Origin of the sequence: Paenibacillus sp. IITD108 (assembly GCF_036541265.1) — a bacterium.
GTDB lineage: Bacteria > Bacillota > Bacilli > Paenibacillales > Paenibacillaceae > Pristimantibacillus.
Genome location: NZ_JAZHCT010000038.1, coordinates 1 through 49400, shown reverse-complemented (window position 1 = coordinate 49400; position 49400 = coordinate 1). Strand labels below are relative to the sequence as shown.

Annotated in this window: 38 protein-coding genes; 8 read left to right on the top strand and 30 right to left on the bottom strand. The window is 44.5% G+C overall.

Features of this window, described 5'->3' with window-relative positions; translation table 11 throughout:
• Nucleotides 1–201 precede the first annotated feature (201 nt).
• The 6 genes from V1L65_RS24335 to V1L65_RS24310 all read right to left on the bottom strand — a co-directional run bounded on the left by V1L65_RS24335 (nucleotide 202) and on the right by V1L65_RS24310 (nucleotide 6483).
• Nucleotides 202–1641 (bottom strand): DUF4179 domain-containing protein, encoded by a 1440-nt coding sequence (locus tag V1L65_RS24335; protein ID WP_331701871.1) that lies wholly within the window; start codon nucleotides 1639–1641, stop codon nucleotides 202–204.
• The gene (locus V1L65_RS24330; protein WP_331701870.1) at nucleotides 1628–2164 is read right to left on the bottom strand and encodes an RNA polymerase sigma factor; all 537 of its coding nucleotides are present in this window, start codon (nucleotides 2162–2164) and stop codon (nucleotides 1628–1630) included. Before V1L65_RS24330 ends, V1L65_RS24335 begins: the two co-directional genes overlap by 14 nt.
• 181 nt (nucleotides 2165–2345) lie before the next feature.
• A complete protein-coding gene (locus V1L65_RS24325; RefSeq protein ID WP_331701869.1) occupies nucleotides 2346–2885 on the bottom strand; it encodes a DoxX family protein in 540 nt (179 codons plus the stop codon).
• Nucleotides 2886–3160: 275 nt separating this feature from the next.
• Nucleotides 3161–3565 (bottom strand): ribosomal maturation YjgA family protein, encoded by a 405-nt coding sequence (locus V1L65_RS24320; protein ID WP_331701867.1) that lies wholly within the window; start codon nucleotides 3563–3565, stop codon nucleotides 3161–3163.
• A 20-nt stretch (nucleotides 3566–3585) separates the two neighbouring features.
• Nucleotides 3586–3798 carry a hypothetical protein gene (locus V1L65_RS24315; RefSeq protein ID WP_331701866.1) on the bottom strand — a complete coding sequence of 71 codons (213 nt, stop codon included), beginning with the start codon at nucleotides 3796–3798 and terminating at the stop codon, nucleotides 3586–3588.
• A 591-nt stretch (nucleotides 3799–4389) separates the two neighbouring features.
• A complete protein-coding gene (locus V1L65_RS24310) occupies nucleotides 4390–6483 on the bottom strand; it encodes a TerD family protein (protein WP_331701873.1) in 2094 nt (697 codons plus the stop codon).
• A gap of 322 nt (nucleotides 6484–6805) precedes the next feature.
• On the opposite strand from V1L65_RS24310, the gene V1L65_RS24305 reads away from it, so the two are divergent.
• Entirely contained in the window at nucleotides 6806–8056 is a 1251-nt protein-coding gene (locus tag V1L65_RS24305) for a carboxylate--amine ligase (protein WP_331701865.1), read from the top strand.
• A 126-nt stretch (nucleotides 8057–8182) separates the two neighbouring features.
• Here V1L65_RS24305 and V1L65_RS24300 read toward each other — a convergent pair whose 3' ends face one another.
• On the bottom strand, nucleotides 8183–8344 hold the full coding sequence (locus tag V1L65_RS24300; RefSeq protein ID WP_331701864.1) for a hypothetical protein: 162 nt from the start codon (nucleotides 8342–8344) through the stop codon (nucleotides 8183–8185).
• Nucleotides 8345–8387: 43 nt separating this feature from the next.
• Nucleotides 8388–10634 (bottom strand): FAD-dependent oxidoreductase, encoded by a 2247-nt coding sequence (locus tag V1L65_RS24295; RefSeq protein ID WP_331701863.1) that lies wholly within the window; start codon nucleotides 10632–10634, stop codon nucleotides 8388–8390.
• 123 nt (nucleotides 10635–10757) lie between these two features.
• Here V1L65_RS24295 and V1L65_RS24290 point away from each other — a divergent pair, with 123 nt between their 5' ends.
• Complete coding sequence (locus V1L65_RS24290; protein WP_331701862.1) at nucleotides 10758–11576, top strand: AraC family transcriptional regulator; 819 nt, start codon at nucleotides 10758–10760, stop codon at nucleotides 11574–11576.
• A gap of 101 nt (nucleotides 11577–11677) precedes the next feature.
• On the opposite strand, the gene V1L65_RS24285 is transcribed toward V1L65_RS24290, so the two are convergent.
• From V1L65_RS24285 to V1L65_RS24265, 5 genes are all read right to left on the bottom strand, one after another.
• Nucleotides 11678–15700 carry a stalk domain-containing protein gene (locus tag V1L65_RS24285; RefSeq protein WP_331701861.1) on the bottom strand — a complete coding sequence of 1341 codons (4023 nt, stop codon included), beginning with the start codon at nucleotides 15698–15700 and terminating at the stop codon, nucleotides 11678–11680.
• Between the two features lie 218 nt (nucleotides 15701–15918).
• Nucleotides 15919–16866 (bottom strand): hypothetical protein, encoded by a 948-nt coding sequence (locus V1L65_RS24280; protein WP_331701860.1) that lies wholly within the window; start codon nucleotides 16864–16866, stop codon nucleotides 15919–15921.
• A gap of 100 nt (nucleotides 16867–16966) precedes the next feature.
• Complete coding sequence (locus V1L65_RS24275; protein WP_331701859.1) at nucleotides 16967–17809, bottom strand: carbohydrate ABC transporter permease; 843 nt, start codon at nucleotides 17807–17809, stop codon at nucleotides 16967–16969.
• 12 nt (nucleotides 17810–17821) lie between these two features.
• The gene (locus V1L65_RS24270) at nucleotides 17822–18682 is read right to left on the bottom strand and encodes a carbohydrate ABC transporter permease (RefSeq protein ID WP_331701858.1); all 861 of its coding nucleotides are present in this window, start codon (nucleotides 18680–18682) and stop codon (nucleotides 17822–17824) included.
• A gap of 8 nt (nucleotides 18683–18690) precedes the next feature.
• Nucleotides 18691–20013: a sugar ABC transporter substrate-binding protein gene (locus tag V1L65_RS24265; RefSeq protein ID WP_331701857.1), complete on the bottom strand. Its 1323-nt coding sequence runs from the start codon at nucleotides 20011–20013 to the stop codon at nucleotides 18691–18693.
• 765 nt (nucleotides 20014–20778) lie between these two features.
• Between V1L65_RS24265 and V1L65_RS24260 the strand changes: the two genes are divergently transcribed.
• On the top strand, nucleotides 20779–20997 hold the full coding sequence (locus tag V1L65_RS24260; RefSeq protein WP_331701856.1) for a hypothetical protein: 219 nt from the start codon (nucleotides 20779–20781) through the stop codon (nucleotides 20995–20997).
• Between the two features lie 48 nt (nucleotides 20998–21045).
• Here V1L65_RS24260 and V1L65_RS24255 read toward each other — a convergent pair whose 3' ends face one another.
• The 13 genes from V1L65_RS24255 to V1L65_RS24195 all read right to left on the bottom strand — a co-directional run bounded on the left by V1L65_RS24255 (nucleotide 21046) and on the right by V1L65_RS24195 (nucleotide 41689).
• Nucleotides 21046–22461 (bottom strand): sulfatase family protein, encoded by a 1416-nt coding sequence (locus V1L65_RS24255; RefSeq protein WP_331701855.1) that lies wholly within the window; start codon nucleotides 22459–22461, stop codon nucleotides 21046–21048.
• Between the two features lie 28 nt (nucleotides 22462–22489).
• Nucleotides 22490–23212: a response regulator transcription factor gene (locus tag V1L65_RS24250; protein ID WP_331701854.1), complete on the bottom strand. Its 723-nt coding sequence runs from the start codon at nucleotides 23210–23212 to the stop codon at nucleotides 22490–22492.
• Nucleotides 23178–24689: a sensor histidine kinase gene (locus tag V1L65_RS24245; RefSeq protein WP_331701853.1), complete on the bottom strand. Its 1512-nt coding sequence runs from the start codon at nucleotides 24687–24689 to the stop codon at nucleotides 23178–23180. The genes V1L65_RS24250 and V1L65_RS24245 overlap by 35 nt, the downstream gene beginning before the upstream one ends.
• Nucleotides 24690–24767: 78 nt before the next feature.
• Nucleotides 24768–25808, bottom strand: coding sequence for an ABC transporter substrate-binding protein (locus tag V1L65_RS24240; RefSeq protein WP_331701852.1), 1041 nt, complete (start codon nucleotides 25806–25808; stop codon nucleotides 24768–24770).
• A 19-nt stretch (nucleotides 25809–25827) separates the two neighbouring features.
• Nucleotides 25828–26634 (bottom strand): ABC transporter ATP-binding protein, encoded by an 807-nt coding sequence (locus tag V1L65_RS24235; protein ID WP_331701851.1) that lies wholly within the window; start codon nucleotides 26632–26634, stop codon nucleotides 25828–25830.
• Nucleotides 26610–27404 carry an ABC transporter permease gene (locus V1L65_RS24230; RefSeq protein ID WP_331701850.1) on the bottom strand — a complete coding sequence of 265 codons (795 nt, stop codon included), beginning with the start codon at nucleotides 27402–27404 and terminating at the stop codon, nucleotides 26610–26612. Before V1L65_RS24230 ends, V1L65_RS24235 begins: the two co-directional genes overlap by 25 nt.
• Nucleotides 27405–27701: 297 nt before the next feature.
• Nucleotides 27702–36716 carry a cadherin-like beta sandwich domain-containing protein gene (locus V1L65_RS24225; protein ID WP_331701849.1) on the bottom strand — a complete coding sequence of 3005 codons (9015 nt, stop codon included), beginning with the start codon at nucleotides 36714–36716 and terminating at the stop codon, nucleotides 27702–27704.
• A 180-nt stretch (nucleotides 36717–36896) separates the two neighbouring features.
• Nucleotides 36897–37496: a TetR/AcrR family transcriptional regulator gene (locus V1L65_RS24220; RefSeq protein WP_331701848.1), complete on the bottom strand. Its 600-nt coding sequence runs from the start codon at nucleotides 37494–37496 to the stop codon at nucleotides 36897–36899.
• A 454-nt stretch (nucleotides 37497–37950) separates the two neighbouring features.
• Nucleotides 37951–38472 carry a hypothetical protein gene (locus tag V1L65_RS24215; protein WP_331701847.1) on the bottom strand — a complete coding sequence of 174 codons (522 nt, stop codon included), beginning with the start codon at nucleotides 38470–38472 and terminating at the stop codon, nucleotides 37951–37953.
• A 155-nt stretch (nucleotides 38473–38627) separates the two neighbouring features.
• Nucleotides 38628–39902, bottom strand: a complete 1275-nt coding sequence (locus V1L65_RS24210) for a hypothetical protein (protein ID WP_331701846.1) — start codon at nucleotides 39900–39902, stop codon at nucleotides 38628–38630.
• Entirely contained in the window at nucleotides 39899–40777 is an 879-nt protein-coding gene (locus V1L65_RS24205) for an ABC transporter ATP-binding protein (RefSeq protein WP_331701845.1), read from the bottom strand. The genes V1L65_RS24210 and V1L65_RS24205 overlap by 4 nt, the downstream gene beginning before the upstream one ends.
• Nucleotides 40778–40815: 38 nt before the next feature.
• A complete protein-coding gene (locus tag V1L65_RS24200) occupies nucleotides 40816–41139 on the bottom strand; it encodes a hypothetical protein (protein ID WP_331701844.1) in 324 nt (107 codons plus the stop codon).
• The gene (locus tag V1L65_RS24195; RefSeq protein WP_331701843.1) at nucleotides 41117–41689 is read right to left on the bottom strand and encodes an RNA polymerase sigma factor; all 573 of its coding nucleotides are present in this window, start codon (nucleotides 41687–41689) and stop codon (nucleotides 41117–41119) included. Before V1L65_RS24195 ends, V1L65_RS24200 begins: the two co-directional genes overlap by 23 nt.
• A gap of 214 nt (nucleotides 41690–41903) precedes the next feature.
• Here V1L65_RS24195 and V1L65_RS24190 point away from each other — a divergent pair, with 214 nt between their 5' ends.
• From V1L65_RS24190 to V1L65_RS24170, 5 genes are all read left to right on the top strand, one after another.
• Nucleotides 41904–42860 (top strand): class 1 isoprenoid biosynthesis enzyme, encoded by a 957-nt coding sequence (locus tag V1L65_RS24190; RefSeq protein WP_331701842.1) that lies wholly within the window; start codon nucleotides 41904–41906, stop codon nucleotides 42858–42860.
• Nucleotides 42861–42962: 102 nt separating this feature from the next.
• Entirely contained in the window at nucleotides 42963–43145 is a 183-nt protein-coding gene (locus V1L65_RS24185; protein WP_331701841.1) for a hypothetical protein, read from the top strand.
• Nucleotides 43146–43152: 7 nt separating this feature from the next.
• The gene (locus tag V1L65_RS24180) at nucleotides 43153–45309 is read left to right on the top strand and encodes a hypothetical protein (RefSeq protein WP_331701840.1); all 2157 of its coding nucleotides are present in this window, start codon (nucleotides 43153–43155) and stop codon (nucleotides 45307–45309) included.
• 7 nt (nucleotides 45310–45316) lie between these two features.
• Complete coding sequence (locus V1L65_RS24175; protein WP_331701839.1) at nucleotides 45317–45970, top strand: response regulator transcription factor; 654 nt, start codon at nucleotides 45317–45319, stop codon at nucleotides 45968–45970.
• A gap of 71 nt (nucleotides 45971–46041) precedes the next feature.
• On the top strand, nucleotides 46042–46578 hold the full coding sequence (locus V1L65_RS24170) for a superoxide dismutase family protein (protein WP_331701838.1): 537 nt from the start codon (nucleotides 46042–46044) through the stop codon (nucleotides 46576–46578).
• Between the two features lie 64 nt (nucleotides 46579–46642).
• Here the strand turns inward: V1L65_RS24170 and V1L65_RS24165 are convergent, their stop codons facing one another.
• The 4 genes from V1L65_RS24165 to V1L65_RS24150 all read right to left on the bottom strand — a co-directional run bounded on the left by V1L65_RS24165 (nucleotide 46643) and on the right by V1L65_RS24150 (nucleotide 49147).
• Entirely contained in the window at nucleotides 46643–47146 is a 504-nt protein-coding gene (locus tag V1L65_RS24165) for a YfbM family protein (protein WP_331701837.1), read from the bottom strand.
• A 40-nt stretch (nucleotides 47147–47186) separates the two neighbouring features.
• Entirely contained in the window at nucleotides 47187–47888 is a 702-nt protein-coding gene (locus V1L65_RS24160; RefSeq protein WP_331701872.1) for an MBL fold metallo-hydrolase, read from the bottom strand.
• 81 nt (nucleotides 47889–47969) lie between these two features.
• The gene (gene pdxH / locus V1L65_RS24155) at nucleotides 47970–48548 is read right to left on the bottom strand and encodes a pyridoxamine 5'-phosphate oxidase (protein ID WP_331701836.1); all 579 of its coding nucleotides are present in this window, start codon (nucleotides 48546–48548) and stop codon (nucleotides 47970–47972) included.
• Entirely contained in the window at nucleotides 48545–49147 is a 603-nt protein-coding gene (locus V1L65_RS24150) for an HD domain-containing protein (RefSeq protein ID WP_331701835.1), read from the bottom strand. Before V1L65_RS24150 ends, pdxH begins: the two co-directional genes overlap by 4 nt.
• Nucleotides 49148–49400 lie beyond the last annotated feature (253 nt).

Here is a 49400-nt window from a genome sequence, read left to right as displayed (position 1 = left end):
TATTTAACTGATGCATAATTTCCTAAACAACAAAAAAAACAGCCGGCGGCCTTAAATATTCATTCTCTTGACGAGAAGCATATTAATTGTAAAGGTCACAACATGAAATACCCTTGATCCATCCAAGATCAAGGGTTTCCTGTTTAGCAAAATGGAGCTTTTATTAACTAGTGTGTTAAAATTTTTATTTTAATTATCTTGTTATTTAACCGGTATTCGAGTGCCATTAATAATTATTGCTTTAACTTTGGAAATATCTAAAGGTGCTTTCGTATCCCAATTTGAATTGAAGGTATGTTTATCAGAGTTTTGGCTTCCTCCACCACTTTCCAATGGGATAATACCGTCTACTGTTTCAATCTCAAGCAGCATATCACTAACCATGCAATTCTCACCTTTATAGGTACCAATTACTTGTAATCCTAAAGGACTGAGGGTTATATATTCAAAAAGATGACCTTCAACTGAAATATCATTTTTCCAAGTACGTAAATTGGCAGTCGTATCACTTGAATTTGCCGCCACATTCCAGCTGCCTTCAACCCCAGAATAAACGGAACCCGTATAATAAAGAGTGTATTTACTAAGATTTTCGCCACTTACAGGAAATACATATTCCTCATATTTATATTTAGCGTCACCATAATCGTAATTTTTAGGATCAAGAAGGTTATTTTTCTTATCACTGAGAAATACCAAACTATAATCATTGGAGATTAAATTACCGTCTGGACTCTTTAGAGAAAGCATGGCATCACTAGGACCAAACTCTTTATTAAACATGTTTCCTATCTGCACATGCAATTTTCCGTCTATAATACCGATATTTGAAACCCATTGATCTTTTTCACCATGGGGCATGGAAGCATAATCCCCTGGCATAAGTGCCTCTGTTAATGAACTGAGGTCACTTGGTACATTACTGCCCCCAAAAATCTGTGCTTTTTCAATAGGAATCGTTTCTACATCATTAATTCCTGTAAGGGATACGGAAATGGGTTCGTCTATATAGGCTTTTTCGTCAAAATAAACAAGGAAACTGCCAAGCTCCAACGGATCTGTTAATGGTGTGTCGGGGTCAGCCGTTACATTAAACTCATAATAAATGGTATTCGTATCTTTATTAAAATAAAGCATTTTTTGTTTCCATGACAGGCTGGCTGATAAAACTTCGTCTCCACTTTTGGCTCCCTCTTTTGTTTGTGAGCGCATTTTTACATTAAATCCGTCTCTAAAATCAGTTTGTTCCGTCAATCGGTTTTGACCTGTTCTATCCTGAAGAGATAGGTAAATAATCGCCCTATTATCATATTTCTGTGCACCGATAACCTCCATGCGAATTCCTTCGTCCTCACTATAGACTCCTACTGGTTCAACAATTTTACCAAAATCAGGATTAAACCTTTCTATAAACCAATCAAAATTCCCTAAAGATGCAGCAGTTGCACTAGTAACCAATGCGAACGATATCGCAATAGCTGCAATTGTTGACCTTGTCCACCGTTTGCGGCGCCTAGCAGGCATGTCAGCACTACCTTCATACAATCGGCTTTTAACCTGTTCTGCAAGTTTACTTGAATCAACCGTAATTTGGGAGAACATGTCATGTATATGTTTTTCGTCCATATTAAATTTGCCCATAGTTAGACTCCTTTCTACCATATGCAATATTAAGATATTTAACTATTTTATCTTTGGCCCGTTGATATTGTTTGCGCAATGCAGCTGGAGAACTTCCTGTAAGCTGAGATAGCTCCTCGTAGCTCTGCCCATTCATAATCCGCCCATATAACAAGGCGCGTTCCATAGGTTTAAGCTTCTTTAACGCATGAAGCATCTCATCACTCAAACCTTTATCTTTTTCTGGTAAAACGACTTCACTACGAATATCATGAAAATATAGGATCTTATGCTTTTTTAGTTGATTTAAACAGCGATTATATGTAATTTTGTACAACCACGCAGATAGGTTATTGCCATCAAAAATATTCCGATTTTGATAAGCTGAAAGGAAGACTTCTTGTACAATATTTTCTGCTTCATGATAATCACATTGAATCGCCGTTGCATAACGAAGGAGTTTTTCACCATAGAGATTGATTATCTCTTCCAGTTCATCTTCTCCGCCATTAACAAACCTTTTTCCAATGTCTATTTCCTCCATAAGCTCACCTCCTTTTATTTATCAGTCGACTGTACCCTTATAACAGATCAAAGAGCTATTTTGTGACATAATTTTTTAATTTATCGATATTATATCTTCAACGAAATCTAAAAAGCCAACCCGATAAGGTTGGCTTTTTAGTAATTGACTTATGACTTATGACTAATGATTTATAGGGAAACTATTTGAGCAGCAAGCCTGCATCATTGGTTGGATGATTGTTCTTTTTATTGTGGAAGAGGTGATCCAAGCCTTTGTGCATCCACGGTAGAACATAACGGTCAAGTCCGAAGCGGCCAGCGTTAGCGCCTGCCAAGATAACGATGAAGCCTAGAAGAAGCAGCCAAGGGTTCGTGCTTACAGTGCCGGCGAACATGAACATGAAGTTCATTAAGACTCCGAAGAAAGCGGCTGTGACGGTAAGTGTGCCAAGGATGAGTCCAAGTCCTACTAGAAATTCACCCCAAGGGATAGCAATGTTGATAATCTTGGCGTTTGGTAATGCAACATGTTCTAGAAAAGCGGTAAAGGTTGGGTAAACGGCCTCGCCAGTTGCTTTATCCATTACCGGGTTATTTGCTGCTGCTGTCAGGAACCCAGTAGCGTCAAATCCTCCAGTGATTTTATGCCATCCAGCTGTTAACCAAGCATATCCAGCGACGAAGCGGACGATTGTGACTAGAAGGCCCGCTATTTTATTTTCTCTCCAAAATTTTAACATGTTACTCACTCCTTATTATTCATTCTCATTTATGAATACATTCCGTTTAGATCAGCTTCTGCTGCTCCGATACTTGGGATTGTCGTCTATTCATCGGAATCACCATCCTCATGTTATGTCTTGATGTTTTGGCTTTGTTGTATTTGATGTCTTAATTATAAAATCTGCACAAACTCTATATTGTGATTTAAATCACATAGTTATGCCGAGAAAGTGACTACTTTGTGAATTAATTCACTTTGTTATTTAACTCTTGTTACTGGCCCATCTTACCTCTACCGCAAACTGCCGTTTCTCATAAGATAAATCCCTTTATCCACTAGGTACATGACCAAAATCCCAATAGCATACCTTACTAAATCTATGTATAAAAAACCTTTGCCTAAAATTAATCCACCAAGAACGTTGCCCCTGATCGCATTGATCCAATCAGCTTGATACAACTGGCTAACCTCTATAACTATACAAAACATTATGCTCAGCAGCAGGGACCATTCAATAGACTTTTTTATAAGGATAACGCGAATAACGCAATAAATCATAGCAGCCCATAACGCATCTCCAAAATGCTCCACTACAAAATGGGGCAAAGACTTTGAAAATATTCTAGTACTTAGCCCGGCAACGAGAATAAAGCAAGTCGCTACAATATAGGCGAGCCTAACTTTTATACGCATCATTCATATCCCCCAGCCAATTATCATTTGCTCAAAAGAAAGACAATCCACACTGCCAACCCCATTAGTAACAGTCCTAAGCCAACTATAATTAGTGTTTTTAATTTTCTTGTTGCCCATTTCTTTTTGTAGGGATAGGCAGTCGTATTGTACATAAAGCCGATATGCTTTTTTCTTATCGATCCCCAGGCTGCAATCATTATAAAAAATAAGGCATTCTTGATTTTATCTATCAAGCTATCACCTCTGAACGTTCTTTTTACACCATTTTATCAGTAGAGACCATTTTTCGATACAAGAAGAACCGCTGCACGTCCTTGGCTACGGATGTGCCGTTTCTCGGTGAAATATAGGTTCATGTATAAGATGAAAACATATACTTTCCTATATCAAGGATAAACGGCTCTGCTGCCCTTTGAAAAATTATAACTCAACTTTCGCGGTTTAAATTTAGCAGGTAAGCCTTGAAGTAACGGGTGAAACCGGCGATCCATTACTGGAGACCGGTTAACTTACTTCGTCGCAGAGTATACTGAGCAATGATGAACTTCTAAGGGTTGCCACAAACGCTATTCATGCAAAAATGATGGTTTAAATTTTCTAACGGTTGCTGTGGCGCTTAATTTCTCTAAAAGTATTGATTTTGATCGAGAAAGGGTACAATAGTGCTCGTGACAACCGTTACATTTTCAAATGAGCTAAAATAATCGAAATAGCCTCTATGGCAACCGTTAGGCAATTATGTTGTATCATGCATTTATTCCGACTGTTGCTCTGCGAAAGTTGTTTATAAATTGTTATAATTCAAAAACGCCGTTCCCCGCTTCCTAAGAAGCAAGAAACGACGCCATGATTGCCTCCACATCAAATGGAGTTATTCCATGCTTTGGTGAAAATACAGTCTGAGCTTCCTCCGCCCGCTCCACAAGCTCGCCGCGCGCCAAAGCGTGCAAACGGAACAAATCATATAAATTCGGTTTAGCCATCGCAGTCATTGCCTTGCCCATGGCAATTACCCCTGTTTGATGGCTCTCAATATTGTTGTAATAGTTTGGGTTGCGAGTCAAAGCAAGGTCACACCATATTACTGAACGTTCCTTCAAGTCCAGCACAACAGGAATTGATATTTGAGTGTTGGATGCCAGGTCAATCCGATCGACCACAGCTGCCGGTTCGAATACTTCTCCCGAATGCGGATGTTGACGCATCATCCAGCCAGCAAAGCATTCTGGCAAATCGCAATATATCTGTCCTGTAAATGAATGAAGCGTAGTAACTACATACCGTCCGCCGTAGGCAACGATTGATGGAATATATAAATCGATAAATTCGCATGCCCCTTTCGGAGCAGCAACAATATCACCGCTATGCATAGCTACATATTTCTCTGATTTTAAATTTGTATACGAAATATGCTCCATGTAATTCCACTTTTCGTCGTACAGCGCCGCGGACAAGTCGATATCTGTACGTCCTGTTTCTTTCCCGTCAACCTTTCCTTCTTTCCACCATAAGAAAAATCGAATGGTATCGCCTGCAGGCATCGACAGCTTGCTGCCACGCACTAAAGTACGCAAAGCTTTGCTGGCAGAGCGCTGCGAGAAGGGCACCATATAGTGCTGCAATCGCTCGTCAATGAAAACCTTGCCCATATCTGGCTGCTTAGCAAATCGCACAAGCAGGATGTTCTCGCATATATTTACGACCGACTCACAGGCGTCTGATGGAATAGGAAAACGAGAATCGGGCAGCGCAAATGCTTTGGCCACATTGCCCTTGGGGAAAAACAAGCGCAGCTCATTTGCTTGCTGACGATGCTTGAAATGTGCCATTACTTGCAAAAGAACAGGTGTAGCCACGCGATCAGCTACGGAAGCAAAAAACGAAGCGATCCACAATGAGTCGTTGCCTTCCAGTCGCAGCAAATGATCAAGACGGCGAGCGAACTCGCCAGGCCGCTCAAGCAAATGTTCTACAGCACGGTCCGTATCAAAATATCGCAAAGCTTCCTCAATATTTCGATTGAATGTCTCAAAAGGCTTGTTGTTGCGAAGAACGTCAAAGGCTGTATGACAGCTGGCAAAACGTTGTTTGTATTCCGATGGATGCAAAATTTCGCCTAGACGAATCCAGCGCTCGCGATATCGCAGCATATCCTCAGTAATATCAGAGCATTGCTCCAGCAATTCTAGCAGCAATCTGCGCTCTGCTCGTTTAAACTTTCGAAAAGGCGTGCTCGCTGCAAGACTAACATCGCCGTCGGATAATGCGACAGCAAGGCGCAGAACGTCTGTCGCCGTTTTAAAATACGGGCGTATTAGAGCGGCATCTGTCTTTCCACAGCGGAGCAAAGCCGCTGCAACAAAGCCAATCTGTTCTTTTTGCGGAATAACAGCGGGCAACAGCTTCTCCACCTGCTCCTCATGCTCAATTGTCCAAGCAAGATCTGCTTTATCCGTTTCCGAAATGGAAGTATTAGCTTCAATAAGCTTACGCATCATTTGCCGGAAATCATCTTCATCCCCCAGTTCGATAACTTTCAGCTCTATTTGATCAACTAGCGATTCACGCTTATCTGGCGTTAGGGCTGGCAATTCTTCGGTCAAATAATGAAAAAGGGCTTCCAAATAAAGCTCAGCCCCACTAGCTTCCATCACTTGCTGAGGAAAGTTAGGATACATCGGACAATATTGCACATGGGCGCCAACTAGCTTTTTCAAGCTTTTTGTCAGCTTTTTATGCCACTTCACAAAAGAAAAAATAGACAAGGTGCGAAGTGCTGCCAATAGTGCAGGTGAAAAAGTAAAACCAAGAGCAGAAATATTTTTAAGAGCGGTCGCCAAATATGTATCAGGAAGTGTATGCTGCTCCTGCATTACGATTACTTTTCGGCTTCTGCGCAAGTAAATGTCATTTTTCATCATATAATACCCCTTTCAATCAACAGGAACGCCAGGAAAGCCACTCTCTAAATCCTGGAGTTTTTAGAAGGAAGAAAAACGATAGCCTGACGATCCGTTGTCTGTTCTCTCTCGGAAAGCTGCTCCCTAATACCAAGTCAGGGAATAAGAAGGAAGGTGAGCAATAGCCGAAAGATAAGAGCCCGCTTATGTTTCTCGCGTGATCTCTTGATGTTATTTTCACATTTCGCTACGCTAGCGAACAGGGTGAAAGTATGGCGACATCAAAAATTTTGATATAATAAGAGCAATGAATGTAGAACAGGTGGAACAAGGAGAAAACATGAACCGTTACGATTTTTTGCCAATTATACTTGGAAGCGATGAAAATGCATATGGAAACGTAAGACTCATCCATGAAGCTTACCAGATAAAGCCGCTGCTGCTATGCACTCGGCTGTTAATCCCAACTATGAATAGCCATTTGTTTGATCTGATTCAAATCGACCGATTTGACCATGAAGATGTATTCCCGGGAGCCTTGCTGTCCGTATTGGAGAAACATTCCACACCTGACAGAAAAATAGTCGTCATTCCTTGCTCAGATTATTATGCCGGCATGCTGTCGCGGCATTATAGCAAATTTAAAGGACTTATCAGCAATCATTTTATTTCCGAGAGCTTGCTCGATACGCTAGATACGAAGGATAAATTTTACAAGCTATGTGAAAAGCATGGGCTGGATTATCCGCAAACGATCGTTTGCGAGCCGCATGAACGCGAAATCGCTCTGGAACAAATGAGCTTTCAATTTCCGATCGTCGTAAAGCCCGAAAACAGTAATGCCTACGAGTATTTGCATTGTGATTTTGAAGGCAAAAAGAAGGTGTTTTTCTTTAATGAAAAGGATGAGTATTTAGCAATGGTCAGAAGTATGAATACCTCCGATTATAAAGGAAAGCTAATTATCCAAGAATTCATTCCTGGCGGGGACAGCTCAATGCGTGTCATCAACAGCTACTCTGACGATAATGGGAAAGTGAAAATGATGTGTCTTGGCCAGCCGGTACTCGAAGAGTATGCGCCGAAAACGCTCGGCAACTATGCAGCGATTATTTCACGTTCCGATATGAGCATTTATAAAAAGGTAAAGGCGTTTCTCGAAGAGATTGGTTACGTCGGTTTTTCCAATATCGATATGAAGTATGACAGCAGAACAGGTAAATATATGCTGTTCGAAATTAACCCGCGGCTTGGCAGAAGCAGTTTTTTTGTCAGGGCAGCAGGGCTTAATATGATAACTGCGCTGATCGATCATGCTGTTTATGGCAAGGATGCTGACTGTGTATACAGTGATCAAACTGCCCTTTGGTCAAATGTACCGAAAGTCGTATTGCGAAAATATGTAACTGATCCAGCGTTATCCGCTGAAATTAAAAAGCTGTATAAACAGAAAAAAACGCTTCAATCCCTTTGGTATAAGAAGGATTTAAACTTGAAGCGTATTATAAAAGTATCTCGATATTATTTCGGCCACATCAATAATTACCGACGATATTATTTTGACAAGGGACAAGCTGTACCAACCGAATAAATGGCCGATCCAATGGAGCCGTCAACACAAGAATTAAACGCACTAGCGCTGCACTAATGTTTTAACGGAGACTGTCGATTAATTGTGGATAGTTGCAACAAGCAATAGAAAGGGGTGCCACTGCGATCAAGATTGGGATTCGACCGCTGTTGTAGTCCAATTTTTTCTGAATAAATAATAACCCTGTAAAGGATAAAATTGGCCTACAAAGGCGGACGCTACCGCTTCTCCATTCCCATTCTTGCTCTCCGTCCCCCTTTTCTCATTGCTTACGATCGTTGCCCACAATTAATCGACAGTCTTTAAAGCAGCGCTAGTGCTATTTCTATACCTAGCTGTATGCGCGTACCTCAATCAATTCTGCCCGGTCGCAGCCATTGGTGCGTTCGACGACAATGCGCAGCGCGTTTATTTGAGTCATCTGCATATGATGCCTTTGCATGCGCCTGCGATTGCTGCTCACCTCATCCACCGTTTGCCATTTGCCGTCTGTCAAAGCCTCAATCCGATAGTCCGCTGCAAGCTCTGGCATAATATCGAATGACGTACGAATAAAATGCAAATTGTTCAAATATTCGTTAACATCATCATTCCAAATCAGTTGCAGCTCGTTTATGTCGACTGGCTTGGACCAATTCAACTGCAGCCACTCATGGCGGCCCTCCTTGACCCGCTCGGACACCCACATATGCGGTCCCGCAAAAGGCCGGTTATAGCCATCAATGACCCGTCCAGCCAAATAAGCGTCCGATTCGCCCTGTACGCGGAAGCAGATTGGCTTGCGATTGATTCTCCTCATGCTCCATGCTGCCACAGGCTGGACCAGCTGTATATCGCCAAGCCGCGGATCCTCAGCAGGCGTATCGGTGCGCTCGAAAGACAACACGCCTGCCAGCGGTATATGAGACAGATGCAAGGATACGGCCGGTTGCTTGCGCACAATAACAAAAGCGTTGCAGGCTTCATCCGGCTGCCAGGACAAGGAGACTGTTATCCATTGCTGATCGCCCTGTGGCACTGTCGCCGCTGTTTGTGCAATTCTATGCTTCGGCACATAGTTCTCTCCCCGGCCAGTAGCCCACAGCTCCACCTCGATTGTCGTCGCTTCCAGACTAGATACAAGCAGCTCCAACCCGGAAAAGCTCGGCGACACTGGAAATAAAAACGCTTTGTCCGTATCAAGCGGCAATGCTTCTGCTGCTTCCTCAATCGCAATCATCTTCAGCTCGCTGGAAGCTTTTATAGCTGCAGTTTTCGCCAAATCCTGCTCATCCTTATTCACAAGACCAATGACGGAAGCATCCTGCCGCAGCAAAATTTGCTGCAGCTCAGCCATATGGCTTTCATAAATACCTCGCGGAGTTGTACCTTTCCGAGCACACAATGCGGCGGCTGTCCCTGCCGCTTCGCCCATCGTGGCGCAAGTGGCCATTACTCTTGTAGTGCCGAATGCCACATGCGATGCGCTAATATTGCGGCCTGCCATCAGCATATTGGAAACATTAGCGGAATAAAGAGACCGATACGGAATATGGTAAATACCGTCCGAATACATATGCTTTGAGCCGCTTTCTACTGCATACATACCTTGCGGCGGGTGCAAATCAATCGACCATCCGCCAAAGGTGACACGATCCTCAAATGGCACCTGGGCTTTAATGTCATTTTGCGTCAACACATAGTCGCCCATCAACCTGCGGTATTCCCGCTTGCCCGGAATCGAACCGACCCATTCCAGCGTCAAATGATCTGCGTCAAACTTGCCCGAATTTTTAATATAATCCCAGATGCCGTAAATAACCGCCCACAGCTCATCGCGGATACGCTCGTTTTCATGCACCGTATCCAATTCGCCGCCCCATTCAATCCACCAGTAATGACACCCGGAATCGCCCGATTTGATAATACGGCGCTCCGGGATTGTCGTTTTTGTAATATCCTTGGCAAAAAACGGGGGCACATATTTTACAGGGTGGCCGACATCCTTCGTATAAAAGAGCAGCGTGCTGCCGAGTGTAATATCATCTGCTAGCTCAGGCGCCCACTCCTCATTGTACATATCCCTTGCCTCACGTCCGATCCGGAAGCTTGCGCCAGCCAAAAATCCGACCAGCCCATCCCCGGTGCAATCCAGATACACGCCGCTCTTAAACAGAATCCTTCGTTCAGAGCCTTGCATCCAGCCGGTTACTGAACGAATGATGCGCTCCTCTTCCTCTCCTTCTGCTTCGACCTCATGCACATCCGTATTAAGAAACAGCTGGATATTCGGTTCGGCAAGCACCGCTTCCAGCATAACCAAATCCCAGTAATACGCATTTCCTTCCGGGTTGCGGTACTGATTTTCCAAAAACAGCTCGCCCATAATGCCCGTTTCCCGAGCATAGCGGTGCGTGCCTGTCGCGGACGCGCCGCTTACCCAGACACGTACCTCACTGCTTGAATTCCCTCCTAGTACAGGTCTGTTTTGGACCAGGCTAACTGTGCTCCCCAGTCTGGCAGCCGCAATTGCCGCGCAAACGCCTGACAGACCTCCGCCCACAACCGTTATATCCGTTTCAATCGTTTCCTGTCTCATATCGCCAGCCCCTTATTACTTATTTATACGTAATTTCATCATAAGGGATAAGGTTTTCTTTTTACATTCAATAAGCTATCATACATTTATACTTTATTTCACACTGGAACGGAGTGATTGACAATGAGCGCACAATGGCTGGAGGGGCAGCTGCCGGTTTTGGTAAATGTTTATTACTGGAGGCAAAAGGAGCAGTTTTTGCTAGCTGAGGATGTCTATCACAAGTGGATCTTATTCGCGGTGGAAAAAGGCGCCTTTGCCTATCAGATTGGACAAGAAAGCGGCGTAGCGGAGCGCGGCGAGCTTGTTTTTTGTCCGCCTAATACCGTATTCAAACGCTCTATCCTGCGTCCGTTAACCTTTTTTGCTTTTAATTTTTCTTTGATGCTGCAGGAAGAAGATACTTCTTCTGCGGTGGAAGCTCATCCTGTTCATTGGCCGATTGGCAAAATAAAACCGCTGGACCAACAGCGGCTCAATTCAACCTTTGACCATTTGCGCCGTTTTTGGGATCAGCATGAAGAGCCGTATATTAGCCGTAAGCAATATTTGCTGCAGGATATGTGGAAGGTGCTTGGCTGGGAGCAGGAAAGCCTGATAGCAGGCAAGCAAAAAAAGAATGATCCGCTGATGAGAAAGGCTGAGCAAATCATGCTGGAACGGGCATACAGGCCGTTTTTACTTAGGGAATTGGCAAGAGAGCTAGGTCTCAGCCCTGTGCAGTTCACCAGACGCTTTCGAGAACAATATGCGGTCACACCTGCTGAATATGTGTCGGGCCTCCGGCTTAACCAAGCCCGCATCCTATTGGTCGAAACCGACTTTACCCTCGATGATATAGCGCGGCGCTGCGGCTATGACAACGGCTTTTATTTCAGCCGTGCCTTCTCCGCCAAAATCGGAATGCCGCCGTCCGTTTATCGGCAGAACAATCGTATATAAATAAGGAGAGCCCACTGTTGCGGACTCTCCTGTTTGGTTTAACTATTCCATACGCTAGACAATCACAAAAGCGCATAGTCATCTTTAGCTCTCGATGCAGTTTAAAGCTCCGTGGACACTACTTCCTTTGAAATACCCGGCGAGGTCTGGCCGCCAGATACAATAGTTAAGCGGATATTTACTGCTTCACCAACGGTTAAAGCATTTATAAACGCTTCATAATGCGTCGAGAACCAAACACCATTGTCAGTATTGTTCAAGATAATGACGATATCATTCTCCCCGGTCAATTCAACCATTTCGCCGTCCTGCAGCGTGTAGATCATCGATTGCGGCTCATCCCCCATCGTTTCTATCACAATTTGATCCCCATCAACCAGTCCTGATTCCGCCCAGCTTCTGTTGCCAGTATTCTGATCCGCATAAAGCTTAACAGCGTACTCACCACCCTTAATAATATCGACACTGTCAGTAGAAATATCAAAAGGTCCTGGTTGCTCTGCCGTTTTTACTGAAATTTCTTCTTCCGCCCATAATAACTGGTCATCCCAGATTTCTATTCGAATATTATAATTGGTGTTGGCTCTCAAGTCTGTGAACGTGTACCGATAATCTGATAAATTAGCAATCGTGTCCGGATCAATTTGTTCATCATCCAAATAAAGCTCGATACGCTTCCCCTCATAATAATTCCAAGCTATAGTAATACTGTTGGCAGTCTCCTCTACATATTGAATAATAGGAGATGTCGTGGCTAGATAGTGTCCAAATGCCACCATCTCTCCATCATGATTAACAGCAACTACACGTAACATATATTCCGTATTGGGCTTGAGCTCATATAGCGTTATACCATTTTCTTTAGTTGATTCGTAAGGCTTGCCCTCGCCAATCAAATAAACGTCGTAAGTCAAGCTTTCTTCCTCATAGCCTTCTAGCGCATTCCAAAACAGATGGATGGAATCCATTAGTGTTTCAGCCCTTAAGTCAGTTATTTTATTATAAAATCCAACAAGAAAGGAGGTTTCTGCCATTCCGCCTTTACCATCAGCCGCCTTAACTGTAATGGTCGTAGAACCGATATCATGCGGGTTAATGATCATTAAATTCCCTTCTACTTCAACCGTTGCAATAGCGTTACTGGACGAAGTAGCTGTAAATGTTAACGCATCGCCGTCTGGATCATCAAAAATGTACCTTACATTGAATTCGAGAGGCTCTTGAGTGTTCATCATCCGGTCGGCTATAGGCTCAACGACCTGAGGAGCCCTGTTGGTCGGTGTCATTGGCGATGGTGTCGACGGTACTGGCGTCTTTGGCTGCTGAGCTTCCTCCTGCTGCCGTTTTTCCTGCTCCAATGCTTGTTTCCCCCGCTCAAATCTTTGTTTTTCTGCATCCGAAAGACTTTGCTTTAATGCTTCTTCTGCTCGCTTAGCGGCTTCTTCTGCCTGCTTTTTATTCTCCTGCTCAATCCTCTCTCTCTCTGCTTTTATTTTATCAATCATAGAAGCTAGATGCTGTTCTGCTTGTTGTTGCTGCTGCTCACGCTGCTTGTTTTGCGCCTCCTGCTTCTTCTTTTGTTGCTCTTCCAATTGCTTCTGTTTTTCCCGCTGCTGCTTCTGCTGCTCGGATAATTGAAGCGGTGAAACATTATTCAAATCGATCTTATTATCTGAATTCTTATTAACCTCATCTATAATATCCTGTAACCGGTCTCGGTCTACATTCTGTTGATCGAGTGCCTGCTTTGCAATATTGGCGAGCAGGTTTTTTAAATTTTGCTGATATTGATTAATCTCGTCTTGAGACAGACCTAACGGATTATCGCTAGGGTTAGATCCAGAAAGTTCGTTCTTCCATCTCTCCAGCAACTCCTCATTTTCTTGATCGATCTTCTGCTTCGCCTTCAACATCGCTTCGATGACAGCAGGTGAAGCTTGATTAATGAAATCTGCCAGGTCAGTCATGTAAGGCTCATGAAGCTGTTCAGCACCCAATTCTGGAATTAAGCTCAGTTGCTGCCCAGGATAAACTAGGTTTGGTATCTGAGCCGCTCCATTCCCGCCTGCTTGAACAAGACCGCTATTTACTAAGAGTGTTGATGCCCCAGTTAAAGGATCAACGCCTACATAGAAGTTTGTTCCGCGAACATTGGTCACACCTGTTGGAGTCATTATTTTAAATGTATCATTAGCATTAACCAGGGAGGTCACACTAGCCCCAACCCCTCCGCTCCATAAAACAAAACTTGTGTGTTTTGAATGTGACGCATTGCTTAAATTAGAAATGTACAGCTCCGAGTTTTCGCTAATCGTAATTTCATCCTTGCGATCAACCGTTTTCAATACCGCACTTGAATTAAATTCAGTAACGATATGATCGCCATGATGCAGAGTGATCCCATTATAAGCTCTATAGGTCATTGAACCGCCTGCTTGACTTACCCATACCGTGCCTTTAATCTGTTCAAGCTTCGCTGCTCGCGAATGGCGATCCACTGCTGGCAGCTTTTCAACGGCTTCTGCTATTTGTCTTAAAATAACCGTCCTCGTATGCTGATCCCAGCTTACATCTGCTCCAAATGCCTCACTAAAAAATCTAACCGGGACATAGGTGCGGCCTTTTTTTATAAAAGGCGCGGCCTCTATCTCTCGCTGCTCTTCCACATTGGCTGCAGTATATTGGGTAGTCATTACACGGCTTCCTACCTGCAGCTTGATTTTCACATCGCCCTTAGATAATTCAATAGTACGCTCGTTATCATCGAAACCAATCTCATAGCCCATCTTTTCGCTTAATGCTCTAACAGGAACCATCGTGCGTCCCTTCACAATTTCAGGCTGTGCGTCGAAGCTAATGACTTGATCCTCAAGCACAACCTTCACCTGATTATTTTGCGGCAAATTGCTCGGAAGCTCATAAAATTCAAGCTCACGAATGGTATTATTATAGCTGTCCGCAATGAGCAGGCCGCCATTTGGCAAAACAGCTACATCAGTTGGGGAGTGAAGCAGATTATGGCCGTTAATCCCGTCTACTTGACCAAATTGCGTGGGCACACCAGCAATGGTACTTACTTGGCCATCAACAAGATAGCGAATCGTGTGGTTCAAGCTGTCGGCAATAACCAGCCCTTGCTCTTCTGTAATGGCAATACCTCTAGGAGAATGAAAACGTGCCTCCAAGCTGGATCCGTCTGCGTAACCGCCTCCAGCATACAGAGCTTCCTTCGCATACTTCGGAGTCTCCCCTTTAGATAATCCTGCAGCCGTTGTAACTGTACCCTCTGTCAAATCTATATACCGTATAACATGATTGCCTGTATCGCTTACATACAAATTGCCTTTTTTGTCTATTGCAAGACTAGTAGGCTCATTGAATTTGGATGCTGACAATTTGCCGTCGGCATAGTCGCCTGCAAGAACAGCATAGCCCGCTGTAACCTCGACAACGCGATCAGATGGAGCATTCAACGTGGTGACCTGTCCATCCGGGGTTATTCGTCTGATCAAATGATTCAATGTATCCGCAACATATAAGGTTCCGTCTGCAGCAACAGCAACATCTTGAGGCTGGTAAAATCTCGCCCCTGTACCTGCCCCGTCTTTATTGCCAAGAATGCCGTCTCCAGCAATTGTTGACACTGCTCCGTCTTTTGAAATTTTTCGAATCAAATTATTCTCTGCATCCGCGATATAAACATTACCTTTCGTATCGGTATCCATACCCGAAGGACCGTTAAATAAAGCTGTTTGCTTAGCTCCGTCGTGCCAGCCTCCGCCTGGGGCTCCACTCGCATCCTTATCCAACACAAAACCTGCATAAGTAGAAACCTGCCCATTCATAACCTGCCGTATAAGATGATTTCTGCTGTCTGCCACAAGCACAGAACCGTCCTTCAATACAGCTATTCCTTGCGGCATACGAAAAGAAGCTTCTAATGCTGCTCCATCCCAATCATCAAATTCGCCGCTGCCAGCAAACACCGAGACACTTGTCAGTGCCTCTTCGTTCGACGACTGCTCCCCTTGTAACGCCGAAGCTCCTGAAGCTCCCGCTGCCGTACTTCCAATTAACGTCAGTACCATAACAGCAATTAGTAATCTACTGTATAGCAGTTTCATATATCTAACTCCCTTTCCCCTCACTTCTTAAATTCTACCAAATATTATGCCATACATTGTATTCACTTGTAATTGTAACTTTTTATAAAGAATGCTTTTGTGGCTATAGTTACAGTTTTTAGATAAAAAAAGCAAAGAAGGGCCGTCTCCTTCATCATTGAACAATGACAAAAGGAAACAGCCCTTTTTATACTAAACCATTCAAAGTAGATCAATAACTATGCTTGCTTGGCGTCCTCTATCCAAGCCATCCGTTTTGCCTTTAAAGCAGCCAGCTCTCCTTCCGCTTTCCGGGAATCAGCTTCCAGGGCGTTTACTACCATTCTTACTTTGTGAAGACCGTCCAATGTCTGATCTTGGGCATTTTTGATGCGTCCCTGCACAATCCAGTCTGTAATTAAACCATCAAACCAGTAATCAGCCATTTTGAGAGTCCCGCTGATATCAATCTGAATATCTGTTGATCTTTGCAGATCGGCCAGCTCTTTTTGAAATTGCCGCAGCTGGCGGTTAGCATTATGAATAGAAGTTCTGGCATCGTCTACATGGCCGTGCTTAATATGAGTACTTATAAGCCCGCCGTTCGCCCACATATCCCAATTGCCCCAGTTCTCTGCTTTTTCCAAGCTTTCTGAAGCATACGTTAGCGACGAGACAACCCCTCTCCCAGCAGATAGAGCTTCTCCTATTTCTTTGAGCAGCAAGCTTTTATCCGAAATCTGATCTTCCATTTCTTCCAGCTCATGTGCAGCATGCGGGGAATTCCGCAACGCAGCTTCCTTTTTCAGCATCAGTTGGTTGTACGCTTCATGTGCATTAGAAAGCTCGTAAAGAAGATGACCGACTTCGACCAATTCCTCCTTGAGCTCCTGGAGGCTTTGCTGAGCTTCTTGCAGCTTCAACGTTGCTGCCAGCACCTGCTGACGCTCCATCTCGAGCTGCTCGTTTTTACTTCTTAATATCGTATGAAACAAATTGGTCAGCGACATGCTTGTCAGCTTCTCAACATCCGCCTGCTCCATTTCAAGCTCAACTTCAAGCTTTACTATTAAGGCTTCTTGCTCTCGGACTCGTTTCAGTAAATTTTCACGCCTGCTCTCCGCTCTTGTAAGCTCATGCTTGCGCTCTCTCAATTGTGCCATTTGTTCAAAATTCAATTCCGACACCTTAACGCCTCCTTTAATTATAGAAGCTTCAACAGTTGTATTAACGTATAACGTTTGTAACTGTTTTAAGGTTTCGTTTTTCCAATGTCCCGTTGTCTAATTATTCTTTAATACCGGTATTAGATACGCCCTGCACAAAGTAACGCTGCAGCGGAAGCAGCAAAAACACTGGAATAATAACAGCGATGACGGATACCGCGTACAGCTCGTTCCATAAAGTGGAGTGCTCGGTTGTGAAATCACTCATCGCCACTTGAATCACTTTATACTCTTTGGAACGGGTAGCAATTAGGGGCCACATAAAAGATTCCCACTGTGAAATAAACAAGAGCAGCCCTGCGCTGATCGTAACCGGTTTGCATAAAGGCATAATGATGGAACGGTATATTTTCCACCAGGTGGCGCCGTCCAGACGTGCCGATTCAATTAGGGAATCAGGCAAATCGAGAAAAAACTGCCGATACAAAAAGATAACTAGCCCATTGGCCACTGCAGGCACAATCAATCCGTAATAAGTATCGATCCAGCCTATTGATGTAACAAGCCCGTACAGCGGAATCGCAATCACTTCGAACGGGATCATAAAAGTAAGCAGCACCACGCCAAATAGCAGCGTCTTTCCTTTAAATTGAAATTTGGCAAACGCAAAGGCAGCCATCGAACCGAAAATAATACCAAATAGAACCGTCATCATAGCGACGAAAAAGGTATTGAACAAAACTTTGTCGAAATTGCGGACTGTAAACAAGCTGATATAAGCATCAAAGGTAATATTAGTGGGCAAAAATGTATACAAGGTCACGGGAGACACGTATTTGAAAATATCCTTTAACGGCCTCAGTGAGGAAACAACCGCAAATAACAATGGAAATACAATTATGAATGCCGATAAAACCTGTACGGTGTACATCGCCGTGTTCGATGCATAATTCCTTTTGAACAACTAAATCCCCTCCTAAACCTTAGACCTGAACATGCGGAATTGAACGGCGATAATACACAAAATCAGAATCAGCAGCAGTATGACGATAGCCGAAGCTCTCCCTGAATCCGAATAAACAAATGCGCTAGCGAAGCTTTCATTCATCAGCACATTCGTGCTGTTCTCAGGTCCGCCTTTAGTCAATATATACATAGGGGCAAACAACAGGAAATTAGCAACCGTATCCGCGACAATAACGAACGTAAGCGGACGCTTCATAAGTGGGAACGTTACATTTTTGAACTGCTGCCATTTTCCTGCGCCGTCAATGCTGGCGGCTTCATATAAATTTGACGGAACCTCCTGCAAGCCGGCGAGCAAAAAGATAGCCCAATAGCCTACACCCTTCCAGGTGGCAATCGCCATAATCACCCACAGCGCCTGATCTTTACTGATCAGAAACGGCTGCTGCTGCAGCCCCATGGCGACTAAAGCAGAGTTGACAACGCCCTGCTCCGGGCTGAGCATAATGCTCCACAATATGCAGGCTATCGGAAGCGATACAGCTATCGGAACAAAATTGATGCTCCGAAATATATGGATCCCTTTCAGCTTGACGTTCAGCATCAGCGCGAGCAAAAATGCCAGCGCGATTTGAATCGGATTTATGAACACATTAAAGATCAAAGTGACGTTTACAGAATTCCAAAAGCCGCTGTCCATAAACAGGTGCTTGTAATTATCAAGTCCCGCGAAGGATTGCTGTCCTGCAATAAATTCCGGCGTATACAGACTGTTTTTGAATCCAAGCACAATTGGGTATAGTTTAAAAATAAGCAGCAAGGAAAGTGCCGGAAGCAAGAACAAGTAAGGTGCGTATATGATTCTTTTCATAGTGCGGCCTATTTGACTACACTTTCATATTTCTTGAGTTGTCTATCCATTTGAACGGCTGCCTCGTCCAAAGCTTTCTTTGGTTCCGTACCGTTTTTAATATCATCAAAGGCTTGATTATACAGCGACTCCCAATCCAGATAACCCGGTGTCAGCGGCCGGGAAACCGCCGTATTTTGCGCTTCGTAAGTTGCGATGCGGTAAACGTTGTTAGGAAACTCATCGAATTTCGCGTCAGATTCAATCTGCTTCAATATATCGATATTCGCTGGCAGATCCTTATTGCCGTCAAACCAGATCCGCGCTCCTTCACCGATCGTAAAATATTCAATAAACTTGGCTGCCGCTTCCTTCTTCTCCGAATATTTATTAATGCCCAGATGCCAGCTTCCCGTTGGAGTGGCAACCTTCTCGCCCGCGAAATATGGATGCGGCGCAATGCCGTAATTGATTTTCGCATCAAGAAAATCTTTGGTGCTCCACGTTCCGCCTACAAACATGGCCACTTTGCCGGATGAGAAATATTCTTTGGATACATCGGGCGCCACTCTCGGGCTGATCTTCCAAGTATTGAACATATCATAGTAAAATGATGCCGCTTTGACAGACAAATCCGAGTTAATCAGTCCAGCAGTCGAAATGCCTTTATCATCGATCACTTTCGCACCCAGGCTTTCCGACAAGGCCAATGTTTGATAAGCACGGCTTACCTGGTCAAAGCTGAAGCCGAATACATCGCTTTGGCCGTCACCGTTCGTATCGTAAGTAAGCTTCTTGGCCGCTTCGACAACCTGCTCCCATGTCCAGCGCTTCTCAATGTCAAACTCGGGAGTTTCAACGCCCTTTTCTGCGAATATATCTTTATTGTAATAAAGCACCTGTGATGAAGTATTCATCGGAGCCGCCATCAGCTGTCCTCCGTACTGACCGGCGTTGATGGAAGATTCGATCCATTTGGAGCTGTACTCGCTGGAAGAAATATATGACTCTAACGGCTCTAAATAACCTTTAACCGTGTAATTGGCTACCAAAGGTCCGTCAACCGTAATGACGTCGTAATCCTTTGACTTGGAGCCCAGCTTTACTTCAATCGTTTCGAACAATTGGCGGAACGGATAGCTCTCCACCTTCACCTTAATGCCGGGATACTTATTTTCAAAGCCCGCTATTACATCCAGAAGGCCTGACTTTTCCCACTGCCCTTGAGAAATCATCGTAATTTCAGTAATCTTGCCGTCAGATTCGCCCGAACTGCCTTTCTTACCTGAGGAACAACCAATCATGGCTACTATAAAAACGCTTGAAAATAAAACAATTAAAGCTTTTCTCATTTCTAACCCCTCCTGTTTTGAATTGTTCAAACGGTTAATTTCTGTCAAGCGGCATTTTAAGAAGGAGTTGGATTTGAGAAGGATAAAAAAACAAAACCGACTTCATTAGGTAGAAGTCGGTTTGTTATTCATTTGCGCGATTCGCGATCATACCGAAGCAACTCGAACGAACACACAAAACTGTAACGAACCTAAGGAGGGTGTCGATTAATTGTGGGCAACTATAACGAAGAATGGGGCAACATTTGTATTCGAAATTTCGTTTAAAGACTGTCACTAGTTTGTTCTATCGTTTGTTGCACTTTAACGGTTACCACAGGCGCTAATTGGCCTAAAAAACCGCTTTTAAAATTCTAACGGTTATAGCAGCGCTTATTTGCCTCAAATCAGGCTTATAAAGCAAAAAAATAGCAAATAGCGCTAATGGCAACCGTTACAAATTCAAAACTGCCTTTTTTGAATAAATAGCGCTTCTCACATCCGTTACAGTTTTGCAAATCGTTTACTGGACCTTAGCAGATGCTGCACAGCTGCTAGTTTCTATTGCGAAAAACGGGTGTTTTAAAAATGTAACGAATCCAGCCAGCGCTATCTGTGAACAAAACACTGTTTTAGGCACCTTTAGACACACATAAGAACGTATAGATTCGTTAGATTTTCAAAAGTGGCTTTTTCGGCCAAATAAGGCTTCCACGATTCGTTAGAATCTGCGCCGCTCCATATCAAAAAAACCAACCAGCAATTTTGCGTTTGCCGGTTGGTTTAATGTTTGATTTACTGGTTGGTCTACTGTTTGCTTTACTATTTACTTTACTGGTTGGTCTACTGTTTGGTTTGCTGGTTGGTCTACTGTTTGCTTTACTATTTACTTTACTAGTTGGTCTACTGGTTGGTTTGCCGGTTGGTTTAATGGTTGGTTCACTGTGTGCTTTGCTAGTTGGTTCACTGTGTGCTTTACTGGTTAGTTACTATTCACTTTGCTAGTTGGTTCACTGTTTGCTTTGCTGGTTGGTCCCAATTAGCCACCGTTTCCTACTCTATTTCCTCCACAGGCTCGTCCAGCACTTCCTTCTGCAGACGATGCAGCTCCTGCTTCAGCTCACGCGTAATATCCGCGTATTCCTCATTATGATACACGTTGTTCAGCTCATACGGATCTTTCTCAAGGTCGTAAAGCTCCCACTCTGGCGGGCGGTTTTCGTCGATGGAGCCGGATGTGCCAAGCGCTTCGCCATAATAGTAGATAAGCTTGTAGCGCTCTGTGCGAATGCCATAATGAGAATATACATTATGATGCTCGTCCAGATGCATCCAGTAGCGATAGTACATCGATGTGCGCCAGCCCTCAGGCGTCTGCCCTTCCCAAATCGAACGCAGGCTGTAGCCTTGCATTTCTTCAGGAACAGGAACGCCCGCGTAATCCAAAAATGTCGCAGGGAAATCAACATTCAGCGCCATCGCGTCTGTACGCGAGCCTGCCTTGATCGCACGCGGATAACGAACGATAAACGGCATGCGCAGGGACTCCTCATACATAAGGCGCTTGTCATACCAGCCATGATCGCCCAGGAAGAAGCCTTGGTCAGATGTATATACAACGATTGTATCTTCCGCAATGCCTTCTTTGTCCAAATAATCAAGCAAGTTGCCAATTGATTCGTCAATGGACGCCACGCATCTCAAATAATCCTTGATATAGCGCTGGTATCTCCACTTTTTCTCTTCAAGCGGCGTCAGGCCTTCCGGCGGCGTTGCTTTCAGATCGACTAGATCGTTCATGTCGGATTCGATACGCATTTTTGCTTCTTTTGCTGCATCAGAGCGTGTTGCATAATCATCATAGAAGGTTTCCGGCTCTGGAATATCAATATCATCATAAAGATTAGCGTATTTTTCAGCCGGCTGCCATGGACGATGCGGCGCTTTATGATGGCACATAAGCAGGAATGGGCGATCCTTGTCGCGTTTTTCCAGCCAGTCGATCGAGAAGTCGGTAATGAGCTCTGTCGCATAGCCTTTGAATTGCTTCAGCTCGCCCATTTCATAGAAATGAGGATCATGGTATTCGCCTTGGCCTGGCACGACGGTCCAAAAATCGAAGCCAGTTGGGTCTGCGTTGCCGCTATGGCCCAAATGCCATTTGCCGATCATAGCCGTTTGGTACCCATCAGCTTGAAGCAGCTTTGGGAAGGTCATTTGACGGCCGTCCAGCTCATCTTCAATCGATTTAACGCCATTAAGATGATTATATTTACCTGTTAAAATAGCAGCTCTGCTCGGCGAGCAAATAGAGTTGGTGCAGAAGCAGTTATCAAATAAAATACCTTCGTCTGCAATGCGGTCCAGCTGCGGTGTTTGGTTAATACGGCTGCCATAGCAGCTCATAGCGTGTGAAGCATGGTCATCTGACATAATAAATAAAATATTGGGTCTGCGATTCGTACTCAATGTTAGTCACCCCGAATAGTTATTATAGTTAACCAATCTCAAATAGAAAGGTTATATTTAATTTGCGAATTAAATTAACAATTTCCCGTGTGCGTTTCATATTGAATTTCTTAAGTAAAGTATTAATTTGCGACTTGATGGTAACAGGCTCCACCATGCGCATCCGCGCGATTTCGTCTACTTTATAGCTTTCAAGCAATAGCTTAATAATTTCCCGCTCCGCCTGCGTAAGCTGTGATAATATCGTCATAAAAAATAATAAGCTGCTTTCGGTTTGCTTCAGACGAGAAAATTCGGTTTGCAGCTTGGAAGCCATGGAGGAGGAGCCTTTTGTTTGTTCTTCGAAAGCATCCTCTATGCTGCGCAATATTTCGGAATGCTCAGCAGATTTGACTAAATAATCTCTAGCATTATTGAGCGTATAGGCCTTATAGATCGTTTCATCATCTTCATGCACGGTCAAAAAAATGATGCCGGTCTGCGGCTTTAAAGCAGATAAACGGCTTGCTGCTTCTATCCCGTCCTGATGGGATTCCATCTCAATATCCATGAGTATAATGTCTGCATCGGACTGCGATGCCAGCTCTACAGCCTCTGCGCCGGATGAAGCAGCCCCCACAAGACTCATATGCGGACAATCTTCAATCATCTCAGAGAAATCCTGCCGCAAAATTTCATTATCCTCAGCAATTATAACCCTTATATTCTCCTCTTGCCTAGCTGTTTGGCCTGTAGATGGGTAAGTAAACATAAAATGTCGTACCCTCCCCTAGTTTGCTTTCAAAGCGTACAAAACCAAAATGTGCTTTGACGGTTTGCTGGACATAAGATAAACCAATTCCCCAATTCGTATTGGAATTTTTGCGTGTATAGAAAGGCTCGAATATACGATTCCTCTGCCCTTTTTCTATACCTACTCCGTTATCTTTAATCTGCAATACAATTCTGTCCCCTGCCTGATAAGCATCGAAGCTGACGATCTGCTTACGCCCATTAGCCTCATTGTCTGCAACTGCATCGAAGGCATTGCTTAGCAAATTGCATATTGTCTGAACAATATAAGGGCGGTCAGCAAGCAAAAACTGATCCTCAAACTCATTCGTCTTCAGCAGCTTTCGCTGGCTTTCCTCAAGCTTTTTAAGCACATCATCATAAATAACGCGCAACGGCGTAGGCTTTAGCTGCATCCGGTTCGATTTGAACGCGCTGTACAGCTCATCCATCCGCTGCAAAATCTGCTCATTGCTTTGAGCGAGCTGCTCCAATTGCCCGCTTATTATTTCCTGCGCAGCAGTTTCTTCATTCTCTTCCATGCTTTTCTTTTTCATATTGCGAATAAGCACACGCTGGGCCAGCAGCTGATTTTTGATGCCATGCGTAAAAATACGAACGCCCATATTGTTCTCCCGTATTTTTTTCTCCAGCATCATTTCCGGCTTGCCGATTTGTCCAATGAGCTTGTTATATTTCCACAAAGACATCGTGCCAACAATCGTCATCAAAAAGCTGACAACAATCATCACGTACCATTGCACTAGCGACAATGTATGCCCATAGTAGAGCGTTCCGAGAAAGGAATTGTTAACAGCAATTGCATGGCTTACCTGCAACGGTGAAAAAACGCCAAACAGCATAAAAATAATTTGCAAATTCACTACTGTTATAAGTACAATCATAAAATTGTTTTTTAGCCAAGGCGTCTTCATCCGCTTAAGCTGTCTAAACAATATATATAGCGTACCCAGTACGTACATAATATTCAACCCGCGCACAATAACGGCAGTCCAGGTATGCACCGTATCAGATGCCCCGGCAGTAAGAGCGGCATAAATAGTCGGCTCATAGATCAAATAATTCATTAATGCAAATACAAAAACAGCACCATAAAGGTAACGTTTTTGATTACGGCCAATAATATCGCTCACGTTGATCACAAATCCGGCTGAGAAGAACAAAAAGACTGCGCGGCCTATGCAAAGCAAGCGGCTCATTTGATCGATTGTAATCATGGAATATTGAAAATAACGATGGATGTCCGTATGGAGAAAAAAAATAATTTCCATGCGATACGGCAGCCCGCCGCTCTTAGCAAAATAAAACATGAAACCGACGATGAGCAGCATGCTGCCAATAAAGCTGCCGGCAAGCCAGGTCGATGTCGATTTCATGCTAGTTAAGACTAGGACGATTCCCGTAATCAGCATGATCGCTAAAATAAATATGATCATTTTCTCTAGCCCCTAGTGGAATAGTAACGACAGAATATCTGTCGTTACTATTCTAGCATGCTCTTTGAAGTCGGGAAATTATTCCGCTACTTTTTTCATTAGATCAAATGTTACATAGTCTTCTACTGGTGTTTCTTTATCAAGCTGGCCACCGTCAATGAATAGCTTCTGCTGCTGCTCATACCACTTTTTAGCCGTACCGTCAGCAAAGTATCCTTGAACCTCTTTACCCGTTAACCATACGCCTGTGTCGACTTCTTGCTGTACAGAATCTTTAGGCGTGTCATTAAGCTCCGCTACATAATCAACAACCTCGTCCAGGTGCTCAACTCTGTAGTCCATTGCTTGGTGCAATGCTTTAAGGAAACGAACCGTTTTGTCCTCGTTTTTCTTCAAGAAATCTGGTGTAGCAACCCAGCTTGCAGGAAATACAAACTCATCACTGAAGCTTGCACTATCCGCAAGAACCGTAACATTGTCATTGCCTGCAGCCTTTTTAACTTCTGTAGAATAAGGAGCCCATACGATAACCGCATCAACCTTTTTAGCGATAAATGCAGATACTGCGCCTGCCATATCCATGTTGATCAGCTTCACATCGTTACGAGTCATGCCTTCTCTTTTAAGAGCTAGATCAAGTACAACATCGCCGGAAGTGCCTAGCTGAGTCGCAACTGTTTTGCCTTTCAAATCTTTAACAGATTTAATGCCTGTATCGTTTCTAACAATTAGTTCTTCAGCTTTACTTAGAACGTCCAGGGAAAGAACTTTAACTTTTCCTTGTACAGCAAGGAAATGCGCGCCGTGACCTACATAGCCAAGATCAATGTCTCCAGAAACCATGGCTGCAATCTCAGTTGGTCCGCTAGTAAATTTCACAAGCTCAATATCAAGATTTTGATCTTTAAAGAAGCCTTTTTTAATACCTGTAATAATCGCTGATGAACCGCCCATATTCGGGTGATAAGCAATACGTAATTTATCTGCTTTTTGTGTTTGCTGTTCACCAGATGGCGTGGATGAATTACTTGGGGTGTTTGTATTATTGTTTGATTTCCCACATGCTGCCAATGCAAATACTAGAACTACTGTTAACATAAGCGTGACCCATTTTTTCAAAGCAATCCCCTCTTTTCGATTATTTTTTGGCACCTAGGTATTCTTCATACACCTGATTCCAAATTTCATTCTTTATATCGTTAAACTCTTTGGACATACGGGTTTCTTGTGTCCGCGGATGTTTAAGATCAATGTCAATGATCGTCTTAATTCTTCCTGGTCTTGCACTCATAACAACTACGCGGTTTGCAAGCAGTACCGCTTCCTCCACGTCATGTGTAATAAAGAAGCATGTCTTTTGCTCTTGCTCCCAAGTATTTAGAAGCTCAACCTGCAGCTGCGTACGAGTTTGTGCATCCAGCGCACCGAACGGCTCATCAAGCAGCAGCAGCTTTGGATTTACGGCATAAGCTCTAGCAATCGCAACACGCTGCTTCATACCTCCAGAAAGCTCTTTCGGATAAGAATTCGCAAAGTCTTTAAGACCTACGGATTCAATATACTTTTCAGCAATTTCTTTGCGTTCGCCTTTTCCAACCTTCTTAAGCTTTAAGCCAAACTCAACATTCTGTCTAACCGTTAACCACGGGAACAAAGCGTACTGCTGGAATACGATTCCTCGCTCCGCGCTTGGGCCGCTGATCGGCTTGCCATCTATTCTAATTTCGCCTGAGGTAGGCTCGTCCAATCCGCCAAGAATATTAAGAAGCGTTGTTTTGCCGCAGCCTGAAGGACCTACTACACAAATAAATTCATTATTATTAATCGTTAAATTCGTATCATTAAGGGCTACTACTTCACCGCGGCTTGACTGATAAACTTTTCTGACTTTATCGACGACAACTTTCGGCTCACTATTCATCATACGCTCCGCACTTCCTGCCATCCTGCCAACTTCCTTTCTAAGAACAATAATGTTTTATCCAAAATAAAACCGATAACCCCGATTACAACGATACCTAAAATAACGATTTCCATTCGGAAATACAAGCTCGCTTCTTGGATCATTTGACCAAGACCTACTTGAGCGCCTGTAAGCTCTGCCGCAATCAATGTTGTAAGTGCCGCACTTAAACCCAAACGAAGTGCAACTAATATAAACGGAAATGCTGCCGGAATAATAACTTTTAAAAATATATCGCTATCTTTAGCACCAAGGACTCGCGAAGCTTTAATTAATGTAACATCAACATTACGTACCCCTTGATAAATAGAAACGACCATTACTAGAAAGGAAGCTATAAAAATAACAGTTATTTTAGCGCTTTCACCAACGCCCTGAGCAACAATGACAAGCGGGATGTACGCAATTGGTGGAATCGTTCTCAAAAATTGGATCCATGGCTCAACCAGCAATCTGCAAACCTTGTACCAGCCCATTAGAAAGGCTACTGGAATCGCAATAATAAGTGCAAGAATGAATCCGCCTAGTACGCGATACAAGCTCACATAAGTATGCTCGAGCAATTTTCCATTGGAAATTTCTTTTACAAAAGCATTAAACGTATCTACAGGACCAGCGAAAACGGCACCTGCACTCGTCATAGAAACTAACTGCCACGTCAGCAATCCGAGCAACAAGGATATCAGCAGGAAAACCCTTCCATCAATCTTGTCGATAAATTGGCCGAACTTTGTTCTTGGTTTGTTAATCATGTGCATCTTCACCTTTATCTATGCTTAATTTGTGGGGCTGTAACTATCATACTAAGTTCACCGTTTGTTCATAAGTATGAACTTCTTTACAACTTTTCATCATTTTTTGCGTTTCGTATCTGTCATTAGCATGTCAGAAATAGCTTGTTGGCGGTTTAAAAGAGCTCATTTTTCGTGCATTTATCGTAGTATTTGCTGCATTTGTATAAGAACAGATATAAGGTTACAAAAACTTATACTTTCTAATATTTTAAAAAAAGGGAGGCTAGCCCTAAGCAAGGCTAACTTCCCTTTAAACTAACCACGTATGAACGAATCGATATATGCTTCCACCAATATTTTGACTATTTCCGCTCGCGTCGTTGTTGCCAAAGGCTGCAAATATCCATTACCGCTGCCTTGAACGTATTTCGCTTGCAGCAAAGCGGCAACGGCGGGAACGCCCCAGACCGGCACTTCATCCTTGTCACGGTATGCATCCAGCAGCACAGGATCCGCCTTCGGCAATTTCAACGCCCGGTCTATCATCGTCATCATTTCCACCCGGGTCAGCGTGCCCAGCGGGCGGAACGTTCCATCCGGGTAGCCTTGCACAATACCGGTTCTAATGGCCTCAGCAGCATAGCCGGCTCCCCACTCCGGTATGTCAGACCAGTCTGAAAATAATTGCTCCCCATGCAACACGGTTTCATCTGCTTCTCGCTCTTCTCGCTGTTGGTCACCCGTTAGCCGCAGCAGCATTGCGATGAATTCCAAGCGATTGACTTGACGCTGGGGTTTGAAGCTTCCATCCGGATAACCATCGGTCAGGCCCAAGGACGATGCCAGTCGAATCCATTCGGCCGCCCAGTGTTGATCGATATCATTGAAATTCTTGCGAGCAGCCGCATCATGCCCTGGAACCAAAAATCCGGCGAATATTCCCAATTGATCAGAATACGCCACGATATAGCCATCCTGCAGTTCACCGCCGAGACTGACCCATTCCTGCTTTTGGTGATCATAGATGAACAATTTCGGCTCGTAACCTTTTGGCAAATGCTTCACATCGGCATTCCATTTCATTTTCACTATTGCCGTATAGTTCATTTGATCGGACAATTCCGGTAAAGCAATGGCTTCGTATCCCGCCGTTATACGCCACATCCCGGGATTAGCCGCAGGAACATCCACCAGATCAACGGTTAAATCTTCGGGCAATTTGCCAGGAGGGAAGCTTCCGCTTAATACAAGATGGAATGCATCGCCGAATTTTCCAATCACTTGGCCCAGTTCCTCAATAGCTTCCGAAGTGGAACCCTGGTCAGTATCTTCATCGGTATCTTGATCAGGATCATTTCCATTATCCGTTTCGTCTAATCTTTTCAGCTTGATCTGGTAATGAGACGATTTTGTTTCGTCTCCGGAGGCAACGTAAACGTCCACGATATGATTACCAATCTCTGCATCGAACGAATATATACCTTCGTCATCTGCAGCAACAAGGCGATCATCAATCGTTACCATAACCGCGGCCCCATCGCCTGCCGGAATTGCGCGTAATACAACCGCATCAGTCGTTGAAGCTGAGTATTCATATACATCCGGTGCGAACATTCGATCCAAGTCAATGGAAGTTAAACTCGTTGCTTCTTTTAACTCGATCGATTGCAGCTGGGCATTATCGGCATTTTTAGCATTTTCGGGCGTTATATGATCCCGCAGCACCGACAAGCGATACAACTGCCGGCTAACCCCGTCTGCCGCTGTAACCCAAAGCTTCACCATATTAAACCCGTGCCGCAATAAGAACGAATAAGAACCGTCGGCGGAAGCAGCGATGATGTTATCATTCACCGATACTTGCAAGCTGGCCCCACTGTCCGCCGCAGCCGCTGTTACATTCATACGGTCAACATCATATGCAACATTAGCTTCATAGCTAAATAGCTCTGACCGGAACAAAAACTCTGCCGCATCTGCCTGCAACGAAGCGAGCGTTGAATTACGGGATGCCAGGCGTTCGATTTGGACCGTATAAGCACTCGTGTCCACTCCGTTTTCCGCTGTAACATTTATCTGTACGGTGTTGCTGCCCACTTGAAGCGGCACGGAATAACTTCTATCTGGACCTGGCGGGACTATCTGTCCATTGCTGAGCACTTGCATCGTCGCCCCGTCATGCGCTGTTGTGGCAAGGAGCTGAACCTTGTCTTGTTCATGCAATACCTCTCCTTGCAATGTCGATTGACCTGTGAAATGCTCGGTTAACAAGTCAGGCGTAAACGCCAACTGCTGCAGCGAAGCGTCATCTGACATTACCCGATTCACGTTTACCGTATAACGGCTTTGCATGAGATCGCCGTTCCGGTCCGTTGCCGACAATGTGAAGTCCAGCTTTGTCGTTGGCTGGCCGGACAACTCAATCGGAGTCGTCATCGCCCCGCTAGTTAATATCCTGCCATTCCCGATATCGTCATCTACTACCATTTCCAGGCTTGCTACCGGATCCGCCTGATAAGGTCTGACCACAATCTGCTTTGCATCATAAGGGACACTTATATTCAAGTTATATCCATTGCCCTGCACTTGCAGCTCCGTCACCTCCGAAGATCCCGAGACCTGATACAACAGCCGATCAAGCTCAGTCGATGGGGTGCGAGCAATAAGCACAGTATAAGCGCGCGCGGCTACAAGCTGATCGCCATTTTTGACCAGCGCGGATATACTGACATGCGTCCAGCCGTCACGCGGGTGAACGGCATACGATCCGTCTGTCAGCTGCGGCACTAGTGCACCGTTCACCCTTACTTCTGTAATCTTCTCGTATTCGCTCTCCATAACCGCTGTTCCATTCAACGTGTAATCACCTAATGTCGGAACGATATACAGCTGCTGCTCCTCATGCATAACGTCAAGACTATAGCTGGATTGGTAAGCATCAAACGGTACCGATAGCGGGTAGGCGTTAGCCGGATTGCCTCCATGCACAACAAGATCTTGCAGCACAACATCCTGCTCTGGCGATCCGGCAATCGTTAACGTAAAGGTACGCGCCGCATTCACAATGCCGTCGCTCACAACGATCGTAACAAGATAGGTACCAGGCTTCATTGTCGGGGATGGCGGATCGTCCGGTTGTCCACTTGCCCGCAATTCGCCGCTTTCTGTCTCGAGCACGATGCCTGGCGGGATATCCGATTCACCGCCCCAGTACCACTTGTAATGCTCCGAACCGCGTCCTCCTGTTGCCGCCAGTGCCACAGAATACAACTCTGGCGAATCGTCCAAATCGATAGAAGAAAGCGACGTAGTGGTGATCTTCAGCATGTCTGTCACATCTAAAGCTTCATCGGCATATTCTCTTCGTTCCGGTTTCGGCGCATTACCCGTTATGCGCCCGTAATAACCATCCTCATTTGAAATCGTCAGATCAATTTCCCCGCCAGGGTAACTTTCGCCCGGATCTCCCATTTCAGCGCCTCCGCATGACGACGTAGCACATGAATCTACTATGCGGTTCATCATTGCCTGGAACGTGCCATCCTCATTCAAAGTCCCGCTGATAGCGAGATTCCCATCTGTTGAACGATAAATGACACAGCCTCCAAATTGGCCGCTGCCCGGCTTCGAACAAGTCAAATGAAGACTTTCATTAGAGTAGTCGCCTTGATTCCAATTCGTGAGGGTAAACTTCGGATCGAAGCATTGATCCTGTTCGGATGCGTCCAGCGACTCGCATGCTGGCGATCCTTTCAACAGGACATCGCCGAGCGTTTGACGTTCTCCTTCTCCGTTCATGAGTTCAACCGTAATAAGCTGGGCATTGTCCAGCATATCCGGGTACGGATTTCCCGATTCAAGCGCATCCAGCTCCTGCTTGGACTGAACCTTCATGCGAAGCTCCAGATCGTATGCGGGAAACTTGTGAGAGGAAGCATACGTATAAGGCATCGAATTACTTGTGCCGCCCCTGTCGATGACTACAATATCTTTCGTTCCATAACCTGGCGGGAGCACAGCATTCAGACATAGAACTTCAGGGTCTTCACCAGACCCCTTCGAGCAGCTAATATACTGTTCCAAAGCTTCACGGCCGCCCACATAAACCGTTGGGTGTTCTGTAAAATAACGTCCTTCAATACTGATCTCCTCGAAGCCTTTCTCATCAGAGAAATAGTGAGAAACGGATTCGATTACAGGTGTCGGCACCGCCTGCTTGCCAACCGCGATATAAAGACGGTCATAATCGTAAAAATTCATAAATCGTTCTTCACTGCGCTGCCATGCCTCTTTCAGCTCCTCTTCGCCAGACACATCGGCTAGCACCCTGGAATAACCGGGATAGCTAAACTCTTGTGAATGAAACTTCTTCCATCTGCTCTCTTCTGGATTCCAATAATAAAGCACGAGGTCATCTACCAGGTTCATCGCGCCCTCACTATATTGAAGTTGAAATTCCGCAGCATTATTGGTTGCTAGCCGGATCAATTCGTAATATTGGTTTTTCCCATAAGGATCAAACACGCCTTCAGGTGAGCCAACCGGAATCCCATCCAAGCCGCTGACCCATAAATTCGCTTCGGAAGATACGTACACCTTGTCAAAGGTGCTAAACGATGTCGCATATCGCTCAGGCGGGTAAATGTTAAAACGCAACGTTTTCTCGACTGATCGCGACTCCGTAACGGCACCACTGCCTCCAGTTGGCAAGCCTGATTCCGTTATCCTTACCTTCGCGGAGCCCTCGTAAGCCTGAGAGAACGTGCCGCTCAAAAAGCCGGTCGATTGCCTGCTTACGTCTTTTTCCAGTACGATTCCCGGAGGGAGAGCGCCCTCGACAATCTCATAAGTAAACGGCCCGATACCGCCCATCACCTGTTCATCCAGGGCATAACTGAACGGTTCGCCTACCCGCTCGGCAATATCCCAATTGCGGTAGGCGGCATCCAGCGAAAGAGGATCCATGACACGAATCGTGAACGTTACGTCAGCAGTATCTTCGGCGCGATTGGGAAGTCTGATCCCTGCAACATAGATGCCTTTCGCTTTTGGCATGCCGCTAATGACGCCTGTTTGCGGATTAAGCGATACACCATCTGGCAGCGCACCGCTAACCAGCTTGAAGCAAGAGAAAGAGTCAGCTTCCGAACAGCTGCGGGCATGCCAATCTTCCAGGCCTTCCAGTGCCATTCGCTCCGAAAACCAGTCGTCCGTCCATGTATTAAACTGATACGCCGTCTGTCTTGCTTTTAATTGCCGCGGTACGACGGACAAGGAATGTTGAAGGGTAAACCCGCTTCCATCCGCTAATGCGAAAACAAATGGATGCTCACCTGCAGAAAAAGCAGCCGGCCAATCAATGAGCGTGAGCGTCACCTGCCCTTTCTCATCCGTATAAACATTTCTAATGTAGCCCTCGAAATCCAATAGAAACTTGGATTCATCGTAATCCGCTGCTCCCACCGGCTGGTCAGTTACTGGTCCAGTATAGAACCTCAGCCCGGTATTTTCGAGCTCCAGACTGTCGAGCAGCTCCAGCTTCCGCCCTGGCAGCGGCTTGCCTTTGAAGTCCCCGTTCTCCGCGCTTGCGCCATCCATATATTCACCGGCTGACCGCAGTGTAATCGTAAGCTGCGTTTGCCTGGAATCAAATCCGCCAGCCCAGGAATCACCCAAATAATCAACGGCAGCAGGAGTCAGCTCAATGACACTATTCGAGCCATCCGGCGGAACGGGCACCAAGCCGACTGCAGCAAAACCGATTGGAACCCGTCGCCCATCCGAAACATGCTCCGCGGCCAAAAGCAAGGTTCCTGCTTGACGCTTCGTCAGCGCATAATTTTCATACGAAACATCAAGCGCCACATTCCCTTCTGCGTCTGGTGTCGTTATAACCGCTGCTTTCCCGTCCAAAACATTCGGATGACCGATATTTTGCCAGCTCACTCGCCAATCTTGCGGATTGTCGAGATACCTTGTCACGTTGAATTGAAATGATACTCGATCTTGACCGTCGGCAATAATGGATTCACGGTCACTGTCAGCTTGCGCTAACGCATACGACCATATATCCGTATTCGATAAACCGTTATCTTGCAAATAGATCAGGCTGCCATGTTGCTCATCATAAGCCAGACGTCCCTTGCTCCTCCCCCAGCTCTGACTGCCTTGCGGCAGCTTGCCGGATTCATCGAGCAAACTGCCCAATTGGCCAGATGAAACATCAATGGAATAAAACCGTGTGCGACTGGATGATTGCCCGTCAATCAAGGAAATCGGCGTCGTATCCGAGATGAGGATAAACAACTTTTGCTCTGCCCGTGAATAAACGAGCCGCGTTCCTTCATCTTTGCTAAGTACCAGCTTGTTTCCATCGTCTGCTTTGGACCATTGCAGCGTCACCGGGTCGAACAGCCATATTTCCTGTTCCCGCTCTTCTGGCAGAAAAGGTTTGTTTTTCAAATTTTCACCGAACAAGACCGCCTTGCCCAGCTCCGGAACATAGGTCATAATCTGATTTCCGCTTCGAGCGCCGGGATTTTCTTTGGAGTTGACTTTCGTAAACCGCTTTGTATTTGGATCAAACAACCATGTTTCATTCGACAGTTTCGGATCATAAGTGCCGGATGCAAACTTGCCGGCGTAATCGCCCCCGAATACTAGCAATTTTCCGTCGGGCAGAGCCGCAGTTGCTGAATCGTATACCGTCGGTCCCGATCCATCAAGCGGGTCGCGGTATAGCAATTCCACACCATCCTCGTCCCATTTGTACACATTGCCAGCAAACTCGCCCCCTTCCGATTTATTGGCGCCGCCAAATATATACATCCAGCCTGATTCCTCGGGGTCACGGGGATAGACATATGCCATCGAGGCGTGAAAAGGGTACGGCAATCCAGCAACACTGTTAAATGTCACACCATCGTACAGCATAGCGCCGCGCCACTCCGCAATCAGCGCAACTTGCCCCAGCCCCTCATGCCATGCCGCATCGCCATACAACGCGTTGTGACTGCCCAAACTGGTATGCTCGACAGACCAGTCGCGTTCTGCAGCTGCGTCGGGCTTCAACACAGTAATCCGATGCTTGGTGCCAGTGTTATAGGTCGTGTCATTGAGTTCTGCTATAACAGTGAATGCATAGCTGCCCGGTACTAGAGCAGAAGGTACTGTACGCAGTGCACCATTGCTGCCAAGTTCATATGCACTTGCAGGCAAGTTGCCGCTAAGTTTCCACCTTACATCTTCCCGGACCGTTCCATCTGCTCCAACAAACTTCAACTGTTGGCTCCAAAACTGCCCAGAAATCAGCTCGGCATCGATACGTTCGGGATAAATTTTGCCAACATCCAGCGAAAGCTCAAATATTTTCTTTGCGCCCGCGCTATCCGATGCCTGAAGCTTAATCGCGTAGCGTCCTTCCTTCACATTCGGCTTACCTACTAATTGATAGATGCCATTCCCGTCGTCATCCGAGCCGGTGCGCTTTAACTTCAGCCCCCCTGGCAGCATGCCAACTGCTTTTAATGCGATGGCTCCAGTCCCTCCATAACCGATGATCGGTGCAGATTTGTAATCAGTGCCGCTGACCGCTTCCGGAAGCTCTGTGCTCCGCAACCCAATCGGCTGAATAATGGTAGGACTGCCGAACTGAAAAGCCGGCTCCGTACAACCCGACAGCTTCAGTTCCTTTGTCGTGCAAGACAATTCGGACAGCCTGCTTCCGCCAATCTTATTTAAGTCAAAATCAAACGGAATCGGCAAAGCCATCATAGGCAGCTTGACCTTCGTGCCGATTCCGAGCTTTTTGGCCGACAAGGTTGCTTGATAAAACAGACCGACCATCGCCCGTGGTTTGTAATCCACCTTAAAGGACAAATCAAATTTCCCATTCTCATCGGCGAGTTGCGGGGGCGGACCGCCGTCAACATCATTGACAGAAAGAAATAAGGCGTCATAAGGGTAAATCGGGGTGTCGCCAGAAACCGGGAATGTCGAACCATGATTCAAGCCATAGTCATATTGATAGCCCGCTTCTATATCCAATCCCGGCGAGGTTTCAATTTGTTTAATTTTCGGGTAATCCCCATAAATGAGCATAAGCGGCTGTATTTCAAATCCCATAGTGAATATGCCCGCTTCAAAGAAAGGCAGGCTAATGCCAACCGAATCTTCTGTGAACAGATCGATCGTACATGACAAAGAACATTTGACTGCATCCGAATCGAAACCAATTGTATCCCGGATGCCAAAAGTGGCCTGCTCGCCGAACAACGGAGCAGCATGCTTGCCGCCTACCTGCATGCTAAGCCCTCCGCCGCCAACTACACCCGAAGCAAGCTTGAGCAGGTCTATTTTTTCATTAAAGCTGTGACCTGCAATGCTCCCTTCGAAGCCAACATTCAGCTTGACCCCAGCTTGTGCAAAGAGCGTTCGATTTTTACTATGCTTGATGGGCTCGACCCCGACGCGCAGCATCGCTTTCAAATCATACAGCCGCTTAGCCCGTTCAGCCGAGGTTTCACCGGGACGGAGTTGCTTGTCCTCCCATGTGATGTAACGAATCGGATCGAGAAGACGGGCTTGTACCTCGAACGGAAAGTCCCAATTCATCTCAACCCCCGAGAATACCTCCATATAAAGAGAGATTGTTAGCAGAGATCCTACCTTGAAAGCAGGTACATTTTTCTTCCATTGAAACGACTTGGAGAAATCTCCGTCAACCGATGTGTACCGCTTATCCGTTGCAGGGAGTTGTGATTGATTCAAGCTTAGAATACGGGCTTCACCGAATTGTGTACCTTCCGTTTGCTCCTCCTCAGACACGTTATCGGTTGCATCCTGTTTCAAGTCCGCCTCCAAATCTTCTATCGCGGGGGCTTCTGAAGCTTCTGGCTGGATCATCTCCGCAGTTTGCATATCTCCGATTACTAACGCCTCCACACTTCCATTCTGCTGTTGATATCCAGCCGCAACCACTGGAGTCTGTACATCCAGCTTGCGAGTGCCGTTCAAGGTAACAACATCGGTATGATTGCGCACCACGACGTCAATGATGTCCGCATCCTGATCGTAATCATACATGTTGTCACCATAGGATATTTCCATATGTATGGTCTTAACCTTATAACCAGTAGTCGTCTTTTCCTCGATGACGCCAAAGTAAAGCGCCTGCTGCCCTTGGCTGATCGCCGCTTGATCATTGACGGATTGCAGCCAAGTCTCCTTGCCATGAATCGTTGAATATGCGAATGTCATCGTTGGCATCAACGTTGAAACGACCATCAAGATGGCCAAAAATAAACACCCGATTTGTGTACAGCGATTCAAAATCCTACTTTTCCCCCTCATGTCCATCCCACTTCCCTCATCCCAATTTAAAACGCATTTGAAGCGAATCGAGTTATCTTACTAAATGAAAATTATTAAATGCATACATGTATGTATTTAATATTCTATGAAAAACGAGACTCGAAAGTCTCAAAGACTGATCCTGCCTAGTCTATGAAATCATCGCAGAAGCTTCAACATCGCCTCGGTCAATTTCAGTCCATCCAACGCTTCCCCATATAAATTATGATGGGTAATGTAGCCATCCAAAATCGCATATATTTGTTTTGCATTCTCTATCGTATTTGCCTCTTCTGGGATTAAACCTTTACGGCATAGCCAATCCAAGTTTCCTTTTGTCTCCGCAATCCAGCTTTCGTAATAAGATTTAAATAACTCTCTTACAAAATCCTTATCTTCCGTTTGCATAAAGTAGTCAATATAGACAAAAATCCACTCGGGTGACCTTTTAATATACGTGACTAATCCTTCTGCTAAAAAAGAAACCGTTTCCTGCAAACCTGCACCGGAATCAAACAATCGTTCCAGCTGTTCTTGAGTATCCGCCCTCATTTCTCGGCGATATTCAATCAATTTGCGAAAAAAATCCTCTTTACTTTCAAACTGAACATAAAAAGCTCCTCTGGAGTATCCTGCTTTGCTGGAGATTTCATCAATGGTAGTGCTGGAAAATCCCTTCTCGCAAAACACCTCCAATCCTGCTGCCATCAGCTTTTCATAAGTAGCCTCTCTTTTTAATTGAAATTTGTTTTTTTTCATTTCACAAGCCTCACAGTTAAATTTTAAATACATACCTGTATGTATTTTATAATGAGGATATGCAACAATCAACCGTTTTTATTGAGTTTTATTCAAACAGCCAGTTTTTTACTTGTTTGCTATAACACGTAAACAGGGCCTGTCGATTCATTGTGGATAGTCGCAACAAGCAATAGAAGGGGTGCACTGCGATCAAGATTGGGATTCCGACCGCTGTTGTAGTCTAATTTTTATGAATAAATAACCCCTGTAAAAGAAAAAATTAGCCTACAAAGGCGGACGCTGTCGCTTCTCCATTCCCATTCTTGCTCTCCGTTTCCCCTTTCTCATTGCTTATCAATCGTTGCCCACAATGAATCGACAGTCTCAAATAAATACTATTATCATTTTACTTTTCAATCAAAACGTCCAAACTTTTGAAATAATCTACTAGTTACTTAAAACGCTAGTAATCCTAGCTAAAAGCTTTCCCCTTAATCAATCGAGGCAATAACCATGCCGAACATGCCGCACAAAGCAGAGCAACAACAAGAAGCCACAGCTTATCCCCACTCCAAGCACCATCTGACATGCTGAATAAATACACCTTTCCCGTCCATTTCCCCTTAGTCGTCCAGTCCAGCAAGTACCAGGCGAATACTAGTATATAACCTCCGGAAAGGCTGCTAAAAAGAATGGCGGCAAGTAAAGCAACGGAGCCGAGCGCCAAGCTATTAATCAAGACGCCAAGCATAAGCTTCTCGTCATAGCTTGCCCCCATTAATCTCGTAACCCCATAAAAAACTGCCACAAGTACAGCCATATAGCATGCGGACAATGACCAACGGCATAAAAAAACTATTTCATGACGTTGTCTCTTAGCAAGCAAGCCTTCGCCTATCCCTCCAGATTCCATCAACGCCAGAGGAGGGAATAGAAGCAAAGACAACAACGCTACGAAACGTTCACCCCAATACGCCGCATCGACAGTCCCCATAAAGGAGGGATTAGAAAATGCCGCAAGCATTAAAACAATCAGTAAAGCCGCTAGCCAAAGTGGACCGGCTAAAAGACGTAGATTCCACAACAAAAGAGCATCTGCGCTCTTTTGTTGACGAACAGAAACAGACTGTAAAGATGATAAAGGTGTGCTCATCCCTCATTCCCATTCTGCAGAAGCATCCCTGCCTGCTTTCTCCGAAGGTTAAAAACGCTTTTTGTCATTTTCCCACTGCTCCTTTTACGTTCCCAAATTATTGTTGCGGCAGTAATCATTGCCAAAGCTAAAAAAACGTAGAATAACCGATTAGCCATAATCATATCTGCATACCGGTGAAAGGTTCCTGCCTCCGCACCAGTATTAAACCGTAAAAAGAGTTTATGCAATCTATAATCTCCAATTAAAGGGAAGACCGAAATAAACCACCATACAATTTGAAGAGGTATTACAGCAACCCCACTGCCAGTTGCAATGCTAATCAGCATACCGAATGCAGTAGTCGCCATGATGGTAGGAACCAGCCATCCAGCCGAGTAAGACAGGAAAATCGGCAAAGCTGCTCCGAACGCTTCTGTTCCATCGAGCGCTGCCGCCGTTTGCCATGCTCCGACTGTCGCAAGCAGCAAATAAATAAGTGAAATAAGGATAACATGCGCCGAATAACGGGCCCCGACATAACGCCATGCTTGGATAGAGCGACTGGCAACAAGTTCAAACATTCGGCTGCTTCTATCCCGGCCCATCGCGAAAGCAGCCAGAAAAACAGGAAACAAACCGGCGGTAAGCCCCATATAATCACTGAATAATCTTGCCATTCCCGGGTAAATCTGACCATCGGCCACTCTTTCTGCGTAGTTCCTCTCTAAAACGCGATAGCTTTCCATCGCATCTTCGAAAGTTTCAATCGGCTCGATGAATGTAACGCCTTCCCTCATGTAACTGGTCCAGCCGCCAAGCGCGCTATCCAAATCAGCCGCTATCTGCTTCGCCTCAATTCCTGTATACTTTGTTGGTTCTTTCACAACCCGTTCAAAATCGGAAATCGTCTCCTTCATATGCTCCCGGTCTTTCTGCGACAATCGGCTTTTGTGTGCAAACGCCCCAAAAACAATCCTTTGTTCCATCCACCCCCTCTGCAGATCAGTCTCCAGCATCCAGAGGTAACGCTGCGCAATGAGTACGGGATCTGTTATTTCTTTAAAACCGTATACGGGCATTGGAGGGACTTCTTCCAAAGTACCTTCCCCACTTGCCAAGAATGGATCAGCCGTTTCTGTAGGAGGTACAGGTGCCCTGCCCTCACTCCAGCTTTCTTCCGTTGCATAATTGGTCCAATAAAACAGGACAATAACGGCCAGCAGCAGATATACAACCAGGTTTCGGCTCAACATCCCTAATTCCTTGCCTAGGAGTGTCAAAAAGCTCATTGAAGTTTCCCCCTCACCTTGACCAGGCAGAGGTATCCGTCCTCCATTGTTGGCTCCGCTTCCTCCGCCTCGGCCAGGGGAGGAGATTCCGCTAGAAATCGGACACTCATGCGAGAGCCTCCTTTGGCTACAGCGGAAACAATTCTAAATGACTGGCTTGCCGCGCGCCATTCGGCGTTGTCCATTTCTGCCGTCCATACCTTTCCTCTGGCTTGCTCCGCCAATTGTGCAATACTGCCTTGAAAGGGAACCGAGCCCTCTGTCAGTACAGTCACTTCACGGCAGGAGGATTCAATGTCTTCTGCGACATGTGTAGATAAAAGTACAATCCTGTTTTCAGAAAAGCTGGCTAGCAACTGACGAAACCGTATACGCTCCTCAGGATCCAATCCTGCAGTAGGCTCGTCCACTATAAGTAATTTCGGCTCGTGAATCATGGCTTGGGCAATTCCCAGTCTTCTCTTCATCCCTCCAGACAAAGCTTTTACCTTTGTTTTGCGGTGGTTCTCCAGATTGACAGCTTCCAGCAATTCATTGATTTTCCTTTTTCGATCCACAGCCGCTTTGACACCGGAGAGAAGGGCCAAATAATCCAGGGCGTCCATCACGGTCATACCAGGATAAAAGGAAAACTCCTGGGGCAAATATCCGATAAGCTGCCTAATTTTATGTTTCTCCTTCAGTGGAACCCCATCAATTACTGCACTGCCAGATGTTGGCGTGAGCAAGGTGGCCAACAGCCTCATCAGCGTTGTTTTACCTGCCCCGTTAGGTCCGAGCAGTCCCTGCACGCCGTCCTCCCATTTCAGCGTAACGCCATTTAGTGCGGTTTTATTACCATAACGTTTGGTCAACTCATTCAACGTTATCTCCATCTTGTTCACGCTCCATTATGTGTCCTTTGTCAAATATCCTATTCCTTGTTCGCAGTCATTCGCAGCTCAATATGCTCCAACAGAAGCCCCAATGTAATGAGAACAGAGGAAAGCGGCAGGACCGCTATCATATCAAAAGAATTAATTTGCATAATATAAATGAGTCCTATTACAGCACCCGTCGTCACTCCCAGCCTGATAAGCCATTGCCTGCGCAATCGCCTGCGATTGGCCAAAACACGTTCATTTTCCCGCTGTTCATATTCCAGAACCGTCACTTTTCGATAGATGCCGCGCAAAAAGATTTCGTCATCAAATTGATTTATACGCTGATTGCCTTCAATCCCATTCCAATCTTTCATACAAACCCTCCTTTTCCACGAATGCTTTCAGCTTCTTTCTCGCCCGGAAAAGCGTAACCCGAAATCCCGCTGCCGTCTTTCCTTGTACAGCAGCCGCTTCTTTGGGAGACATCCCTTCCACATCGACCATATACAGAGCTGTCCTGTACTCGCTGCTTAAGGAATTAAGCACATACTCCCAATACTGCCTGTTTTCTTTATCCAGCACGCTCTGTTCTGGACCTGGAGCCGTTTCTCCCGTTTCTCTCCACACTTCCTCCTCCTGATCCGTACATTCCCGTCTTCTTTCTTTTTTGCGCAAATAATCCACGGACTTGTTTCGAATCAACGTAAACAAATAGGTTTTAAAGGAAGCTCGAAAATTGTATTTCCATGGATATACGTACAAGTAGGCAAAACACTCCTGAACCAAATCCTCTGCAATGTAGGGATCATGGACATACTGGCACGCAAAACGGATTGCAGGCTCCCGGTAAGCCAGAACAATGTCTTCAAAAGCAGCACGGCTGCCTTCTACAAACATTCTAAGCTTGACCTCTTCCTGGTGCATCCCGCCCTCTCCGCCTCTCAACTTTTTGACATGTCATCTCTTATTCGTCCACCGGAAGTAAATCGTTACAGTCTCACCGAAAAACGGTACATCCTTAGTCAAGGACGCGCAGCGTTTCTTCTTGAACCAAATATCTAGTACCCTAACAAAAATCAGTGTGATATGGTAATTAGAGGATGTATTGATAATTAATTCACTTTTAAGGGGGCAAGCAATGGATACTCAATTTCGCTCTAAGGAGCAGTTAACTGCAGAGAATTATGTTCACGAGGCAATCTCGCAAATTATTAATGCTCATATTTATCACGGTCAGCTCAATGAGCTTGTTCATCAATTTATTGCTTACAAAAAGGCCGAGACATCGATATGGCCCAAGCTAACTTTATATACACATCATTTGCTCGGCGGAACTTCCTCGCGTATCCATCACACAGCCGCGCAAACCGAATTAATTATTTTAAGTCTCGACATTTTAGATGATTTGCAGGATCAGGATAATACGGACCCTCCTTGGATGAGCTGTGACCATCCTATTGCAATAAACGCCGCTACTGCCCTGCTAACAGCTGCAATCGCCGGCAACATGTCCGCACCTGCTCTCAGCCCTGCTATGCTCCAGCTGATTACTGCCGCGCATAATGGCCAGCATAGAGATATTGGCAATGAAGTAACTGACGAGGAGCAATACCTGCAGATGGTAAGCGAAAAATCGTCGTCCCTCATAAAGTTGGCTATTCTAATGGGTTGTCCAGATCGTAACGCTATGCATGAAAGCCAGCTTGACCTGCTTTCCAGCATGGCTGCCAATATCGGCATTGCTGCGCAGCTGGAGAATGATATAAAAAATATAACTAGAATCGATTACCGTAATGATCTTGTCCAGCGTAAAATTACGCTCTCTACTTTATTTCTGCTAGAGCAAAGCGATACATACCTGCCCATTCTCCGTAAATACTATAACGAAAACTGTGAACAGCAGCAATTTCTTACTCATAAGCTTGAAATACTAGATTTTATAGAGAAATCAGGCGTCATTGAATATACAAATGCCGTCCAAATGCTTTACGCGCAGCAGGCAAGCGAGCAGCTGAATCAATTGCAGCATACGGATTCCTATTGGAAAAACCAATTTGAACAGCTGGCAATTGCTAGATTCCTCAAAAAAAATTGAGGAAACTTTCAAAAAGTTTACGGAATTCTATGTATTACCAGTCTTTCAAATATGTTAATATAGATGTAAATAATCACAATTACATTTTAAGGGGCGATTACTATGTGGACAAAGCAATTAAAAGATTCAGCAATTGAAATGGCAAATAGCAAGCAAGCCGGCAAACCAGTCATTACAAGCTTAAAAATCTCTTATCTTTCTCAGGAAAGCAAAAAAGTTCTAGAAGCTAGTTTCGCCAATTCCAAGCAGCAAAAAGACGAAAAATCAGATCCTTTCTGGGGATAATTTTCAAATGCAAGCTTTCTCGCGATTCAATAGAATCCACCTCATTACAATCGTTACTATATTATTTACCGTACACCTATGGATAAGCTATGTATCCTTTCATTACGATTATTTAGGAATTGAAGTAAAACCTACAGAATCTGACACTTGGGTCATATCTAAATTCCATTCTGGAAGCACCGCACATATATCTGGATTACAGCTGTATGACGAGGTCTTGCGCATTGATGGCAGACCCGTCATGCAGCATTTTAGTGTTCCGTTATTTCATAGTATCGAGCAAGCCAGTCAGATCGAAGTGCTGCGACATGATCGCATCACAACATATACGATTTTCGATATAAAAAATCCAATGGCATCACGTTCGTTGCTTAATTATGCTGCTGAATTAATTATGTTTATTGTTGCTGCCGTCTTATACACGAGAGCTGCGCTCACAGTTTCAACCCGCTTGCTCATTTTTATATTCATATTAATGGGGTTGGCGTTTATGTGCACAGAGGCTTCTTCACGTGCCGATGTGCTGTCCAAGTTCATTTTATTCAGTTCGATCTCGTTGATTCCATTTCTTTTCGTTCATTTTATGTACCGATTATTAAAAGAAAAAGGTCAATCCTTTTTCAACTTTTTTTGGATAAAGCTCGCATATTGCTTCGTAATACCGTTCGTTCTTTTACGAATTGTATACTTTTTCCCTGTAGCCAGCTATACATATTACAGTTTAGATCGGTTGATTACATTACTAAGCTTTGCAATTGGATGCACGCTCAGTCTTATCTTTCTCATCTTTTTATATATAAAACGAAGGTATGAGTATTCGTATTCTGCCACTATTATAAAAACGATGTTTTTCGCTTTTGGTATTTCATTTACGCCCTATTTATTGCTTTCCGCAATTCCTGATATGCTTGGAAAGCAGCTAGTAAGCTATTCTTATACCATCTGGTGCATTCTTTTGTTTCCAATTTTCTTTTTCTACTTTGCTTCAAGAAAGAAGCTGTTTAATTTCAAGTGGTCAGGAATTGAGAAGATGCTGATACAGTTTTTTTCTACTTTAACCCATCGCAGCAACCCAACTACGCTCGCCATGCATCAAATCATAAGAAACTTCAAAAAAATACAGCAGCTTGAGGATTTGCGCACGTTTTTCCTTCCTGAGCTGTGCAGAGTATTAAAAGTAAAACATGCTGCTGTTTGTATTAATTACTATAGCCATTTCAATTTTTTCTCTCATGGCGATATTGATAAAGAGCATCTTAAGCAAATTTTGCAAAATGATTCCGAGAGTACGATTGCAAGTGAATATCTTATTTTTGACATTGAACAGAACGCGGACTACTCCGGTTATTTAATTATTAAATATCCTAATCGTTCGCTGCTTGCGGCCTGCCAGCAGTGGCTGGAAACGCTATGCGGTCCATTATCTCTCGTTATTGAAAACATTCATTTAAGCAAGAAGCTGTCTATGCGAGTAACCAATTACATCAATGAAGCTGCTGCTGCCAGCGAACAGCCGCTTGCTGCCTCGCAGTGGATTAATAAATTAACCTTTCAACTGCAAGAAATGGAACGTGCGCGTATCGCATCCGACTTGCATGATACTGTGCTGCAGGATATCTTTTTTGCCAGACAGCGTGTCGTTAAAATTCAAGAAAAGAAACTAAATGCCAATGAAATCAATATATATTTGCAGGAGCTGACCGAGTTTCTTGATATTATAAATATCAATGCAAGGGAAGCGGCATTTCTTTTGTATCCGCATCAATTAAAAGAGGCTGGCTTTGCAGTAGCCATTTCCAACCTCATTGAAACAGAGCGCGGAATTGCGCCCTATAAGCTGCGATTAAAAATTGAACATTCAAAAAAATGGGACGCACTGCCTTCGGATATTTTACTGCAGCTATTTCGGATTTCTCAAGAGCTGCTGTCCAATGCCAAGAAGCACTCTAAGGCACATAATGTATCCTTGCATTTTTATAAAACCGACTATCAGTACTGCCTTCACTATTCAGATAATGGCGTTGGCATTTCTGAATACAAGCATGAAGACACGATGGGCTGGATAGGCATTCGACAGCGCGTTGCCAATATCGATGCAAGCATTGAAGTAAAAACCGCGTCTGGCAGAGGTTTATCCGTTCTAATTATATTAGCTGAGGAGTAATGATGAATTGGTAAAAGTAATTCGAGTACTTATTATCGATGATCATCCCGCAATGGCTGCTGGGCTTAAGCATATTTTGGAGCAAGATGAATCGATTCAAGTTGTAGGTCTTGCTTCCAACGGGCATGAAGGAATTGAGCTTGCTTATAGCTTGAAGCCTTCTATTGTCATATTAGATTTAAGCCTGCCCGATCGATCAGGCATTCAGGTTTGCTACCGTATTAAAGAAAAGTATCCTGCTACTCATGTCATTATCCATACGGGCTATGACTATGAGCCTTATTTCAACCTGCTGCTAGAAAATGGTGTAAGCGGCATGCTCAACAAAAGCGCATCCTCTCAAGAGGTTATTCAATTAATTCATACGGTTATAGGCGGCAGTACAATCATTCCGCTTCCTCTATTTAGACAGATGCAGCTGATTCGCTCCGAAGATGTTAAACATTATTGGGAAGCTGATCTTACAGCGACGGAGCAAAAAATTGTATCTCTCATTGTGCAAAAAGTGACTAATGCTGAAATTGCAGCTGCCATTAATACGAGCGAAAGCTCGGTTGAGAAGTATTTAAAAAAAATTTATGACAAGCTGGGCGTTCGAACTAAAAATGAAGCGATAGCAAAAATAAAAGAAGAGGATCGTTTCCGTCTCGCCAGTGAATAATTTCCATTTTTATGTGCATTATAATGATGTTGTATGCATCAAAACAATTGCACATAATGATGGAGGTTTCTATGAAAAGAATAATTCCGCTTTTCACTTTTTTACTTATGCTGCATATGAGCATAGCAGCAACATCGCTTGCTGAAGAGAAAAAACAAGGCGATGCTATAATTGTTTCCATTGTGAATACAAATGGCGAAGCCATCGGCAAGGCTGTTCTAACCGAGCAGGCTGGCAAAGTATTGATTCATGTTGAGGCGGAGAAGCTTTCACCTGGCGTTCATGGCATTCATATCCATGAAAAGGGATTATGCGAGCCTCCAAAGTTTACAAGTGCTGGCGCTCATTTCAACCCAACGAGCAAGGAGCATGGATTTGACAATCCGAAAGGCTTCCATTTAGGCGACTTGCCTAATATTACAGTAGGTGCTGACGGCAAAGTAGCAGCAGATATTACATCTGCAGTAATCACCTTGCAGCCTGGCAAACCTAATTCAATTGTGAGGCCAGGCGGAACCGCTCTTGTTATTCATGCTGCGGCAGATGACTATAAGACGGATCCATCCGGCAACTCAGGCGACCGCGTCGCTTGCGGGGTAATCAAGTAGAAGCTTGAAATACAGAGGAAGCTCTAATAGATCACATGGACCTGTTAGAGCTCCCTCTAGGTTTTTACGATATCCAGAAAATAATCCCTTGATTGCCTGTTACCGCTGTTTCATAGAACGAACGCAAGTCTGCAAAATGTGCAAACATATAGGAGAAAAACTCATCCCGATCCTCGTCTTCCACAACTGGATAGATTGCCTCTGATACCATGCCTTCAAAGTTGTATAGTTGACGCATATCAGGTTCGCTTATACCGCTAATAGCTGCCACTGCAGCAGCAACTTGTTCAGGCTTTACATAAAAAGCGCCATAATCCAGAAAATCCAGCGTCTGATCCTCCAGCAGCGGCACTACATAGCCAAGCGGCGGTTCCCCGTTGAAAACTTCCCCACACAATGTATACAAAATCGCCTGCCACGACTTGTCGATATCAAGCGACGGATATTCGGCCGGATCTAGCTCCTCCAATTGCAATTCGCCACTAGCAATCTTTACGATCGTCTCACTATCTACTGCAATATAATTACCTGTCATCCCCATCTCTAACCGCTCCTTCGTCCCTGTCATTAAACTTACAGTAATCAGCGCATCATTTTCTCCTGCCTATCTAAATCACCGTCGAGTTCACCGAAATATTCCCGCCATGATAGCAAAAGTATTTTTTAGCGTCCAAGTTTTTCACTTTGTTTAGAGATTGCTCCGCCTGCTCAAGATTCAAGCAAAACTGTGGATTTGCAATAATGAGCTGGCCATTGTCTGCCACAGCAGCGTCTCCCGTCACTACTGCTTTTATTGCCGGAAAGTACAAGGAGATATGGCCGGAAGTATGACCTGGGGTTGCTATTATTTTGCATTGATTATCCAAAATCATATCTCCATCCTGGACTGTTTGATCAACCGCAGCATGCTGCAAATTATTCAATTGCTGTACAAACCAATTGCCAAAATCAGCCGCTTCACCTGTCATCTGTTCCAGCATTTGTTCAGCCTGAACGAGCCTTTCCGACTTTTCTGCACCACAAATATATTTCGCTTCAATTGCGCTGGATATAACCTGTATCCATGGATATTTTTGTTTGAATTCATAGAGTGAACCAATATGATCATCGTCATAATGAGTTATAATAATTTGTTTCAATTGACTTATCGTAAAACCATTTTTCAAAATTTCTTGCTCAATAAGCGGCAAAAAGCCAGGATATCCCGTGTCCACTAGTGTCAAGTCATTATCTTTTACAATGAGGCTGGGATACAAATAACTTTTTTGGTTGTTGAATTCATATTCAATTGGCAGTTCTAAAATTCTTATCATATGCTGCTACCTTCCTAATGTTTATCAGATTAATTTAGTTTGCACACCGTATGCTTCCATACTATTTCTAATAGGCTGCTAGGGTTGCAATAGTTCCTTGCTCCACTCATTCTCAACTATTGTATACCGTTCACGAAGATGCAGGCGGCTTGCTTTAAAGGTCAAAAACTCGATCATTATCGGCTCAACGGCGTATCCGCCCCAATTGTCTGGCCGCGGAATTTCCATCCCTTCTAAGCTCGCTTTTACTTTTTCAAATTGCACCTGCAGCAATTTTTCGGATATAAGGAGTTTGCTTTGCTGACAGCTATGCGTTGTAATTTGCGCATCTCTAGGTCTTGTATCCCAATACCGATCTGCCGCTTCAGAAGAAATTTGCGACGCATGCCCTATAATCCGTACCTGATACCCGATCGCTTCCCACCAAAACGTTAAGGCCACTCTATCGTTTTTCTCAATATCATGTCCTTTTTGAGAATCCAGATTCGTACAAAATATAAAACAATCATCTGCAATATCTTTCAAGTCAACAAAACGGCCTGACGGGAAGCCTTGTTCATTAATAGTAGAAACACATACCGCACCAGGATGCTTTAATCCAAACCGTTTCACCTCATCCCACCACCGTTCAAACTTTACAATTGGGTTATTTATCATTTTTCCCCCTTCTTCAAATAGCCTTTTTGTACAGCGTCATCAATAAACTGCTGGGCATACTCCCAAAGCACAGTAGATCCATCATTAATATGACGATTATAAGCAATAACCCGATCGCTGGTTATACCGTTTTGTTTCCAAGTATGTCCTTCTGTATAATAGTTAAGCAGCATAGGCGCAAGCCGGTCGATCGTTGCCGCAAATTGCGACTCCGGACTTTCCCGCTGCTCGAACTCTTCCCAAAGAGCCTTAAGCTCCTGCCCTTGATCCTCAGGCAACAAGCCAAAAATCCGATCTGCCGCTGCCAGCTCCCGCTCATATTTGTCTGTATGTCCCGCATCGTCATAAGCAAAAGTATCACCAGCATCTATCTCCACAATATCATGGATCAATACCATTTTAATAATTTTCAATATATCGATTTTTTCAGTGTTGGCATGCTCCAATAAGATGACTGCCATCACCGCCAAATGCCAGGAATGCTCAGCATCATTCTCCGCTCTTGAACGATCCGTAATATATGACTTACGCAAAATCGTTTTTAGCTTATCAATTTCCATTATAAAAGATATTTGCTGCTGCAATCTTTCTATGCTCATTGTTAATCCCTCGTTTACAAGTAATTCTCTTATATGAGTTACTATTATTATACAATTTTTAACGCGCTGACGTCTTAATTCTCATTTCAACATAAAAAATGGCTGCCGAGACATTCTCGACAGCCAGAACGCCGAAAGGCGTTTTTTTACTATTATTAACTCAACTTTCGCAAAGCATAAATCGGCAAACAACTGGCAAAATTGCTCTAACGGTTGCCATCGATGCTATTCCGATTATTTTAGCTCATTTGAG

What these genes read in the sequence shown, in the direction of transcription:
- V1L65_RS24335 (WP_331701871.1), bottom strand. Translation starts at nt 1,641, where the DNA reads ATGGGCAAATTTAATATGGACGAAAAACATATACATGACATGTTCTCC.
- V1L65_RS24330 (WP_331701870.1), bottom strand. Translation starts at nt 2,164, where the DNA reads ATGGAGGAAATAGACATTGGAAAAAGGTTTGTTAATGGCGGAGAAGAT.
- V1L65_RS24325 (WP_331701869.1), bottom strand. Translation starts at nt 2,885, where the DNA reads ATGTTAAAATTTTGGAGAGAAAATAAAATAGCGGGCCTTCTAGTCACA.
- V1L65_RS24320 (WP_331701867.1), bottom strand. Translation starts at nt 3,565, where the DNA reads ATGATGCGTATAAAAGTTAGGCTCGCCTATATTGTAGCGACTTGCTTT.
- V1L65_RS24310 (WP_331701873.1), bottom strand. Translation starts at nt 6,483, where the DNA reads ATGAAAAATGACATTTACTTGCGCAGAAGCCGAAAAGTAATCGTAATG.
- V1L65_RS24305 (WP_331701865.1), top strand. Translation starts at nt 6,806, where the DNA reads ATGAACCGTTACGATTTTTTGCCAATTATACTTGGAAGCGATGAAAAT.
- V1L65_RS24295 (WP_331701863.1), bottom strand. Translation starts at nt 10,634, where the DNA reads ATGAGACAGGAAACGATTGAAACGGATATAACGGTTGTGGGCGGAGGT.
- V1L65_RS24290 (WP_331701862.1), top strand. Translation starts at nt 10,758, where the DNA reads ATGAGCGCACAATGGCTGGAGGGGCAGCTGCCGGTTTTGGTAAATGTT.
- V1L65_RS24285 (WP_331701861.1), bottom strand. Translation starts at nt 15,700, where the DNA reads ATGAAACTGCTATACAGTAGATTACTAATTGCTGTTATGGTACTGACG.
- V1L65_RS24270 (WP_331701858.1), bottom strand. Translation starts at nt 18,682, where the DNA reads ATGAAAAGAATCATATACGCACCTTACTTGTTCTTGCTTCCGGCACTT.
- V1L65_RS24265 (WP_331701857.1), bottom strand. Translation starts at nt 20,013, where the DNA reads ATGAGAAAAGCTTTAATTGTTTTATTTTCAAGCGTTTTTATAGTAGCC.
- V1L65_RS24260 (WP_331701856.1), top strand. Translation starts at nt 20,779, where the DNA reads ATGTTTGATTTACTGGTTGGTCTACTGTTTGCTTTACTATTTACTTTA.
- V1L65_RS24250 (WP_331701854.1), bottom strand. Translation starts at nt 23,212, where the DNA reads ATGTTTACTTACCCATCTACAGGCCAAACAGCTAGGCAAGAGGAGAAT.
- V1L65_RS24245 (WP_331701853.1), bottom strand. Translation starts at nt 24,689, where the DNA reads ATGATCATATTTATTTTAGCGATCATGCTGATTACGGGAATCGTCCTA.
- V1L65_RS24235 (WP_331701851.1), bottom strand. Translation starts at nt 26,634, where the DNA reads ATGGCAGGAAGTGCGGAGCGTATGATGAATAGTGAGCCGAAAGTTGTC.
- V1L65_RS24230 (WP_331701850.1), bottom strand. Translation starts at nt 27,404, where the DNA reads ATGATTAACAAACCAAGAACAAAGTTCGGCCAATTTATCGACAAGATT.
- V1L65_RS24220 (WP_331701848.1), bottom strand. Translation starts at nt 37,496, where the DNA reads ATGAAAAAAAACAAATTTCAATTAAAAAGAGAGGCTACTTATGAAAAG.
- V1L65_RS24215 (WP_331701847.1), bottom strand. Translation starts at nt 38,472, where the DNA reads ATGGGGACTGTCGATGCGGCGTATTGGGGTGAACGTTTCGTAGCGTTG.
- V1L65_RS24210 (WP_331701846.1), bottom strand. Translation starts at nt 39,902, where the DNA reads ATGAGCTTTTTGACACTCCTAGGCAAGGAATTAGGGATGTTGAGCCGA.
- V1L65_RS24205 (WP_331701845.1), bottom strand. Translation starts at nt 40,777, where the DNA reads ATGGAGATAACGTTGAATGAGTTGACCAAACGTTATGGTAATAAAACC.
- V1L65_RS24200 (WP_331701844.1), bottom strand. Translation starts at nt 41,139, where the DNA reads ATGAAAGATTGGAATGGGATTGAAGGCAATCAGCGTATAAATCAATTT.
- V1L65_RS24195 (WP_331701843.1), bottom strand. Translation starts at nt 41,689, where the DNA reads ATGCACCAGGAAGAGGTCAAGCTTAGAATGTTTGTAGAAGGCAGCCGT.
- V1L65_RS24190 (WP_331701842.1), top strand. Translation starts at nt 41,904, where the DNA reads ATGGATACTCAATTTCGCTCTAAGGAGCAGTTAACTGCAGAGAATTAT.
- V1L65_RS24185 (WP_331701841.1), top strand. Translation starts at nt 42,963, where the DNA reads ATGTGGACAAAGCAATTAAAAGATTCAGCAATTGAAATGGCAAATAGC.
- V1L65_RS24180 (WP_331701840.1), top strand. Translation starts at nt 43,153, where the DNA reads ATGCAAGCTTTCTCGCGATTCAATAGAATCCACCTCATTACAATCGTT.
- V1L65_RS24170 (WP_331701838.1), top strand. Translation starts at nt 46,042, where the DNA reads ATGAAAAGAATAATTCCGCTTTTCACTTTTTTACTTATGCTGCATATG.
- V1L65_RS24165 (WP_331701837.1), bottom strand. Translation starts at nt 47,146, where the DNA reads ATGACAGGGACGAAGGAGCGGTTAGAGATGGGGATGACAGGTAATTAT.
- pdxH (WP_331701836.1), bottom strand. Translation starts at nt 48,548, where the DNA reads ATGATAAATAACCCAATTGTAAAGTTTGAACGGTGGTGGGATGAGGTG.
- V1L65_RS24150 (WP_331701835.1), bottom strand. Translation starts at nt 49,147, where the DNA reads ATGAGCATAGAAAGATTGCAGCAGCAAATATCTTTTATAATGGAAATT.